Raw genomic sequence first — 56673 nt, 5'->3', positions numbered from 1 at the left:
GTTGTCCGGTGGAAAAGTGTCGTAGTACCGGAGTCTGTCTTTGAGGCTCGTCAGCGCGTCCTGAACGGCCGTTCGGGTCTGCTTGGATTTGATGTTAGCCGCTTCGCTGTGCTCCTGGGTCACGTGTTGGACAACGTCGCTGATCTGTCTGTCGTCGGGGACGTAGATCGTCACGAGCTGCGTTCCGGAGCCATCGAAGTCCTTGAGATCCTCGATAACCTTCCGGAACTCGTACTTTTTCCGGTCGGATTGCTCCTGCTCGCCCTCCTGGCTCATTACCCGTATAAATCGGGGCTGTGGGTAAGAATCCTTTGACACACCGTTCGACGTGTCAACGACTGCCGAAGAGCGTTCGGCCCCGGCGGACGCTGCGGAGAGTCGATCGCTCGCGACGCGGACGTCAAAAGGGTTCATTTTGTTGTTATTTTGGCATGACTATCACCGGTCGAACGCAGGGGGCAAGATTCACGGTGCTTCCGTTCTACTGTCCGGACAGTATCCAGTATGTCTCACGAGACGGTCTATGCTATCGCGAGCGGGAAAGGCGGTGTCGGCAAGACGACGACGACGGTAAACCTCGGGACGGCGCTCGCCCAGGCCGGCGAGCGCGTCGCCATCGTCGACGTCGACCTCGGCATGGCGAACCTCTCCGGGTTCGTCAGCCTGACCCCCGACTCGACGACGCTGCACGACGTGTTGTCCGGTGACGCATCGATCGACGACGCCACCTATCGAATCACAGAGAACATCGTGGCAGTTCCGAGCGGGACCAGCCTCGACGAGTACGCCGACACCTCCCCCGAGGGCCTTCGCGAGGTCGTCGACGATCTCCGCTCCCAGTTCGATTACGTCTTTCTCGACGTCGGTGCCGGCGTCAGCCACGAGACCGTGCTTCCGCTGGGACTCGCCGACTCCGTCCTCCTCGTATCGACGCCCGAACCCGCGGCCGTTCACGATTCGAAGAAGACCCTCGAGTTGACCGAGCGGGCAGGCGGCGAGGTGACCGGGCTGATCGTAACCCGGACGCGGCCGGACAGCGATATCGCCTACGAGGAAATCGCCGATCAGTTAGGAACCCCTCTGCTGGGGACGATCCCCGACGATCCCGCGGCCCGCGAGAGCGTCTACGCCGGAACGCCGCTGGTCGTCTACGAGCCAGATGGCCCCGCGGCGGTCGGCTACCGACAGCTCGCGGCCGACCTGGCCGGCATCGATATTCCGACGCCGACGAGTACGCCGGAGACGAAAGACGACGATGTGCCACCGGAGGACGGTGACGATACCGAGTCGGAACCCGTTTCCGATTCCGATTCCGATTCGCCGGTCTCCGACGAGGAAGCCGACGAGCGGGAAGCAGCACACGACGACGTTTCGAACGCGATCACGGAAGCCGAATCCGATCCCTGAGCCAACAGTTTCCGTTCTGGGAGCGAATATTTTCGCCTGTAAGCGGCCCCTATACCGGGTATTACTGGCACGGAGCGCCAGACCGTGTCGAATCGGAAACTGTCGTTGCGATAAGAGTATCAGTAGTTAGTGTCTGTCACAACTGGGGTAACGACCTCCATTCGATCGGAAAGTACCTCGAGAAGAGTCACTCAAAACGCTACAGCGGGCGTATAACGCGCGATATCCGAAGTATCGCCGATGGTCACGAGAGAAAAATGGTAACGATCTGATTACTAATCACCTCCGTTATCGATGACTCGACCATGGAGCGACGAAAAATCCTCCTTGGCAGTGGCGCAGCGCTCGCGACCGCACTCGCTGGTTGTTCCAGTAGCGAGACCGGCGACGAGAACGGATCCGACGACTCCGAAGAATCGATCACCGACAACGGTAACGGTGACGACAACGGCGACCACGACGATAACGGCGATCACGACAACGACGATCACGATATCGACGACGTCCCCGGGTTCGACGGCAAGAAATTAGACCTCGACAGCGATGCGGTGTCGGTGAAGCGAATCGAACGCAAAGACGACAAAGTCAGCGTCGTCGCATCGACCGAGATCACCGATCTCGAAAAACTGTACGCCGAACTCAGGACACTCGCCGATGACATCGACAAGGCGACCATGGATCTCGAGCGGTTCATGAGCAAGATCAAGACGATCGACTGGACCATCGACCACAAAGACAAGCAAGTGGTCTCGCTGTCCGTCGACGTCCAGTGGATCGCCGACTACCACAAGGGCGACATCTCGAAAGACGAGTTCATCGACAAGGTCAAGAAGACAGCAGAGTGACCGCGCAGTCGCCCGCGTGACTGTCGAGCCGACTCGGAAGACTTCGACTTTTTCGGCCGACGACGACTCGAGTAGCGACGCGGCTCGTTCGACGAAGCTGAATTTCGCGCCGGGTCGTCGAGTTCCGGCCCGCGCGACAGGCACATCGCAGGCCGGTACAGCTTACATCGAGCGCGGCGGTTCGACGCCGAGGATCGACAACGCGTTCGCAACCGTGTGTTTCGACGCCGCCACGAGCGCGAGTCGGGCCGCTCTGACCTCGGTATCGACGTCGTCGGCCAGCACCGGACACTCCCGGTAGAAGGCGTTGAACCGATCGGCGAACTCGCGGGTGTAGGTCGCGATCTGGTGTGGCTCTAAGTCGTCCGCCGCCTCATCGATAACGGCCGGCAGTCGAGCGATCGTCTCGAGCAGGTCGCGTTCGGCCTGGGTCTCGAGCAGATCGGCGTCGAGCGCGTCGAGTTCGATGTCCTGTGCCGCGAGGTCGGTTTCGGGATCGAGTCCGGCCTCCTCTAAGATACCACAACAGCGCGCGTGGACGTACTGGACGTACGGTGCGGACTGGGCCTCGAAGTCCAGCGCCTGCTCCCACTCGAAGGTGATCGCCTTCGTCGGCTGTTTGGAGACGATGTCGTACCGGACCGCGCCGATGCCGACCTGGTGGGCGATTCGCTCGATATCGTCCTCGTCTAAGTCGTCGTCGCGGATGCGGTCGTCCAGACGGTCCTCGACCTCCTCGCGGGCGCGGTCGATCGCCTCGTCGAGCAGATCGTCCAGATCGACGCCGGTGCCGCGGCGCGTGCTCATCTTGCCTTCCGGCAGGTTGACGTAGGAGTAGAGCACCTGTCGGAGGTCGTCGGTGTCGGTTCCAAGCAACTCGAGCGTCGTCGTGATCTGTTTGGCCTGCAGCTTGTGGTCCTCGCCGAGGATCGTCACCGCGCGGTCGTAGTTGTCGAACTTCCACTCGTGGTGGGCCAGATCGCGGGTGGCGTAGAGGGAGGTCCCGTCCGACCGCAGGAAGACGAGGTTGTTGTCGAGGCCGTGGTCTTCCAGTTCGAGCTGCCAGGCCTCGTCCTCGTAGACGGCCTCGTCGAGTTCCTTGAGCCGCTCGACGACGTCGTCGGTCGCCTCGTTTCGCATGAACCGCGTCTCCTTGACGAACTCGTCGAACTCGGCGGGGAGGCGCTCGAGGCAGCCTTTCATCCCCGACAGCACCTGATCGACAACCTCGCTGACCCGTTCGTAGGCCTCCTCGTCGCCGGACTCGAGACCCTGCATGATCGACTCAATTTCGGCTTCGGCGGCCTCGACCTCGTCTTCGGGGCCGTCCTCGAGGAACGCGTTCCCGATGCGATAGTAGCGGACGAGGTCGTACTCGATGCGGTCGCGTTCGGGCTCCGTCTCGAGATCGGACTCGTCGAACGTCTCGTAGGCCCAGGTGAACGTCGCGATCTGGCGACCGGCGTCGTTGACGTAGTAGTGACGGTCGACGTCGTAGCCGGCGAACTCCAGTAGGTTCGCCACGGCATCGCCGATGATCGGGTTTCGTGCACGACCGACGTGGACCGGCCCCGTCGGGTTCGCGCTGGTGTGTTCGACGACGACCGACGTCTCGCGATCCTCGAGTGCGCCGTAGCTCTTGTCGGTGGCGGTCTCGAGGGTCTGGGCGAAGTAGGCGTCGCTCGGCAGGAAGTTGAGGTACGGCCCCTGGGTCTGGATCTCAGCGACGTAGGTCAGTTCGTCGGCGTCGATCGACTCGGCGAGTCGGCCGGCGACCTGCGGCGGCGGCGCGCCCGCCTCGCTCGCGAGGCGGAAGGCGACGCTCGAGGCGAGGACGCTCTCGACGTCTTCCGGCGGTTCTTCGATCCCGAGATCGTCCGTCGGGAACTCGAGTTCGGCGAGTGCCGCCTCGAGAGCGGCCTCGACCTCGGCGCGTAGGGAGAGGAACATACCCGCTCGTATTCAGGGCTCGAGTAAAGGAATGTCGGGTTTGGCTGCCGAGTCGGGCGAGAGTGTCATACGAACCGTTGGAAGTCGTTTCCGGTAGGACCGCAGGACGGGTCGTGGTCCCGCGGTAAATCGGTACAGCAGATCGTATCAGTCGCGCGGGGGTTCGGAAAACGACAGTTCGGAGTCCGGGTCGTCCGTTCGCTCGGGACCGTCGGCAGCGAGTTCGGCCTGTATCTTCTCGATCAGCAGGTCGACGGCCACTCGGTTTGCGCCTTCGGGGATGATCACGTCCGCGTTCTTCTTCGTCGGTTCGACGAACTGCTCGTGCATCGGTTTGACCGTCTCGAGGTACTGGTCGATCACGCCTTCGAGGCCGCGTCCGCGGTCGATAACGTCGCGCTCGATGCGCCGAAGAATGCGGACGTCCGCGTCGGTCATGACGTACACACAGAGGTCGAGCATCTCGAGGATGTCCTCGTCGTACAGCGAGAAGATTCCCTCGAGGACGATCACGTCCGTCGGTTCGACCGTCACGCGCTCGTCCGTGCGATTGTGGGCCTCGAAATCGTACTGGGGCATCTCGATCGGCTGGCCCATCAAGAGCGCGTTCAGTTGCTCTCGGAGCAGTTCCCACTCGAAGGCGTCCGGATGGTCGTAGTTGACCTCCGTTCGTTCCTCGAACGCGAGATGCGAGAGGTCCTCGTAGTAGTTGTCGATCGGAATGCGGGTGACGGCCTCGCCGACGGTGTCCGCGACGGTGCGTGCGACGGTCGTCTTCCCCGCTCCCGTCCCACCGGCGATCCCGATAACGAACGACGGAATACTCATCGTTCGATCCACGGTCGGGCCGCTACTGAATCTGTTGATACTGGCTGGCTCGAAGGGGTCGGTAGCTGTAGGTGGGCCGTGTGATCCGGTAACGGACCGATCAGTCGAATCGCTCGGCGGCAGCGCGGAACCGTTCCTCGTGTACCGGCCGAAACGTCTCGTCGGTCGCGTCGAATTCGCTCGGCGTCCAGAACCGAGCCGTGCTCGCGTCGCTTCCCGCCGTCGGCTCCCCCGCGGCATCGGCCCGCCGTGCGACGTAGTGAATCGTCACGACGTGTTTTCCCTCCCGGGGCGGCAGAGACGCCGCGTCGAGAATCTCGAGCGCTCCGGGATCGACGGCGACGCCGGTTTCTTCCTCGAGTTCGCGGGCGGCGGCGACCGCCGGCTCCTCGCCGATCTCCATGTGGCCGCCGGGGATCGTCCACTCGCCGACGCCCGGCGGGACGGCCCGTTCGACACAGAGCACCGCGGGTTCGGAACCCGACCGATCGACGACCGCGACGCTGGCACAGGGCACCGGGTTGTGCCAGATCACGTCCTCGCAGGCCGGACAGCGCTCGCGCTCGCGGGCGTCGAACGTGATCGTCTCGAGAGAGGTGCCGCAGTGCGGGCAGTACTCGGCGGGACGGCTAACCATCTACCGACTCATCCGAACCGAGGGTATCAAAGCGTTTTCAATCCGCTTCCCGTCAGCGGGACGACGACGTCGGCCCCTTCCTCGAGCACGCCTCGCTCGCGGTACTCCTCGAGGGCCGCGGGGGCGACGGCACAGGTTGGCTCGACGTAGAACCCGCCGCGGTGGAGTCGGTCGAGCGCGGTCTCGACCGGATCCGAGCCGAGCGCGATAGCGTCGCCGTCGGTCGCGTCGATGGCGGTGAGAATCTCGTCCTTGCGAGCGGGTTCAGTGATCTTGATGCCGTCGGCGATGTCCGTCCCCTCGCCGTCTTCGTCCGTCGTCGCGCCGCCGAGTTCGTCGACGATGGGTGCATAGCCCGCCGCCTGCGCGCCGAGCAGTCGGGGCGTGCGATCGGTGATCCCTGCCTCCTTGAGCAGCGAGAAGCCGCGATAGGCGCCGAGGAAGAGCGTTCCGTGCCCGAGCGGGAGCACGACGGCGTCCGGGACGGTCCACCCCTTCTGGGCGGCGATTTCGAACGCAACGGTCATCGTGCCAGCGTAGAACGCCGGGTTCCAGGCGTGGCTGGCGTACCAGCCCTCGCCCTCCTCGACGGCGTCGATACAGGCGTCGGTCACGTCCTGCCGACTCCCCTCGATCCGGACCGGGCGGGCGTCGGCCCGCTGGATCGTCATCAGCTTGGACTGTTTGACGTTCGCCGGGACGTAGATGTCCGCTTCGATGCCCGCCCGAGCCGCGTACGTCGCGATCGCGGCCCCGGCGTTGCCCGAGGAGTCTTCGATGATCTTGTCGACGCCGAGTTCGACGGCTCGAGAGAGCGTCGTCGTCGCGCCGCGGTCCTTGAACGAGCCGGTCGGGAAGACGTACTCGAGTTTGAACTGGGCGTCCCACTCGGGGGCGTCGACCAGCGGCGTGAACCCCTCGTGGAAGGTTACGTGCTTTTCGATCGGCAGGAACTCGAAGAACGTCCAGAGGCCGTCGCTGGTGTCGAGGCTGTGCAGGGGCAGCGGCTCGCCCTTCGGGTGCGGTCGCTCGGTGAACTCGAGGGCGTGGCCACACGCACAGCGCCACGGTTCGTTCGGACCGGCCTCGTAGATGATGTCGCAGTTCGGGCAGGTGAGGTCAGATGGCATGTTAATAGTCGTCGATGTCGGTGGCGACGGAGCAGACGTACTCGCCGGATGCGACCTGTGGCAGTCGGCGGGTCCGCCAAAGGATCCCGTTGCTGTCGGCCGTCACCTCAGCTTTCGGTTCGCCGAAGGGCGTCGTCACCTCGAACAGCGTGTCGCCGCTCCGGACGGATTCGCCCAGTTCCGTCCGGAACGAGACGAGCCCGCCGCCCGGCGCGCCGTACTGGTCGAACCCGCGGGCACGGGTCTGGGACTCGACCGCCACGCTGCCGTCGAGGAAGCCGTAGTAGGTGAGGACGTTGAACACGCCGTCGACACCCTTCTCGATGCTCGTCTCGTCCCAGCCGACGGCACCGCCGAGTTCGGGATCGACGGTCGGCACGCCCTCGTCGGGTGCGGCGCGGGCGAGTTGTCCGTCCGGCCCCTTCTGATCGAGGACGTGGCCGCAGCCGAAGACCTTCGCGAGCTCGAGACAGTCGTCGTGAAGGCGGTGGCGCTTGCCACAGCGGACCCGGACCTCGTCGATCATCCGGCTGGTCGACCCCTGGTGGAGATCGAGGATCAGATCCGCCCGGCTGGCCGCCTCGAACGTCGCGGCCGCGATCCGTTCGCTCGAGGTGCCGGTTTCGTTGCCCGGATAGGCTCGGTTCATCTTCGTGTCGTCGATCGGGTTGCGATGTTCTGCGACCTGAAACGCGTGGTAGTTAACAATTCCCACGATCAGTATCGTCCCGGCGATCTCGGCGGGATCGAGTTGCGGAACGACGCGCTGGATGACCCCCACACCGTTGAGTTCGTCACCGTCGCTCGCCGCCTGCATATAAAGCGTCTTTCCCGGCCGCTCGCCGTTGATCACGGCGACCGGCAGACCGAACGGGCTCCCGTCTCGGGTTTCGCCGACCTCGAGACGACCCGTATCGATCTCGCCGGGTCCCGCGCTCGCCGTTCCGAGCGTCGTCGTCATGTATTCGAGCACGGAGGCGTCCGTCTTTATTGGTTCGGTGTCTCCCAGCCAGCGGCGGGGTCGGACGGCACTGGCGTTCCGTCAGTTCGCCAATAACACCGGTTCAGTGGGACGATGATTGGACCGGGACGGAAGACGGGTTCTGTCGTCTCGTTCGTGAGGGGCCAAGGGGATACAGAAACCGCGTCTTCGATCGATCGGTCGCTCAGTTCTGGACGGCGCTGAACCGGTGGCTGTCGAAACGAGTTCGAACCGCGTACTCGACGATTCCGAGAAGGAGAACGACGGCGAGCGGAACGAACCAGAGAACGCCGAACAGCGAGTCCGCGTACAACCCGGTCGGCGTCGCCCCCGTGTCCCGTGCCGTCTCGAAGTGAAACCAGCTACTGACGAACGCCCACGCAAAGAGGACACCGAGGGCGACGAGCGGCGTCACGAGCCGCTTACGGATACGCAACGCGAGCGGAACCGCGCCGAGGAGAACGAGTCCGACGAGCGTCACTGCAACGACCAGTCCTCCCGACGGCGTGTCCGGCGTCGATACCGGAATCGAACGGCCCCGAACCGCCGCGCCCAGCCAGAGCGCGAGTATCGCGTGGACGATTCCCCCCACCAGACAGTACGCGACCGTCCGTCGAGAGCGAGTGTCCGAGATCATGATTGGACTGTGACACGCCCCGAACATAGCTATACCGGTGATGAAAAGTAGCTGACGCGTACGGCGGACGCCGTTCCCGGAGCCGACGGCGAGGCTCGCCTCGTGCTTAGAGGAACAGCCGGAAGTAGTACGGGCTGATGAACCCCTCGACGAACGCCGCGACGGCTAGCAGGAGGCCCACGCCGACGAGAACCCAGAAGGCGCGCTCGAGGGCGTCCGCAAACGCCGTTCGGCTCATCCGACCCCGGTATGTCCGCCAGCCGACGAGCCCCAGCCAGATCCCGACCGCGGTGGCGATGAAGATGGCCGGAATCTCGAAGATCCCGTGGGGAATCACGAAGGCGAGCAGTTCCATGGGAGCGGCTTCGGTCCGCGCGTAGACGCCCATGAAGACCCCGTTGAACAGCAGCGACGCGATCGCTGGAAGCACGAGCGCGATCCCCGAAAAGGCCGTCGTGATCGCGACCATCCAGTTGTTACCGAAGAACTCGAGCGCCGCGGCCGGCGGGATGTGGCCCTCGAGGCGGGCCGAAATCGACGTCTCGAGGGTGCCGGCCAGCGGCTCGGCGACCTCCCAGCCGACCCAGAAGCTGGCGAGGGCGAGGGCGACGACGACCGCGTGGGTGCTGAGGGTTGCCCGGACGAACGACGTCATCTCGGCCCACCCGCGCCCGACGCCATCGCGGAACTGACGGCGGAGCGATCGGTCCGGCATCGCCGGCGGGGCTAGCCGACCCCGGTAGCCGCTGTAGAGGGCCGTCTTCAGGAGATCAAGCGCCGGGAAAACAAGGAGGACGGTGAGCAGCGAGGTGAACGCCATCACATCGACGAGTACGAACACGCCCGAGACCACGGAGATTGCGAGCGTCGTGCCGACGGCGACGACGTAGTAAAACGCCGCGCCGATCGGTCGAGCACGAACGAACGCGACGACGTTCGACAGCGACCCGACGGCAGTCGCGTCGTCGACGACGACCGCAACCGGCGCGAACGCGAACAGCGCCCGGATCACCGCGACGGCGGCGACGGCGAACAGCCCGGCCACGAGCGCCACGAGGATGGCGACCAGCGCCGACCCGGTTGCGACCACGGCGAGACCACCGACCAGCGCTGCCCCCATTCCGATCGTCAGCAGGATCGCCATCCACAGCAGGAACTCGAGGAGATATAACCCGAGAAATCGCAGCCAGTAGCGGCGGATACCGGCAATACCGGTGGTTAGCCCGCGTTCGTCGCGCAGCCGTGCGGCACAGGCCGTGAGTTGACCGGCAGCGACGACTGCAGAGAGGACGACGCCGACGAGGACTGTCGCCCCGATCGTCAGGAGGAGCAAGGCGACCAGTTCCAGGGTAAACAGTTGCTCGACGATCGGGTCGAACCCGCTCGCCCACTCCTCGAACGCGTCGGGGTCGGCGTTCGGATCCGGGGGCTCGGTGTCCATCCCGGTCAGGTGGTCCTGAATCGTCGCGAGACGGCCGGTTACCTCGAGATAAACGAAGCCGACCGCGATCGCCAGAAACGGGATCACGCGGGCGATCGCGGGGACGGCAGCACCGAGCAGATACCACGGGAGGAGGTCACTCGGGCGGCGACGGAGCACGGCGACGGCGGCGCGAACGGTGTCCGAGAGGCGCATAGGGACACTTCACTCGTGTATCAGTTAAGTGAACCTACTTGCTCGCCGACCGTGAGGAGCGACGTGCGGCAGTCGACGGCGACAGCGACGATCAGTTGAACGTCCGATCGTCGAACTGGTCGGTCGAGTCCTCGTCGGTTCCACCGCCCGACAGTCGCGGCGTGAAGCCGCCGGTGAGAATTACGGCGACGACGACCAGCGCCGCCGAGAGGACGACGTAGTCCGCGCTCGGTTCGTAGCCGGCGAGGCCGGCACCCGTCGAGACCACGAAGATCGCGACGGCGAAGACGATGGTCGCGAGGAGACCGATGACGAGAATTCCGATGACGCTAGCGAGCAAGCCGCTCAGAATGGACCGAATCGATGACATTCGTTGTCGTTGAATTTACGGCGGAGGAACGTAGGTATTGTGACATCGGTTTCGGGGCTATTTCACAGAGGAGACGATAGCGAGTGTTGGTACGGGTGTACGGGATGAAAACGGGAGCGAGAAGGGGTATCGATACGGGTGTGGGAGCGGGCCGCGATCAGCCGAGCAAGTACCGAAGTTGTGGCACGCGCTCGACGATCGGGTGCTGTTCGATGTAGCGGTCGACGCCGAGGATTCGACCGGCGGCCAGCGCCCCCAGCGTCAGGAAGACCGCGGCGTAGACGAGTTGGTCGTTGACCAGCCCGCCGGCGACCTCCCAGCTGCCGAAGTAGAACATGACCATCTGGGCCGCCGCTCCGAACGCGGCCAGTCGGACGAACACGCCGGCGATCAGCGCGACGCCGATGAGCACCTGCGTGACCGGAACGATCACGTCGATCGCCCCCATCAACGCGGCGCTTTCGGCCATCGCCCCGAAGAGCCCGCTCGCCGGACTCGCCGGATCGACGTTCGCGAGGTAGCCGTAGGCGCTGAATTCGCCCGTCAGCTTCCCCCAGCCCGCCGACAGCATCACCCACCCCATCAGGAGTCGGAGGCCAACGATCGCCCACGCGCTCAGGTGGTGTGGTCGGCCCTCGAGGGTCACGCCACCGAGGCGACTTTCCAATCGGTTTTTGGTCGTTGTTGACATCGTCGGTCACCTCTTACGAATACTGGTTGGAGATCTGTTTACTTGAGTCCGAATTATAATCCTCATTCCGTGGGAAACGGCGTGGTTGTAACCCACGATATACAGGCCGTATATACGGCGATCGCGGCACTCGCGTGGCGAAACTTACATCGGGCGAGGTCGTAGAGCCAGTATGGTCACCACGCTCTCTGCCGACCGACTCGCCGAGCTACAGGACGAAAACGCCGAATTCGCCCTCGTCGATACGCGACCTGAAGACAGCTTCGAGTCCTGGCACATCGCCGGAGCGCTACACTTCCCGTTCGGTCCGGAGGAGGAACTCGACGGCCGTCTCGAGGAGTTCCGACAACTGGTCGGCGACGCCGAGCGCGTGATTACCACCTGTGCCAAGGGGATCTCGTCCGGGAATCTGGCGACGCAACTCGAGTCGGCGACGGACGCCTACGACGTCCAGACCGTCGACGGCGGAATGAAAGGTTGGAGCGGCGTCTACGACCACGTCGAACTCGATGCGGGCGACGACTCCCTCACGCTCGTTCAGGTCCAGCGCCGCGCGAAGGGCTGTCTGGGGTACGTCGTCGGCTGCGACGAGACGGGAGAAGCCGTCGTCGTCGATGCGACCGGCGATATCGACGAGTTCGAGATCGCCGCCGAAGAAGCCGAGCTCGCGATCACGGGCGTGATCGATACGCATGTCCACGCGGACCACGTCTCCGGCAGCCGCGAACTCGCCGACCGACTCGGAGTCCCCTACTACCTCGGCGAGCGCGCCCACGAACGCGGCGTCGAGATCGAGTTCACGCCGCTCGAGCGAAACGAGGTACTCGAGGTCGGCGAACGCGAACTCAAGGCGGTGGCGACGCCGGGACACACGAGCGAGATGATCACCGTGCTCGTCGACGACGCGGCGTTGTTGACGGCCGACACGCTACACGTCGACTCGGTGGGACGGACGGAACTCGAGTTCAGCGAAGACGAAGGCGAACGGGGGGCGAAACTGCTCTACGAGACGCTCCACCGCACGCTGCTGGCCGAGCCCGAGAGCCTCGTCGTCTGTCCGGGCCACGTCACGGTCACGGCCGACGGCGAGTTCGAGTACGGCGCACCCGGAGAGTCGATTACGACGACGATTCGGGCGGCTCGCACCGGGATCGACCTGCTCGAACTCGACGAGGAAGCGTTCGTCGACCGGATGGCCGACGCCGGCGAGAAACCCTCGAACTACGAGGAGATCATCGATCTGAACCGCGGGGTCGACGAACGCGCCCCCGAAGACCGAGTCGAACTCGAGTTAGGGCCGAACAACTGTTCGGCGTGAAATCGGCAGCTGCCGGACCTATTCGATTTGCGTGAAAACGGGTTATGTAGTCTCGTGTCATACGAACCACGGTGAAGCGAAATGCAGATCACGACGATACGTCAGGTCGAATGTCCCCACTGTGACACCCGTACGAGCATCTCAGTCCCCGGCGGAGACGGCGAACCGGAACCAAGCCGCTCCGTCGCAGCGTTCGGCGAGCAGACGAAGGTGACGTGTTCGAACGGACACACCTACTGGGTTCACTTCTATTGACACCGTCCGTCTCGAGGCGGGGTCCCCAACGGAAGCGCAACGACCGTTCGCTACCGCGAGTAGGTCTCGAGCCCGCTGAGGCGGTCGTCCTCGAGTTCGAAAAAGTCCGCGAACTCGAACAGTTTCGTCTCCCCGTCGAACACTCGGCCACGAGCGGCAACGCGACCGTCGTCGGCGAGTACCGCCTCGAGTTCGTGACTGGTGTCCGGATTCGGCCGCTCCTCGCGCATGAAGCGAACGAACGCCTCGCGGTCCTCGAACGTGCGGTCGGGACGATGCTGGACGAAGTCAGGTGAGAGGAGCCCCTCGAGGACCTCGTAGTCGTGTTCGTCGAGCGCAGCGTAGTATCGCCGAACGAGGACGGCCGGGTCCATACCCGACGTTTCGTCGCGAACGGCAAAAACGTGCCACTCCGAACGGCTGTGGTCCGCTCGAACCCTCGATGGGATTCGATGGGAGTGTCGAGGGCCGTTCTCGAACACATATTATAGATTTTACAATAATCGAGTTCAGCGAACGCTTACACGTATGTTTGACAATAGTTGGCGTATGTCGACGACAGACGAAAGCGAACGTGAAGGCGAATTTCGACCGGTCGTCCCGCTCGCCGACCTCGAGGAATCGGGACGGGAGTTAACGAGCGTCGACGGCACGCCGCTGGCCGTCTTCTACCACGAGGGCGAGGTCCGGGCCGTGAACAACCGCTGTCCACACATGGGGTTTCCGCTGGTCGAGGGAACCGTCGACGACGGCATCCTGACCTGTCACTGGCACCACGCGCGCTTCGAACTCTCCTGTGGCGACACGTTCGATCCGTGGGCCGACGACGTGCAGACGTATCCCACCGAAATCCGGGACGGCACCGTCCACGTGAACCCGTCCCCGACCCGAGAGTTGCCGCCCGCCGAGCACTGGGCCGACCGCCTCGAGACGGGACTCGAGGAGAACCTGCGACTCGTCGTCGCGAAATCGACGGGCGGGTTGCTTGACGCCGGCGTCGACTACCGAGAGCCGATGGCGACGGCCCTCGCGTTCGGCACCCGGTACCGGGAGTCGGGATGGGGGCCCGGTCTCACGATTCTGGGCTGTCTGGCGAACGTGATCGACGACCTCGAGCCACAGGACCGAAAACGGGCGCTGTACACCGGCGTTCGCCACGTTGGCGACGACTGTGCGGGCGAACCGCCGAACTTCGAGCAGCCGTCGTTCTCGACGGACGACGTCGCGTTCGATCGGCTGAAATCGTGGTTCCGGGACTGTGTCGAGGTGCGCGACCGCGACGGGGCCGAGCGCTGTCTCCGCACCGCGATCGCCTCGGGTCGTTCGGAAGCCGAGGTCGCGGAGTTGCTGTTCGCCGCCGCGACCGACCACCCGTACCTCTCGACCGGCCACGTTCTCGACTTTGCGAACACGGCCTTCGAGATCCTCGAGCACGTGGGTTGGGACCACGCCGAAGAAACCGTATCGAGTCTCGTCGAACCGCTCGTGACCGCCAGTCGCAGCGACGAACGATCGTCGTGGCGACAGCCGATCGATCTCGTCGTCCTGCTCGAGGACGTCTACGGCGGCGACGTCACGGAAACGAGTGGCCTCGAGGAACTCGCTGCCGAGGGCGCCGGGAACTCCTGGTCGCCGCCCGGCGAGTTGCAGGAAACCCTGCTCGCGGACGACCCCGAGGATATCGTCGACGCGCTCGCCGACGCCGTTCGCGAAGGGGCAACGAGCGAGGCACTCGCCGCCGAAGTGACCCACGCCGCGGCTACGCGCGTCGCCCAGTTCGGCACCGCAAACGAGTTCAGCGACTGGAACACCGTCCACCACACGTTCACATACGCGAACGCCGTCCACCAGTCGACGCGGCGGACGGAAGCGGTCGAACTCTATCGAGGCGTCTTCGACGCCGCCCTCAACGTCTACCTCGATCGGTTCCTCAACACGCCGCCCGCGCCGATTCCCGAACCCGGCGACAACGATACCGGACGCGATCCGGAGTCGATCCTCGAGAACGTTCTGGAGACGTTCGACACCGAGGGCGAGGTGGACGAGGCCGGGCAACTGGTCACCGAATTCCTCGACTGCGGCGGCGATCCCGACGCGCTGAAGCGAACGCTGGGTCACGGACTACTGCGCGAGGACGCCGGCTTCCACACGCTCCAGAATCTCGAGGCGGCGTTCCGACAGTTCGATCTCGCCGAAGCGCGTGCGAGCGAAAGCGGCGAATCGGCAACTGCGGTCGGCGAGTCGATGAACGGAGGCGGTGACTCGGGAGCCGAACCCACCGAGTCGGCGGTCGATCTCGAGTCCCGGCGTCGCGTCCCGCTCATCGCGACGGCTCGCTACATGGCCGCACAGTTCCCGACTCGCCGCGAGGCAGAACAGACGTTTACCATCGCCGAACGGCTGAATCGCGGGGAAACCATCCACGAAAACGACGAAACAGCGACGGAGCGTTAGTCGCCCTCGATGGTGCCGCCGCCGTCGGCATCGTACCGCGAACTTTCGTCGTACCGGACGCACTTTGCCGTCTGGTCCGGCGTCACCTGATAGGTCTCGATCTCGCCGCGCTCACACGGCGTCGCGAACTCGGTCTCAAGTCGCGCTCGAGCCTCCTCGCGGTCGCCACCCGTTACCGTCTGCAACGCGTCCGAGAGGACGCGTTCGGCGTCGCCGTCCGATAGCTGCGATGGGATGTCGTAGGCGTCGCGGATCGCATCGGGCGTCTCCGCCTCCGCTTCGTCGATGAGGGTGACGTCATCCTGCAACAGGTCGTGACGGAAGTTCGCAACCGCCCGCCAGTGAGTTTGTTCCATGTCGTACCCCTCGGGCTGGACGAGTTTCGGACAGCGCGGGTGGAACCGACAGCCGCTCGGGACGTCGACGGGGTCGGGGACCTCGCCGACGAGTTCGATTCGCTCTCGCTCTTCGGTCGGATCGATCCGCGGCACCGAGGAGACCAGCGCCTGCGTGTAGGGGTGTTTCGGATCGTTGATGATCTGGTCTGCCGGACCGACCTCGACCAGTTCGCCGAGGTACATGATCCCGATCCGATCGCACATGTGCTTGAGCAGGGAGAGGTCGTGGCTGATGTACACTGCCGTCAGCCCCAACTCCGTCTGCAGACGCTTGAACAGGTCGAGAATGCTCGCCCTGATCGAGACGTCGAGCATACTCGCCGGTTCGTCGGCCAACAAGAACGACGGCTCGAGCGCCAGCGCTCTGGCGATACCGACGCGCTGGCGTTCGCCACCGCTCAGTTCGCTCGGATACTCGTGGGCGTAGGCGTGAGCCGGCTGCAGTCCGGCCTGTTCGATGGTTTCGTACACCCGCGCGTCTCGCTCCTCGGCCGTGCCGATATCGTGAACGTCGAGTGGCTCCTTGACCCATTCGTAGACCGTGAATCGCGGATTGAGCGACTTGTACGGATCCTGGTGAATGATCTGGGCTTCCCGACGGAACTGGTTCAGTTTGCTGCCGCTTGCGCTGGTTATCTCTTCGTCGTCGAAGTAGATCTCCCCGTTCGTCGGCTCGAGTAGTCTGATGGCGCTCTTGCCGAGTGTCGTCTTTCCGCAGCCGGACTCGCCGGCGAGGCCGAACGCCTCGCCCTCGCGAATCCCCAGCGAGACGCCGTCGACGGCCTTGACCGCCTGGTTGCTCTCGCCGCGCAAGATACGCGAGATGATCCCGGTGTTGACGGGGAAGTGTTTCTCGAGGTTTTCGACTCTCAGTTTGTAGGATTCGTTCGGGTCGGTGCGTGACCCCATTTTGAGCGCGTCAGTCATCGAGCATCACCTCTTCGGGCTGATCCGATTGGGAGTCTTCCGGTCGACCGAGATCTTGTTCGGTCCACGTTTCTTTCTTTCCGGCTTCTTCCTGCAAATGGTCGATCTCGTCGGCGCGGTGGCATTCGACCGCGTGGCCATCGCCGTACGATTCGGCCTCGGGTGTCTCCTCCCAACACTCCTGTTCGGCGAACGGACAGCGAGGAGCAAACCGACAGCCCTCGCCAGGATCGACGAGTTCCGGCGGCGTTCCCGGAATGGAGATGAGTTCCTGATCGTCATCGTTGATGTCCGGGAACGCGTTCCGGAGGCCGAGCGTATACGGATGACGCGGGTTGGTGATGATCGTCTCCGTGTCCGCAATTTCGACGATTCGGCCGCCGTAGACCACGGCGATGCGGTCGCAGGTTTCGCTGACGACCGACATATCGTGAGTGATCATGATCATCGCGCTGTTCAGCTCTTCTTGCATCTCTTTGATCGTATCCAGAATGCGATCCTGGATCACGACGTCGAGTGCCGTCGTCGGCTCGTCCGCGAGCACGAGCGACGGCGAGAGCGCGAGTGCGAGCGCGATCATCGCACGCTGGGCCATCCCCCCGGAGAACTGATGGGGATAGTCATCCACACGGTCGGGTTCGATCCCGAGTTCATCGAACAGCGAGCGGGCCCGTTCTCGAGCCTCTTTCTTTGACGTGCCGTCCTCGTGATGACGGATCACCTGAACGATCTGTTGACCGACGGTGTAGACCGGGTCGAACCCGTTCATCGCGTTCTGTGGGATCATCGAAATCTCCGACCAGCGGATCTGTTTACGGAGTTCTTTGTCGGAGAGTTCGGTCACTTCAGTGCCGTCGAAATTAATCGAGCCGTCGACGATCTCGGCGTTGTCCGATAGCAGCCGAATGATCGATTTCGCAAGCGTCGTCTTGCCACTGCCACTTTCACCGACCAACCCGACGGTCTCGCCGCGATCAATCGACAGCGAAACGTCGTCCGTTGCTCGGACCCACCCGTTGTCGGCCCGATAGTACGTCTTCAGTCCGTTGATATCGAGTAGCGTCATTATTGATGTTGGAGTTCGGGATTAACCTCTTTTTCGAGGGTACGGCCGATGAAGAACACCGACATCACGAACAGCATGATGCAGATGCCAGGTGGGAAGACCCACCACCAGGCCTCGCGGATGGCGTTTGCGGTGTAGACGTTGTAGATCATCTCTCCCCACGAGAGCATGTTCGGGTCACCGAACCCGAGGAACGAGAGACTCGCCTCGGCGATGACCGCCCACGCGACCGCGAAGGCCGCATACAGGAACGTAAGTGGCAACACGTTCGGCAGGATGTGGCGGTACATGATTCGCGTGTGGCTAGCCCCGATGGCCTGTGCGCTCTCGACGTATGGCCGCTGTTTGTGGCTCAATACTTGCGCGCGGATCACCCGTGCCGTCGATCGCCACAGGATCAACACGATTGCGACGATGATGTTGACGATGCTGCTGCCCAGAATCGCCACGAGAACGATCGCGAACGGGAGAAACGGCACACCGTAGACGATATCAGTAATCCGCATCAGCACGTCGTCGACCCAGCCGCCGAAGTAGGCGCTGATAAGGCCAACGTTCGTCCCGATGAAGACGGCCATGAACGCCGCGAGACTGCCGACGATCAGCGTCACGCGGGTACCGGCGATCAGTTGCGAGAGCACGTCTCGACCCATGTGGGTCGTCCCGAGCGGGTGAGCGCCCGACGGAGATTCGAGTCGGCCGCCGACAGCTCGTTCAGCCGGATCGTGGGGTGCCAGCCCCGGAATCGTCAGGTTGAGGAAGTCGATCGTGTACGGCCGAGCGAAGATGCCGATAAGGATGAACGAGCACAGGATACCCAGTCCGATCTGGCCGAGCCTGTCACCCTCGAAGATCTCGAGTTTCGAGCGGATGAACTCGAGGGTACCGCCGTCGGTTTCTGTCCTGTCGGTCGGAGACGTTCGTTCGGTGCTCATTCGTATTCCACCCTCGGATCGAGATATACGTACGCGAGGTCAGCGACGAAGTTCATGATGATCACGACCGATCCCATGAGGAAGAACGCCGCCATCGCCAGCGGATAGTCGTTGTTGTTTACCGCATTCACCATCTCTCGGCCCATTCCGGGCCAGTTGAAAACCGTCTCGATGACGACCGAGCCACCCATCGCGGAGCCGGTAGCGATCGCCATAACCGTCACGAGCGGAAGCACCGAATTCCGAGCGGCGTGTTTGAACAACACCGTCCGCTCGGGCAGCCCCTCCGCTTTCTTGATCTCGATGAAGTCGGCGTTGAGCACGTCGAGCATCGTCGAGCGCATCAACAGCGTCGGCGTCGCCAGATAGGCGATCGCTCCCGTCAGCGCCGGGAGGAACAGGTGTCGCAGGAAGTCCACCGAGCCGTATCTGGCGGCGAAGTTGCCGCCGAGTTCGCCTCCGGTCGTGCGCATCCCACTCGAGGGGAACCAGCCGAGCCAGAAGACGAACACCGACAGGAGAACGATCCCCACCCAGAACTCCGGCGACGAGCGGGCGACTAGCGTGACGATGATTCCGCCGCGTTCGAACCTCGAGTCGCGCCACCAGCCCATGATCGCACCGAACGTGATCCCGATGAGGTAGGCAAAGAGGAGCGCCGTCCCCATCAGGACGATCGTGTTCATAAAGCGAACGGCGATGATGTCGATAACCGGGTCGCGATAGATGAACGACTGTCCGAAGTCGCCGCGAAGCAGTTGTCGAGCGTACTCGACGTACTGAACGTGCAGCGGTTCGTTCAATCCGAGCTCTGCAATCCGCTGTTCGCGTTGTTCCGGCGTCATGCCGTCCATGATAAACATCGACGTCGGATCACCGGGCATCATCCGGAACAGAACGAACAGAATCGTAAAGAAGGCCCAGAAGGTGACGATAAGCTGGAGCACCCGTCGGACGACGTACGCCCTTAGCCCCATCGATCGCTACACCCCATGTCTCTAGTGAGTATCATATGTTTGCATTAAACACGTTAGTGGAGGGAACGTCGGTTGACTACTGGTCGGCGCCGTAGTGAAGGCGCCCATCGCCGTCCCATCCGTAGCCGCCGTCGGCCAGTTCCTGTCGTGCAGCCTCGAGGTCCTCGTAGAACTCTTCGACGTCAGGGTTGTGCCAGAACTCGTTGTGCTCGGAGATCGTCGTGTGGGTCACCGTTCCCATGCCGTCGCGGATGAACTCGACGTACTCCTCTTTCGGCACGCCGTAGGAGAGCGCCCGCCGGATGTGGCGGTCGTCGAGTGGCTCGTTGCGCATGTTGTACTCGATCATCGCGTAGCCGATAGCCTCGAACTCGGCGAGGTCGAGGTCGTCGTCGTCTCTGACGCGGTCGACCGCCGTCGGCTGTGGGACTGCGCCGACCATGTCGATCTGGCCGGCCTCGAGGTCGTTGACCAGCTGTGCGGTGTCGGCCCCCGGGATGCGGATGAAGTTGTCGGCGTTTGGCGTTTCGAAGTGGTCGTCGAACGCCTCGAGTTGCAGTTCGGCCTGGCGCTCCCAGTCGCGGAACTGGAACGGACCGCTTCCGACCCAGTTCTCGTCCTCGAAGTCCGCGAGTTCGTCCGGGCCGACATCGCCCCAGATGTGTTCCGGGAAGATGTACACCTGTCCGAGAACGTTCGCCGTGAACGGTGCATACTGTTCCTCGAGGTGGAACGTGATCTCGTTGCCCGAGGTGTCGATTTCGTCGATGATTTCGACGAGACCGCTGTAGGTCGGCGAGTCGGCGTACAGGTTGTAGGTGAATTCGACGTCGTCGATGGTGAGATCTTCGCCGTCGTGGAAGGTGAGATCGTCTCGGATCTCGACCGTGTAGGTCATACCGTCGTCTTCGATCTCCGGATCGTCCGTGGCGAGCCACGGCTGTGGGAAACCGTCCGGGCCGATGCGGTACAACTGATCGTAAATGAGGCGGACGAATTGGCGATCCGGCGTCGCCAGATCCTGCATCGGATTCAGCGAGATAATCTCGGAGGGATATCCAAAGCGAACCGTATCGTCGTCGGTTGGAGTCGCCGACGTCATGTTCCAGAACGAGTTGAGCCCTTCACCGAGCGTCGGGTCGACGTCGGTGACGCGGGCGCTTGCGTACGGATGGTACCCGCCCTCGTTGGCGATGTACGTACGCGGCTGATCCTCGGCGATAATCTCCTGGGCCTCGTAGACGGTCTGTTGACGTTCGTCTTCGTCGACCTGCGTCACCTGCAACTCGGCCAGTTCGTCGTACTCGTCGTTCGCGTACCCCGGCGTGTTCCGGCCACCCTCCTGCGTGTTGTCGGAGTGGTGCATATCGTAGATGAACGTGTGGGGGTCGATCCGCTCCGGCGTTCCGCCCCACCCGAGCAGCGACGCGTCGTAATCCTGCTGGACGACAACCTGATCGACGTGTGCACCGAACTGGAGTTCCTCGAGGTCAACATCGAAACCGATCTCTTCCCAGTTTTCGGCGACGATCGAGGCGAGTTCGTTTCGGAACGGATTCGTTCCGGCCGTCGGTGCGACGAGATGGATTTCCGGCACTTCGTCGGCTATCTCGTCTGCACCCTCAACATCCGAATCATCTCCATCGCCAGTACAGCCAGCGAGGCTTACGGTAAGTCCTGTAACTCCAGCAACCCCTGCACCCTTCAGCACCGATCTCCGCGTCGTGATATCATCCGGCATTTGTACACCAGTACCTCTAACTAACACTATATAAATCTATTGTGGTTGGTGAATAACAGTATCACCTAGGTATTACCTTTAGATATTGGAAACGAGGGTTCTATCCCGCCTATACACCGGATTATTATATTGTCGATATAGTCGAACATCCTACATATGCGAACTGTTTTTATATGGGGGAGACAGTTGGCAGCTGTGGAGTGTCACATCTACTACGAGGGCGACGACGACCCCGACAAGTGCACCGCGCGTCGCCTCGAGAAGTTCGACGAGGCGACCCTCTATCGCACAATGGGGCAGGTCCCCTACGGCGTCGTCCTCAACCCCCACGCCGAGCAGGCGCTCTCGCCGGCCGACGCCGAGGACGGGCTGGGAACGCTCGTCGCACTGGATTGCTCTTGGGAATCCGCCGAGGAAGCGTCGTTCAAGATGAACGGCGTCCATCGAGCACTCCCCTTTCTCGTCGCCGCCAATCCCGTTAACTACGGTCGGCCGTTCCAGCTGACGACCGTCGAGGCGCTGGCCAGTGCGCTCTGTATTTTCGGCGAACGCGGGCGCGCCGAGGCGATTCTCGAGCCGTTCCGATGGGGAGAGACGTTTCTCACGCTCAACGAGGAGCCACTTCGCCGGTACAGCGAGTGTACGGACTCGAGCGAGGTCGTCGCGGTACAGGAGGACTATCTGGCTGACGAGGAGTGATACTGATTGCTGTAACTATCTACCGCCGATTTCCGACCCCGTTCTGGCGATCGGCGGTAATTGACTACAGTAAACCGTATGACTGGCTCGAGCACTGATTGGCCTACCGACGACCGCCGCGAGGAGACGGCGGTCGTTCTCTCGGTCACGGTCAATCCCGTCAGGGGGCACAATCACAGCGGTTAAATGCACCACGGCCAAACGGACCGGTATGGCCAGTTTCGACGCCGCCGAGAAACGAACGCTCGAGAAAATGATCTGCATGCGCTGTAACGCTCGCAATTCGAAAGACGCCGACAGCTGCCGCAAGTGCGGCTACGGGAAGCTTCGCCCGAAAGCGAAAGAGCCCCGCGCGGCATAATCTCCGTCTCCGACACCGCCGCTCGCGGCGGACAGCGGACTTTTCAGCCGGGTTTCGACGACAGAGCCATCGGTTCGTGATTCCTTCGGTCGCCCCACCGAATACTGCTCACCGACAAGTACCCAATTGACGCTGTACTGGCAGTTAATCGATTAGATAGCCGAAAATCGGTTTGTAACCGTTCCACGAGTTGCTCTTTCTAGACGGGTAGTTAGATCATCAGACACGAATCAAAGAAATTAATTACTGTATCTTTGAACGTCACTCTGTATGCACCAACCAGCGCAGTTCGCACCAGTGACACTACTCACCGAGACGATTGAGGCCGAGTTCGAGGCCGCAATCGCCGATCTCATCGCGTTCTTGCCGTCGCTGATCGCGGCGGCCGTGATCGTCCTGCTGGGTTTGTTCATCGGATCGAAGCTCCAGCCGATTGTCAGCCGTACGGGCCAGCGCGTTTCCCTCGACGAAACCGTCCGCCAGACGCCGCTCGAGTCGCTGTTTCCCGACGGACCGACAGCAGTCTCGGAGGGCGTCGGCCTTCTGGTCAAATACTACGTCGTCCTGATCGCACTCGTGACCGCCGCACACCGACTCGGATTCCAGTTCGTCGGCGCCTGGATCGAGAGCGCGGTCGCGTACCTGCCCGCACTGGCCGCCGGACTCGCGATCCTGCTCGTCGGCTTCCTCGTCGCCGACTACGCCGGCACCGTCGTCCGCAGATCGGAAGCCGCACGGGACTCCGGCTTTTCGGCCGTCCTCGCCGGCGCGACGAAGGCGTTCCTCTACTTCGTCGTCGCCGTCATCGGACTCGAGACGATGGGCGTCAACGTGACCATCCTCTACACGTTCGCCGAAGCGTTCGCGCTCGCCGGAGGCCTGGCCGTCGCCCTGGCGGTCGGCATCGCCTTCGGCTGGGCCGGCAAAGACTACGTCGCGGCCAACCTCGACGATTGGGCGGAACGCTCCAGAGACGCGGCGAGCGACTCGAAGGCTGCACCGAGCGACGACTGAGGCGGTCTGCTGTACCTGTGTCCTAGGGATCGCGAGGGGTCTTGGATCACGCGGCACTGACGTACAGCAGTCCGTATGGATGACTCGAGAGTCGCTTTTTCGCTGGGACGTCAGCTCATCGCTCGCGACGCTGTGGCTACTGCTACTACTCTGCTACGACGCAACTACCACACTGGTATGTCGCAATTATAACGCAACTACAACGCTGCTACGACTACCACGACTACTCGTCCGGATACTTCGGCTCCCGCTTTGCCGCCCGCTCGAGTGCCGTCTCCACCACGTCGAGTACGTCGCCGTGGAAGACGTCACCGTGGCCCGCGTACATGTGTTCGACGCCCTCGGGCATGCGCTCGAGCAGTTCCTCGATGCTCTCGATGAGCCGCTCGCGGGACTGACCGGCCATATCGGTGCGACCGAAGCTCCCGTACTCGAACGCACCGTCGTCGTGGACGACGACATCCCCCGAGAACAGTGACGTCTCCGAGACGAACGAGACGTGATCGTCGGCGTGCCCGGGCGTGTAGACGACGTCGAATTCCTCGTCGCCGATCGTGACCGTATCGCCGTCCTCGAATTCGTGGGTCCGCGTCGGGTGATCGTCGTAGGCGTACACGTCGGGATCGAAGGCGTCGCAGACGGCCTCGAGTTGGGCGACGTGGTCGCCGTGCTGGTGGGTCATAACGACCGTGTCGACGGTGTCGGTGTGCGTTCGAATTTCGTCGACGACGCCCTCCCACGCGCCAGCGTCGACGAGCGTCGTGTGCTCCTCGCTAACCGCCAAAAAGGCGTTACAGGTGAACGTCTCCGCTGTGTCGGTGACGTGATGAACCTCCATACACGACGACTCGAGGGCTGGGCCCAAAATGGTGCCGTCCACGGCAGATCCGCGTCGGTTGTGAGACGGGACCGTCGTGAACCATGCGAGGGGCCGTGAGTCGTTTGAAAACAGCGTTTTGACGCGATGCCGAGACCGGAGAGACGACAGGCCTCCCGTCAGACGGAGCGAGGTGACCACGAAATTTTTCAATCGGAAGTCCGTAGGGAACACCGTATGGGGTTCGGGAGCTACGACGAATCCGAACAGCAGGAAGTCGACGCCGATTTTGACGAGGACGATGCCGTACAATCCGGTGAAAACAGTCACGATGGCACGATCGAGTTCGAGAACGGTGCCTCGAGCGACGAGTTACTCGATCGGCTGAAAGAGATCAAAGACGAGGACGAGAGCTGAGTCGATGAAGGCCGGGGTGCGGGCACTGGGGATCGCCGAGTCGTACCGCGACGGTCGCGATCGAAGCACGTTCGCCGGTGCCGTCGTCCGCGCCGACCGCGTCCTCGACGGAGTCGCCTACCGTTCGTGTACCGTCGGCGGCACCGACGCGACCGACGCCGTCCTCGGCCTGGTCGACGACCTCGGCCGACCCGACGTGCAGTACGTCCTGCTCGGTGCCGTCGCCCCCGCGTGGTACAATCTTCTCGATATTTCGCGCGTTCACGAGACGGCCGACCGGCCAGTGATCGCCGTCACCTTCGAGGCAAGCGACGGCCTCGAGGACGGCCTCCGCGAGGCGTTTTCCGGAGCCGAACTCGAACGGCGTCTCGAAGACTATCGCGCACTGCCGGAACGGCGGGCGCTGTCGGTCAACGACGACACCGTCTACGTCAGACACGTCGGCTGTACGGTGGACGAGGCTGCGGCGGTCGTTCGATCCTTTACCCCGGCGGGCGGTCGACCGGAGCCGATCCGGGTGGCGAAGCAGGTCGCTCGAGCGGGGGATTCGTACGTGGATGCGGGCGATTCGAGAGATCCAGACGATGCGGGCGACTCGGGGGATTGAACGGGGCCAGCCAACCCAAGTGATTCGGTCGGGGAGCCTGCATCTCTGAGCCAGCACCTGCGACCCGAAAGACGTAGGAGGCGTCCGTCTGAGCAACCCGTATGGGAGAGATGGACGAATCGGAGCTCTGTGTCACCGAGTGTACGCGCTGTCCGGCACTGGTCGACTCTCGCAGCCGGATCGTCAACGGAACCGGTCCCGAGGACGCCGATATGCTGTTCGTCGGTGAGGGACCCGGCGCACAGGAAGACAGCGGCGGCGAACCCTTCGTCGGTCGCAGCGGAACCGTCCTCGACGACGGCCTCCGAACCGTCGGCCTCGAGCGCCAGGATATCCGGATTACCAACTGCGTGCGCTGTCGGCCACCGGAGAACCGCGACCCGCACAAAGACGAACTCGCGAACTGTCGAGGCTACCTCGAGCGGGAGATCGAACTTCTGGACCCGGACGTGATCGTCACGCTAGGGAAGGTACCCAGCGAGCACCTGCTGGGGCGATCCGTCGCAGTGACCAAAGAGGCGGGAACCGTCGAAGACGTCCGAATCGAAGGCACTCCGCGGCGACTGTTGATCTGCGTCCACCCGGCCGCGACGCTGTACGATCGGAGCCAGGAAGACACGTTCGAAGCGACACTCGAGCGGGCGGCCGAACTCGCGGGTGTCGAGGAGAGCGACGGTGGGCAAACGCGACTCGACGGATTCTGAGGGGGTTCGAATCAATGTCTGAGGAGATTCGAATCAACGATCGGTGGTTGGAGGTTGACGAGTGGCGATTACCGGTTGGCAATTTTGGCGATTGAAGAGAAGCAGTTGGCGATTGACGACCGAGGTTGAAACTCGTTCGACCGACGGCTACGGAACTGATGAGGTTTGATCGACAGTCACAGACGACCAGCACAATAGCGGGTGCTGGCCGACGGCTAAGCAATGCTGGATTTCGAATTCTTGACCGCTGCAGCGGCGGTGAACGTCGGATGGTTGCACGAAAGGCAATACACTTCAACGCGCCGTGCCGAGTGTAAGTATGAACACTGTTTCGTCTCCACAGGAGCAGTCTCTCGCCTCGGTCGTGGTCGTCGACTACGGGCTGGGAAACCTGCGCAGCGTTACTCGCGGCCTCGAGCGCGCGGGTGCCGACGTCGAGATCACCGACGATCCGAACGACTTCGCCGCGGCCGACGGCGTCGTCCTGCCGGGTGTCGGTGCGTTCCGCGAAGGCGTCGAAAACGCCGATCCGCTTCGCGAAGACCTCCTCGAGGTGGCCGAAACCGGCACGCCACTGTTCGGCATCTGTCTCGGGATGCAAATGCTGTTGACGACAAGCGAAGAGGGCGAGAACGACGGTGAGTCTGCGGTCCAGGGCCTCGATCTGATCCCCGGAACCAACGTCCGGTTCGCCGAGGGCCAGAAGGTTCCTCACATGGGCTGGAACGAACTGAACGTCGAGCGAGACCACCCGCTCGTCGAGGGGGTAGACGGCAACTACGCGTACTTCGTGCACTCCTACTACGCGATGCCGGACGACGAGGGCGCGGCAGTTGCGACGACCGACTACGAACGCGAGTTCCCCTCGATCGTCGCTAACGACGCAGGCAACGTCTTCGGGACACAGTTCCACCCCGAAAAGAGCGGCGAGACCGGACTACAGATCCTGCGGAACTTCGTCGGAATCTGTGCCGACGACTGATACCGACTGCTACACCGAGTGACCGGTGCAACCACGGCGGTTGTGGGTGTGCCGGCACTGACGTTCAGGAGACCGTATCGCTGTGTCGCGAATGAGTGCCGTTTTGTGCGTCTTTGCTTCGGTCGCACTCGAGCAACCGTTTTGCAGTGAGGGGACTCGTTCATTCGAGAGAGATTGGTTTGAGGGGAGTCGGTTTGAGGGAGGCCAGTTCGAGGATAGTTGGTTTGAGAGGGAACAGTTGGATTTCGGAGCCGACTCGAGGTTCGCTACAATTCGTTTCAGTAGGAGACTTCGTTTCGACGGGGACACACCCCTCGGTGCCGCTGTATAGGTTCGGGAGAGCGGCTAGTTCCGTTGAAACCTACTGAATCGGGATATCGAGGTGTTCGTTAACGTGGGGTTCGCTCCAGCTCCCTTTCAGAATGACATCAGTAGCATTAAATAGATGTTATGTGTAATCGACCACTAAGTGCATTGAACGCAAGTCGTTCAATCGGTATTGAACGCACCATCGTCCCTCGAGTCGATCCGAACCTACCTGAAATGCTTTCGGAGCGCTTGCACAGGCACCCAGCGCCCCAGCGGAATTTCGTCGATTTTGTTCTGTACAGCGTTTCGCCTGCAGTTTTGTCGGCTCTGTTCCGTACAGCGTCTCGTTCGCCTCTCCGCAGGAATTTGCCCGTTTTTCGGAGTTCGAGCGAGTCCGTTTCCGGCGTCTCAGTTCGACCAACTCTTGGAGCCTAAACTCGGGCAATGCTTAGTGTCGACGCTCTCCAAACCGGCCGTACTGACCGCCGTTTCACCTGCACCCACCCCACCACAACCTTACAGCGGCAATACGGGGTGTGTGTCTCCCCATACAGCGGCACCGAGGGGTGTAGATCCGCCGGCTCACTTCCTATAGAAATTCTTTTCAATTCATACAGCGGAACTACGGTACCGTACCGTCGAGAACGACTTCGTCCGCTGATTCGAGCCCGTGTGGGTGGCTATACAGCGGCACTCCGGGGTCCCGGTTGGAACCTGAGACCGGAATCATCGGGCCGATACCGCGTCGGAATCCGCGGTCGCTATACAGCGGAACCGCGGGGTCCTGTGCCAGCTATACAGCGGAAATTCGGGGTCGCGTTTCAACTATACAGCGGCACCGAGGGGTGTAGATCGGGTTCTGCAGCCGCTCATGCTGCAAAAGCACTCACTATACAGCGGCAATCAGGTTCCGAACGTTTAAGACCACTGCGCTGAAAGTCACCACCGATTGAATGTCGGATTCCACGGATTACTTCGGGAGCGAGAACGAAATCTTCCGGAACAAGGAACTCCTGCAAGTTTCCCATCTCCCCGACGGTGACCGGATCATCGGTCGCGAAGACGAACTCACGAATCTCGCGAACGCCATTAAACCGGCAACCCGCGGCAACACCCCGAACAACGTGCTCGTCTACGGGAAAACGGGCACCGGTAAATCCCTCTGTTCGAAGTTCATCACGAATCAAGCCGTCGAACGCGCGAAGGGAAACGACGTCTCGATCGGCGTCGCCTACGTCGACTGTCTCCAGGAATCGACGGAGACACAGGCCGTCCAATCGACCGGCTACCAGCTCAACGAGCACCAAGAAACGGGTATTTCGATCCCCCACTCGGGTCTGAGCACGTCCGAATACTACCGTCGGCTGTGGCGCATCGTCGATAACCGCTACGACGTCGCGCTGATCATTCTCGACGAGGTGGACAAGATCGAAGACGACGATATCCTGATGCAGCTCTCGCGGGCGGTCGAATCCGGGAAACTCACCGAGAGCACGGTCGGCGTCATCGGCATCTCGAACAAGGTCCGATACAAGGACTCGCTCGACGAACGGATCAAGTCGAGTCTCTGTGAGCGCGAGTACGTCTTTTCACCGTACGACGCGAATCAGATCCGGGAAATCCTCCGGTCGCGCTCGGATGCGTTCCACGGGGGCGTTCTCGAGGACAGCGTCGTCCCCCGCGTGGCCGCACTCGCCGCTCGCGAACACGGCGACGCGCGGAAAGCGATCGACATCCTCCGATTTGCCGGGGAGATCGCCGAGGAGAACGGGTTCGAGACGGTCACGGAGGCCTGCGTGGACCAAGCCCACGAACGCGAGGAAACCAGCCGGCTGGCCGAACTGATCTCCAAGAGTCCGAGTCACGCGAAACTGGTCCTCGAGGCGATGGCGTTGCTCACCCAGCAAAAGGAAGGCGAGGACGCACCCGTGAAGACGAACGAAGTGTACGATCTCTACAAGCGACTCTGTGATCGCGACCAGTCCGACCACCTGAAGCTCCGCCGAGTGCGGGATATCCTTTCGGAACTCGAGTTCCTTTCCATCATCGAGCAAGAACGCAAGTGGGCGGGCAAAGGGAAAGGCAACTACATGGAGAACCGACTGATCGACGACTCGGAGGTCATTATCGCGGCCTGTAACGAATCCGAGTAGCAGGGTCCACGTTGCGTTCGCCGAAATAACACTCGAGAACGCGGTTTTCGTCGAGGTCGAACGATACGCCGCTCCCCCATCCGCTCCCGACCAATCGTTAAGGTCGGTCGTCCTGAAGGCCACGGTATGTTCGGCATTCTTACCGACGACCCGGAACTCGCTCGCTCCGATATCGGTGACGTAACCTACTATTTCACCAATTACGTCGACGGGACGTGCCAGCCCCCACTCGACGGTGCGATCAGTTCGGTCGCCTGCTGGGGCGATACGGCGACGGTCTCCGACGAACCCGATCGGGCCGCGGTTGCAGCCGACGGAACGCGAGCGGCGTCGGACGTCGAGGGTCACCACTGGGGGACGGTCTGCCCGACCGATCCGGACTACCGCGCCGAAGTACTCGAGCGGATCGGTCGCGTCGGTGCCGCCGGCGACGTGCGACTCACGACGCTCGGCTTTCCCGGGGCGTCGTTCTGTCACTGCGATCGCTGCGATCGGCTGTTCGCCGCGAGCGAGTTCGCGGATCGTAACGCGTGGCGAACGAGCGTCATTACCGAATTCGTCGCGGACGCGGCAGACTGCGTCGCGGGCGATCTGGTGACCACGCTGTATCCGGACCCCTACCCGGGAAACCTCCGCGAACGCGCCGGGCTCGATCCGCGGGCCCTCGCTTCCGCCGTCGACGAGTTCCTCGTTCCGCTGTGCGGCGTGAGCTACGAGACGACCTACTGGGTCGAGTCGCTGGCCCGCGGCTTCGCCCGCGAACTCGAGGGGGTCGACGCGACGGTGACGATCCAACTCGCAACGGACGGTATCGACGCCGACCGCCTCGTCGGATTAACACGGCAACTCGAGCCACACGCCAAGACCATCGTGTACGGAACGCATCCGGATGACGAAGCCGTCGTCAGAGAAGTAATTCGTCGCGTTCGTGACGCTGAAACAGCTCCTCGAGTTGCTTGAGTCGGTTCGTGACGCGGTGGTTACAGTAATTCACGGACTTCCGAGTACCACATATCGTGGTAGTCGACGTGTCCGACACGGCGGGCGATTTCGACGGCGAGGACGTGCCAGCAGCGGTCGGTCGGATCGTCGGCGTCGAGGTTGTACTCGCTGTCCTTGCAGGTACAGCCGCCGTCCTCGACGATGTACTCGTCGTCGTAGCCGACGACGATCGTGAAATCGCGGTAGGCTTTGACCCGGTTCTCGCCGACGGCTTCGATCGCGCGGACCCCTCGGTCGCCGTGGATGCGGGAGATCTGGCCGACGATCTCGGGGGTGAGTTCGCCCGCTTCCTCGAGTTCGGCCTGCCATCGCTCGACCGGAGTCCGTTCGCTCACGTGGGTGTCTCTGTACCGGACTGTAAAATCGGTTTGGTTTGCTCGAATACCCGGGATCGTGACTAATTCGGTTGCGTGAACGATTCAGACTGGAACTCCCTCGAACCTAAATTTCGAATCGGTTGTAAGCGGCGGCTACTGGTCTGAACGAAGTCGACATCGAAAGAAGATTGGTGCAGAATCGTAACCGAGAGGGGTGTCGGAGCGTTACTCGTCGTCCTCGTCCATCGGATCGGCCGGCGCGCCCTCGAGAACGATCGTAACTGTCTCGTCGTCCTCGTCTAGGGTGACGGTTTCCTCGACGGTATCGAACTCGTCGTCGGCGCTCTCGACGGTGATATCGTACTCGCCCTCGTAGATGAGACCGGCAGCCAGAACCGTTCCCTCGTCGACATCGTCGCCGAAGTTCGCGGTGAAGCCTTCGTCTTCGTTTCTGACCGTTATCTCGAGGCCGGACGAGACGGGGTCACCGTCTTCGTTTTCGAAGTTGATCGTGAGTGCACCGGGATCGTCGAGCTCGAACGGGTCCGAGTCATCGTTCTCATCATCTGCCGTTTCGTCGTCAGAACAGCCGGCAAGACCAACGGTTGCCAGGGCTGTAAGAGTCGCACCAAATCGCCGGCGGGTAAGGGTTCGTCGAACCATATCTCCTCCGAACCATCAGACACTGATAAACTTTCAGATTTCTTTAACTAACGGGTATTGATACCAGTCACCACCTGAGAGAATACCACACGAACGTCGGTTGGTGACGATAGTCGTTACCGGCGAGATGACGGTATCGGAGGCGACGAGACCACACCGTTTTTCGCTCGCTACCGACGAGAGATGGTATGCGCGTCACCGAGGGTGGGATCGAACTCGAGGTCCCCGGCGAACAGACGGAGGGAGTCGAGGAGTCGGTCTTTTACAACCCGCGACAGGAGTTGAACCGGGATCTGACGATCGCGACGTTGCGGGCCTACCGCGAGCGCGAGGAGCGCGCCGAGTCGTATCTCGACGCGATGACGGCAAGCGGCGTCCGCGGCGTTCGCGCGGCGACCGACGACTGGGACGTGACCTGCTGTGACGTCGAGGAGGAGGCCGTCGACCTCGCACGACGGAACCTCGAGCGAAACGGCTGCGAGGAGGCCGTGACCGTCGAACACCGCAACGTCAACGCGCTCATGCACGACTCGACGTTCGACGTGATCGACCTCGATCCCTACGGCACGCCGATGCCCTTCGCCGACGCGGCCTTCGCGAACTGTCGGGATCTCGTCTGCGTGACGGCGACCGACACCGCGCCGATGTGCGGGGCCCACTTCAACAGCGGCGTCCGATCCTACTCCGCGACCCCGCAAAATACGGACTACCACGCCGAGATGGGCGTCCGAATTCTCATCTCGGCGCTCGCCCGCAGCGCAGCCCGCTTCGACACCGGCATCGAGCCTATTCTCACCCACGCGACCAGCCACTACGTCCGGACGTACCTCGAACTCGAGCACAAGCCGACCGCGGCCGACGCCGCGATCGACGAACTGGGCCACATCTACCACTGCGAGGACTGCATGTACCGGGAAGTCGATCGGGGGTTGATCGCCGATCCGCTCGAGACCTGCCATCACTGCGAGGGGAATCGCATGCTCACGGCCGGCCCCGTCTGGCTCGGTCCCATCCAGGACCCGGCGTTCGTCGCGTCGGTCCGCGACGAAATTCCCTACACGTTCGACACCGCTCCCGAGGCTCGAGAGCTCTGTGACACGCTCGCGGCCGAACTCGACGAGCCGACACACTACGACCAGCACAAGCTCTGTCGCAACTGGGGGCTGCCCGCGAACGCGATGGACGAGTTTCTGGCGGATCTCCGGGAGGCGGGGTATGCCGCCTCGAGAGCCCACTACGGCGGAACGACGTTCAAAACGGATGCGAGCGTCGGCGAGATCCGCGAAGCGACCGCGGAGAACCTCAACTGACTCACCGACTCACTCGAGGTCGGCGTAGAGCCGAACCAGCCCGCACTCGGGACAGCAGACCGCATCGACACCCGCCGTCGTCCCGACGCCGAGTTTGCCGAGGAGTCCGGTCCGTTTGCCGGTGTCGACGGTGAGTGTGAACCCTTCTTGCGAGCGAACCGTCGTCTCTTCCATCGTCACACCGCAGTCGGGACAGCGTCGATGGTCCATACGAAGCGAGGTTCGTGACACTAGAAGAGAACTTCGGTTTTCGAGTTCAGTTCCGTTGCCGACCGATTAGCGATCGACAGCTGACAGCGTACCAGCCGCCCGTATTCATCACTTACTGATAGGGACACCCGTCCATCGTCGTTCGTATGAATAACGCGAATACGCTCCGTTCACAAGGTTGGTCTTCGGACTCGAACCAATCGCTCGCCTCGTTCGGCTGCCGACTGCAAGCCTGTGCCACAGTATCTCATAACCCCCTGGCCGTCGATACCTACGACCCGTGATCGACCGTAGACAGGGCCTCGAGTTCGCAACCAATGTCGTGCAGCTCGCTCGGAACGAACAGCTCACGCTGCTGGCGGCCGGCGTCGCTTTTTACGGCTTCATCTCGCTCGTCCCGCTGATGTTGCTCGCGCTGGGGATCGCCGCTTCGGTCGGTGGAGAAGCGCTCGCCGCCCAGCTCACGGCTGCGGCCAGCGACGTTCTCACGCAGTCGGCCCAGGAGCTACTCGCCGAGACGGTCCTCGACGATACCGGGCGACAGGGGGCGACCGTCTTCGGCGCACTCGGGCTGTTGTGGGGCTCGAGTCGGGTGCTTCGCGGCCTCGATCGAGCGTTTTCGCAGGTGTACGGCACCGCGGCGTCGAAGTCGCTGCTCGATACGTTCTGGGACGCGATGATCGTCTTCATCGTGATCACGATCGGACTCGCGCTTGTCGGTGCCCTCGAGTTCGTCGTTCGGACCGTGCCGTTCGTCGGAGCCACGGTCTTTGGACCGCCACTCATCGTGTTGGGACTGGTCGCCACGTTTCTGCCGCTGTACGTCGTTTTTCCGGATGCAAACGTCGGTCTTCGAGAGGCCATTCCCGGAACGATCGTGGCCGCCGTCGGCTGGTTCATTCTCAGCCGTACGTTCTCGATATACGCCAGTTTTGCGGGCGATTACGTCCTCTACGGCGCACTCGGAGCCGTCTTTCTCGTGCTCATCTGGCTGTACATCGGTGCGATCATCCTCGTCTTCGGCGCCGTCCTCAACGCAGTCCTCGCCGACCGTGAAGTGGATCGGCAGCTACAAAGTCCCGGCGCTCGACAGTTTCCAACAGAAGCGATGACCGACGACGCCACGGGTGCCGACGAGGGGGCGACGGAGGACCGCGCGAAGACGGGTACAGAGACGGCTGCGAGTGCCCGCGCCAGCGCCCGAACGCGGGACCGGTCCGACGATCCCGAAGCGCTCCGAGAAGAGATCGAGCGCCTGCGAGACCGGGTCGAGTCGTTCGAAGACAACGTCGAGCGCCGCACCGTCAGGAAGGAGTCCCTCGAGAGCGAACTCAAGCGCTACGTCCGCCGGAAGCAGCGCCGCGGTCACGCTCGCGGCTGGGGGCCGTACCTCGTCTTACTGTACGGAACGGTGCTGGCTCTCGGGGCGTTCTACTACCTCTCGGGCGGCTGGGCCATCCTCGCGATGTTCGTCGTCTGGACCTCGGTCCTCGGCGTCTACGGACTGATGGTACTGTTCGGCTTCGGCATCTCCGTTCTCGGAATTCCCGGCCGCATCCGCAATATGATCGGCGAGCGACGCTCCTGAACCGACCCGCGTTCCGTCTGGCTCTTACTGCGGGCTGGCAACTCGCTGTCGCACGAAGTTTCGAACACGAAACGTGTACGTTTTCGGCCGATGGAGATTACAGATGTGGCCGACGTCCGCGAGCACCTCGATACGGCCGTCCTGTGCCGCCGCCGCGTGCTTGCGTTCGCCCCGGCGCATGATCTTATCGCGCTCGCCGTTGAGCACGAGCGTCGGTCCCGGATAGGTCGACAGTTTGGCGCGGAAATCCTCGCCCGCGATGTCCGGTCCCGCGTCGCCGAACTGTTTCGGGTAGATCCCGGATTCGATGATCGCCGCTTTGACGTCTTCGGGAAGCTCCCGGTTCCGAACCCACCGTTCGCCGAGCCGTTCGACGGCGCGCTTGCCCGCGTCCGGCTTCGTCGCGAGCCGAGCGATACCGCCGGTCGCTCGAGTGAGGAGTTCCATCCCGCGGACCGGGTTCGGGCTGGCCCCCGTTAGCACCAGTCCGTCGACGTCGCCCGGGCGGCGGTACGCGTACTCCGTCGCGACGTAGCCGCCGAGGGAGAGACCGACCAGTACTGCGCTTCCGTCAGTGTAGCGTTCGAACACCGTCTCGAGGAGGTCGATCGCCGGCTCCATCCGGAACGTCTCGGCCGCACGCACGCCGTGTCCCGGCAGGTCCGGAGCGACCACGCGATACTCGTCGGAGAGTCCGCGTTGCTGGGGAAGCCACATTTTCCGCGTGAACATCGCGCCGTGGACGAACACGATTGACTGGGCGTCGTCCGGACCGGCGACATCGATACCCTCGAGTCCACGATCACCGCCGCGTTTAGCCATAGCCGTCGTTTCACGAGACGGGACTTAGTTTCCGGGCCGGCAAACCGCGGGTCCCGGTAGACCCGCTCGCCGCAGTCGATATTTCGGGTCGTCAGCCGTCTACGTCTGGATTTCTGTCTGCGTCTGCGCCTGGGTCTGCGTCTCCGTCTCGGTCCTCCGATCCGTCTTCGCTCGCGAGATTCTGATCTCGTTCTCGGTCCCGGTCCCGATCTCGATTTCGATCTCGATCGGCGTCCGCCCCTTCGAGATCCGTCCGACGCTCCTGTTCGGGGCCACCCTCGAGGTCGGTCCGTTCCGCATCTTCGGTCGTCGGCCCGCTCCCGACCGGCGCTTCACCACGAAGGTCGTCCGGATCGACTTCGGCGCCGGTTCGACGGGGTTGTTCGCCGGGATCGACCGCCGCGTCCGTCCGCCGCGGTTCGCCGTCCAGTTCGACGGCGGCGTCGGTCGGCTGCCGATCGTCGTCCGGCTCGACCGCCGCGTCGGTTCGGGTTCCGGCCTCGTTTCGTGCCAGTTCGGTCGGATCGACTTCGAGTCCTCGATCCCTCGCGGGCTCGTCGATCGATTCCGTATCCGTCATCTCGAGACGCTCTTCGTCGGGTTCCTCGCGTCGGTCGTCGGCGCCCTCGGTCTCCTCGAGGCCGGCCGATCCGCCGGCCGGCTCCGTCTGTGGGGTGTCCTCATCGTCGGCAGTCGATTCAAGAGCGGGGTCGCTGGTCGCCCCCTCGACGGCACTGGAATCGTCGTCGCTCGTCGGGAACTCTCCCTCGAGACGGACCGCATCCTCGGTGATCTCGCGAACGGAATCGGAGGCCAGCGGCTGTGTCTCCTCCGCGACGCTATCCCAGCCGATCGAAGATTTGATCGAGTCGACGACGCCGGAAGCCGGTCGGACGCGGGCGACGTCGCCGTCGACCGTCGCGACGATGCCGACCTCGTCGCCGCCGGCGTTCTCGACGGGTTTGCCGACGTCGTCGTCCGTGAACAATGTACACATAGGCCACGCTATTCGTAGTCGAGGCAAGCCAGTGGTGCCTGCAAGCGTCAGGGTGTCCAGCGATGTCCAAAACTCGCGGGCGGCAGATCGTCGGACCGCGGAGCACATTGCGAAAAAGAGCCCCCAGACGGCGACGAAGCTGTATACGGTGGCCGTAACCGTATCCGGGTGCGGTCTCGAGAACAGATTTTGGAATCGGTAGCAGAACGCGATAGCGTCCGCGACCCCAGAACACCAGCGGGCCGGCGAACGCGACTCGAGTGTGTTCGTTCGTCAGCTATCTCGTCGAAACGGCGCGATCGATGCCGGGTCGGAGTCAGAGTCGGGGTCCGGGTCCGGTTTCAGTGATCGAAGCCGGGTTCCATGTAGAGTGCGGCGACGGCCGCGACGACGGCCGCGAACGCGAGGAACATGAGTCCGGCCATTCCGGAAACGATGTTCAGTTCCGGGCCGAAGCCGAGCAGGTCCGCCCCTTGATAGCCGAACCAGCCGAAGACGAGCGCAAGAAGGGCGCTGATCCCCGCGACGACCGCGGCGCCGATCTGGAATCGGGTTTCGAGTCGGCCGACACCGCTTGCGTCGGCGGTCGAGTTCCCCGGTGAAACTGCCTGCTCGCTTCCGGCACCGGCCTCGCCGGTTCCGGCGGCGGACGGACCCGCTCGTCCCTCCGCGGGCGTCCGCGAGAACTCCGCTTCGAGGTGTACTCGAGTCTTCGAGATTTCGCGGACATCGCTTTCATCGAGGAGAAACGGACTGCCGAGTTCGCCCCAATCGAAGCGGGCCTTTAGCTGGTCGATGACGTCGGGTGCCGGTTCGATGTAGGCGCCCTCCTCTTCCAGTGCTGCAACGGTTCCGATCACCTTTCCGTCGGTGCGTTCGACGGGTTTGCCGACATCGTCGTCGGTGAAACTCGCACACATTGTTAATTCCATCAGTTCCCGGGAAAGCCCGTAAACCCTCTGATTCGCTCGCGGGACCGGACCCGTCGTCGGCGGCTAGCGGTGGAAGCCGTGGGGTCCGCTCGGACTCACTCGATCGGGAACCGCAACAGCGCTCCGACGCCGTCGAACGCCTCGACGAACCGGTTCCCGTCCGGGAAATCGTCGGGCAGGACGACGGTCTCGCCGCCCTGTTCGTCCGCTCGGTCGCCGAACGTCTGGAGGTCGGTTCCCTCGAGTGCCGTCGAGAGCAACAGCGTCTCGACCGCGTCGAACTCCAGTGCGTCGTCGACCTCCTCGCGGCCGTAGGCGACGGGCTGGTCGTCGTCGCGGACCGCTTCGAAGAACGTCGCGAGCGTCTCGCGGGCGCCCACGCGGTCGCGTTCGTCGATCGCCTCCTCGCCCTTCTCCGCGAGTTGTCTGAGCCCCTGTTCGCCCGCGTACTCGACGGCGAACTCGCCGATCAACAGCTCTTCGAGGCGGTGATCGAGTGTCGCCTCCTCGCGGAAGTTCTCGATCGTTCCCGTCGTACCGCCGAGGAGAATCCCGTCGAGATCCTCGTCGAGAAACGCTCGTTCGGCCCGCTCGGCGACCTCGTCGAAGAACTCCCGTTTCTGCCGTTCGCGGTCGCGTTCGAACCGCTCAGCGGATTGGCCGCCCGCGCTCGACTTGCCCGGGACCTGACTCTCGAACGTCTCGACCGGATCGACGCCCTCGTCGTCGAGTCGACCCAGCGCGGCACCGCCGCGTTCGACGACCAACAGCCTGTAGTTCGACTCGGGCTCGGTTACGTCCTCGAGCGGCTCGAGGTCGAACTCGTTGGCGTGGCGGTAGATCGACTCGTCGATGGCGACGGGGAGGTCGTCGAAGACCGAGGTGATGAGGTCGCCGTCGGGAGCGCCGGCGTAGATCGCGAGGCCGTTTTCCGGAACCTCGTCGTACTCGTTCAGTTCGCTCCGGACGGTCTCGAGGGCATCGGTGAGCGGTTTGGGGAACGATCGCTCGTCGAGTTGACTCGCCTCCGCGTAGTCGGTCTCGACGGGTTGACGGGCTTCGCCGATCGATTCTTCGGGCGGGACGGCGACGGTAACGAGAATATCTCGGTCGGCGGATGCGGACGAGAGTCGGTCGAGGCGCTCGTGGAGTTCGTAGGATGCGAGTGACATGATATCGTAGCTGTGAACGTCGTTGTGAGTGCCGATCCACCGGCGAGAACGGGATCTCGTGAGATCGGCGGGTACCGATGTTACGAGAACGGGAGAGTTGAGCCACTTGCCGGCGCACTCATGCCTCGTTCGGGCGAACGCGTGTCCGACGGCGGTCGAGTAGCGATCTCGCTCCTCGAGGGTCACCGAGATGTTCTTCGTCTGCAGATGCGAGTCGAGCGCCTCGAGGCCCTTCTCGCGGCCGATACCGCTCCGTTTCATCCCGCCGAACGGCGTTTCGATCGAGCCGCCGAACCACTCGTTGACGTAGGCGCTCCCCGCGTCGATCCGCCGGGCCGTGTTGAGCGCCTGCGTGATATCTCGAGAGAACACTCCACCGGAGACGCCGACGTCGACGTATTCGAGGACCGACTCGAAGTGCTCGGCGTGGTTGAGCGGCCCCATGTCGGGATCGTCGGTCCCGGGGCCGAGGGCGTACGAGTCCGCCCTGTCGACGATTCACTCGACGAACTCGTCGTATCGAGAAGCGCGTGACGGTGAAAAGAGACGGAGACGACGTGTGTTGAGCTCCGATCAGTCGGAACGGTAGCCCCGGGGTTCCTCGGCCACCGTCGAACCGTCCTCGGAAACCGACGCGTCGGTCAGCGCTGCGGGGAGCAGCGATCGGACGTCGACGGACTCGCTGCCGAGGACCGCGAAGCCGGCAAAGATGGTCAGGAAGCCGACGACCGCCAGCGGCGCGATGGACTCGCCGAGCAGCGCCCAGCCGCCCAGCGTCGAGACGACCGGCACGACGTAGAAGATCAGGTTGGCCTGAATCGCGCCCGTCGTCTCGAGCAGCCCGAAGTAGGCGATGTACGCGAGGACGCCGGCGACGATGCTTACGTAGCCGAGCGCGACGAGCGCGCCCGCTGACCACGTGATCGCGCTCGTCGACTCGCCGGCCGACCAGGCGAAGCCGTGACAGAGGACCGCGGCGACGGGCAGTCCCCAGGCGATCCGGGCCGTACTCGAGAGGGTCGCGTCCAGTGCGACCCGGCGGATGAGGACCGCGCCGAGGGCGGCGCTGATCGCGCCGGCGAACAGGATCGCTCGGCCGAGGGCGTCGCCGCCGCCCAGCAGGTTCGCCGGATCGGGACTGACGACGAGCGCGACGCCGAGAAGCCCGAGGACCATTCCGGCCGCGCCGCGGGGTGAGAGGCGCTCGTCCGAGAGAAGGACGGCAGCAAATACCGGCGTCAGGATGGGGTTGAGACTGAAGACGATCGCACCGACGGCGCTGGTCGCGTACTGCTGGCCGACGAACAACAGTGCGTTCGAGAGACCGATCACGAGGCCGCCGGTCGCGAGGATGCCGACGACGTCCCCTCGCGTTCTGGGCCGGAGTTCCTCGCGCGAGGCGGTGAGCGCGACGTAGCCCAGCATGACGAGCGCCGCGACGTCGAACCGGAGCGCCACGAACAGCAGCGGCGGGAAGTACTCGAGCCCGGCTTTCGCGGCGACGAAGGTCCCGCCGAAGAAGACGCTCGAGAGGACGAAGAAGACGAGCGTGCGACGGTCGATCACTTACGGTTTCACCTCGGTTCCGCGGGGAGCAAGTGACCGCGCCGACCGACGACCGATCGACGTGGCGAAAGCGGGAATCATCTTACAATACCGTAGGACATCAGCGCATATAGTTTCGTTCAGAAAGTATTTCAGGGCGAAGTTTGTACACATAGCCAAGAAATGGATTGGGGCCGCGAAACTGTGAACCACGATTCACGCCACATCACGGTGTGAAACTATTTCACAGTTCGAAAGTACTTTCCCGAAGCGGCCGGAAGTAACCGTATGGAATCGGCACTCGAGGAGATCGAGTTCCTCGCGCTTTCGGCGAACCGCGTCGACGTGCTTCGGCTGTTGTCGGAGCGCGAGTACAGCAGAAACGAACTGGCCGCGGCGACCGGCGCGTCGCAGGCGACGCTCGGACGCATTCTCGGCGATTTTCAAGATCGGTCGTGGATCGAACACAGCGGGAGCGAGTACGGCGCGACGGCCACCGGCCAACTCGTCGCATCCGGGTTTACCGACCTACAGGAGATCATCGAAACCGAACAGCGCCTTCGCGACGTCGTCGAGTACCTGCCGACCGAAGCGATGGGATTCGACCTGGAACGGTTGGCCGACGCGACGATCACCACTCCCAGTCAGACGCGGCCGAACGCACCGCTGTCGCGGCTGCTCGAGTTGCTCGAGGACGCCGACGACGTGCGGACGGTCTCGCACGCGTTCAACGAACAGACCCTGACGGTCGTCCAGGAGCGGGCGACGAGCGGCGAACAGACGTTCAGCGGCGTCTTTTCCCAGAACGCGATCGAAGCGCTCGCCGACGAGACGGAGCTTCGAGAGCGCCTCGAGACGCTGCTTGCGGCCGACGAGGCGTCGGTACGGATCCGGAACGAGGACATTCCGCTCGCGGTCATGGTCCTCGACGACGTCGTCTACCTCCTCGTCAGAGACGAGCAGGGCGTTCTGCGCGCGTCGATCGATACCGACGACGAGGTGGTTCGGTCGTGGGCTCAGAACGCGATCGCCGACTACTGGGAGTCCGCGGAGCCGTTCGACGACGATCTGTTGGACTAAGGCTGATACGGGCCGCTGAAGCTGTATCTCGGAGCGATCGCCAGCCTGCTCGCAGTCCTCTGACACTGACTGACAGCGGGCCGTCTGGATCCCGAACGCACTGCGGAGCGGCGAGTCGAGACCCGGTTGGCAATAACAATTATCACATCGACGAGGAGACAGTGAGAGAGACGATGAACAGCCACTTCGGAGCCGTGAACAAGGGTATCGACCACAATGAGTGACCGCGTAAAACTCGACTGGCAACGTCTCGAGCGGATTCGGCGTCGATGCGGCGCGAGGATTGCCACGATGCCACCGACGGATGTCGCTCCCGCGGGAGGTGAGTGGTCGTGATTTCGATGACGTACATCCTCGCAGGTTCGGGCGCACTGTTCGTGACCGGTGCGCTGTTATTCCTGCTGGGGACGTTCCGGCTGCCGGCTGCCTGTCGGCCGTACGGCTACGCTGCGACCGTGGCCTGCGGAGGAATGGGCGTTGCGTATCTGATTATGGTGCCCGTGGAACTGGCCGGAATGGAGACCGATTTCACTCGCTTTGCTGGCTATTCTGTCGTGTGGATCGCGATCTGTTTCGTCGTCGGAGCGGTCGCTAACGCCGGGCGACGGCTGACGCTGGCACTGCTCGGCGTCGTTCTTGCGCGCCTCTGGATCACGTACGCAAGCTGGAGCGTCGATGGAGCCGTCGGCCTGTTCCTGACGCTAAGTACGTTTGCCGCCCTGTTCGTCGGCGTGTACCTCCTGTTCGGTCCGTTCATGCGGGCCATTGAAACCATCAGCGGGGAGCGAGCACTCCTCTACAGTAAACTCAGGAACCTGGTCGTCCTCGCCTGGGTCGGACTCGTCGTCGCTGGCCTGCTCAACGGCGTCGGTATCACCGACGACTTCGTCGGTCTCTTCCTCGGCATCTACGTCGAAGCCATCCTCCTCCTCGGCTTCGGGGGGATCCTCATCCGGAGCGTCGACGCGCTCGAGGATACTGCCGAGACGGACCCGTTGCTGCCGTTCGATATCGGCCCGCTCGAGAGCGATTCCGACCCGGACGCGGATATCTCCGCAGCCGACTGACGCTGGGTCGTCTCTCACACGTTTTTACACTGCCGGCGGAAGTCACTGAAGAAGATTCGCCGGACGGGACGGCGACCGCTCACGAGAGTTCCGTCCGGCAGTATCGGTCCGATTAGCCCGTGGCCCGCGATCCGTGAGATCGAGTTCAACGACTCTCACTCGCGTCGAGTCTCGAGTGTGTACGAACGAAAAGCGACAGCCGAGAGCGACGACGGCGGTCAATCGTCGCTGGGTTCGATCTTCGCGGACTCGCCGGCAGTGTCGACGGGAGCGGCGTCAAAGAGGGGGCTCTGCTCGCCGGGAACGAACGTGTTGAGCACCAGTGCCGACAGTGCGGTCATGATAACGGGTTCGCCGACGAACCGCTCGACTGCAGACGGAAGCCCCGCGAGCGCTTCGGGGGTCGTCGCGACGCCGAGGCCGAGGCCGAGCGCGACGGCGATGATGACCGTATTCCGGCGCTCGAGTTCCGTCCGGGTTACGATCAGTCGAACGCCGCTCGCCGCGACCATCCCGGCCATGAGCAAGACTGCGCCGCCGAAGACCGCGCTGGGGATCGTCGTGACGACGGCACCGACTTTCGGGCTGAGGCCGAGCACGGCGAGGATGGCACCGCTGATTCCGACGACGTGGCGGCTCATTACGCCGGTGAAGTTGACGATGCCGACGTTCTGCGAGAACGATGTGATCGGGAACGCGGCGAAGATAGACCCGATCGAACTCAACAGGCCGTCGTTGAACAGCCCGCCACGGAACTCTTCGTTCGTCGGGTTACGACCCTCGGCCGCCGTAACGCCGGACATGTCGCCGACCGTCTCCATGGCGGAGACGAGAAAGAGGAACGCAAACATGACGATCGCGATCGGCTCGAACTCGACGCCGAATCGGGTCGGTTCGGGGATCGCGACCCAGGCGGCCTCGCCGATCGGACTGAAATCGACCAGCCCGAAGAGGACGGCGACGGCGTAGCCGACGGCGAGTGCGACGAGAATGCTCAGAATCCGCGTGACGCCTCGCGTGAGCATGTTGAGCGCGACCGCGATGAACAGGACGAGCGACGCCAGCGCGATGTTGTGAGCCGCGCCGAAGTCCGGATCGCCGACGCCGCCGGCGGCGTACTCCATGGCGATGGGGATGAGATACAGCCCGATGATGACGACGACGAGGCCGGTCACCAACGGCGGGAAGAAGGGTTTGATCCGCTTGAACTGCCAGCCGATGAGCCCCTCGACGGCGAACCCGGTGACGAGTATCGCCCCGAACACTGCCGCCATCCCGAAGTCCACGCCGATCGTGATCGACGCGCCGACGAACGTGAAACTCGAGCCCATGACGATCGGGAGCCGCGCGCCGACCGGGCCGACGGTGTACGCCTGAACCATCGTCGCCAGCCCGGAGAACAGGAGAACCATCTGGACGATGTACGCCGTGTCGGCACTGCTGAGTCCCACGTCGCCCGCGACGACGAACGCGACCGCCGTCGCGGGAACGATCATCACTGCGACGTGCTGGAGGCCGAGCAGGAGTGACTTCGGCCACGGTGGTTTGTCGTCGAGTCCGTATTCGAGTTGAATGCCCCCATCGGATTCAGTCGACATGCTATGGCCGCCACGTTGCGAGTCGGTGTACAAAAGGATTCGTAAGTACGCTCAACTCGAGGGGTGAAATAGGCATTTGTGACCACATTCTTGCATAATAGTGGGCACGGGGAAACAGTTCACCTGCTGGGTCGGCGCTTCATACTGTCGGACAGCAGTCGATGAGAAGTCGGTCGCGAATTCGCGGCCGTTCTCGAGGATGACGGCCGCAGTAGCGCGACCGATCTTCGAATAGTTCTGTCCAGCAGTATCATACGGTTTACTGTAGTCAATGACCGCCGATCACCGACCCCGTCCCTGGTGACCGGCGGTACATAGTTACAGCAATCCGCATCAGTGAACCGTGACTTCGCCGTCCTCGACGGTGATATCGATGAGGCTCGTGGCCTCGAATTCGGTATCGTCGAGCGCGGAGTCGCCGACCTTCCGCATGACGACGACGATATCAACGATTTCGGCACCGATATCGTCCAAGGCCTGGCAAATCGACGCCAGCGTGCCGCCGGTCGACAGCATGTCGTCGACGATAACCACCCGATCGCCCGGATGGACGTCGTTGATGTACATCTCCGACTCGGAGTAGCCCGTCTGCTGGTGTAACGACACCTCACCCTCGAGGCCGTAGGCGCGTTTTCGGATCACGACGAGCGGAATGTCGCTCTGGAGCGAGACCGCGGTCGCGAGGTGAATGCCCATCGCCTCGGGAGCCACGATCTTGTCGACGTCCAGATCGGCCGTCTGCATGACCTCGACGGTGACCTCGCGCAACAGCGCCGGGTCGAGCATCGGTACGCCGTTGCTGATCGGGTGGACGAGGTACTCGTAGCCGTCTTTGTCGATGATCGGTGCATCGTCGAGCGACGCGAGGAGTTTCTCCATACCGCCGATTGGGGCAATCACCGCAAAAGCGGTTCGTCTTCGAAACCGGAGTCAGCGAGTTCGATGACATGATCGGTTCCGAGTGCGGTACGGCCGTCGAGATTCGCCCCGAAGCGAACTCAAACGAACAGCAACAACGCGGCGTAGCCCGCTCCGCCGAGCGCAAACGCCCAGAATCGACTTTCGCGATCGGACGGCAGTTCCTCCTTGATCACGTTGAGAATAACGCCTCCGGCCAGAAACGGAACGAAGACCGCGATGAGTAAGTCGGCGTCCTCGAGCGCGTACCCGCCGGCGAATCCGACGAGCACGGCCGTCGCGAGCACCCATCGAGCCCGCCGATCGTACGTCGGCCCGTGGTGCTCCCGAAGTCCCGCGTCGGTGACGACGAAGTGAAGCGCCATCGCGACGAAAAACGTGACCAGGCCGCCGAGTTCGCGGTCCAGAAGGAGGTAGCCGATGATCCCGTTGTAGACGGCGAAGGAGCCGACGTGAATCCAGAACAGGGCGGTTTCGTCAGGTCGGTTCCCTCGACTTGTCTCGACGTTCCCCCGTCGGGCAAGCTGCTCGAGGCCGTAGAACGCGACGAAGCCGAACAGCGCGATCAGATAGCCGTACTGCTCGGCGAACAGGGATGAGCCGCCGCGGCGCTCGAGCGTCGCTGCGGCCTCCCCGATCTCGGGCAGGAGGTGCACGAAGACGTAGGCGACCGAGATGCCGCCCGCGACGGACAACCACCGACTGCGGGGTCGGCGAGCACTGAACCCGAGCCGTCCCGCAAAGAGGTGTATCAGGGCGAGAGCGGCCGCGAACGCGGGTGCGAGCACCGCGTCCGGTGGTCCGACCGGGATCATTGCGGAGAGATACACCAGCCCCAAGAATGTATGTTCGCGTGCGGTCGACTCGAGCGGGCGGCGGACTATAAAACGTGCTGTCGAACGGCAGCCACCGACCGGGGCCAGTCGTCTTCGAGACGCGGTAACGCCGCGCGGACGGTCTCTCGGTTCGCTCGCATCCAGTCTTCTTCCGCGTCCATCTCGAGGGACCACTCCTCGAGCGATTCGATGCCGAAATCCGCCGCCGTATACGATTCGCCGTCAATCGTCACGGTCCCGTGGAGGTCGTCACAGTCGGCACACTTCGTCGAGGACACGATGAAGTAGCGTTCGAGTCGCTCGAGAACGGTCTCCTCGACATCGGTGATCGACGCCGGATCGACGCCGTCGGCTTCGCAGCCATGACAGAGTGTGGTGTGGCTTCCCAGCGGCTTTCCGCAGTTCAGACAGGTCTTTCCCATCGATCCGGATTTGTCCCGGTTTCGGGTATAAAGTACAGGTCGAACGGTCGAGATCTGATCCCGACGCCGTCGAACACTGGGCACGGTACATCGACCGTCGTCGACCCGCGAGCGATCACAGCCGGATACTCGAGTGAGATACCGAGTTTCGCGAGTGAACGCTCGGATCGGTGCTCGAAACGAATGCGGTGGGTCCGACGAGCGTTTACGTGTCCGCCGAGGATGTGACACGTGGATTCAACGGCGGTCCGTCGACGATGGGAGGAACGATCCGGTGAGTATTCGCCCGAGTATTACGCCTACTACGGGCCGAACGAGATGAGCGAGACGATCCGCAGCATCCTCGAGCGGTTCGTCGCCCGAGACGCATCCATCCTCGAACTCGGCTGCAGTTCCGGTCGGCACCTCGCCCACCTCCACGAACACGGCTTCGAAGAGCTGGCCGGAATCGACGTCAACAACGACGCGTTCGAGGTGATGGCGGACACCTATCCCGACCTTGCCGCCGCCGGAACGTTCTACCACGATTCCATCGAAAACGTCGTCGGACAGTTCGAGACGGGCCAGTTCGACGTCGTCTATTCGGTGGAGACGCTCCAGCACCTACACCCGGACGTCGAGTGGGTCCTCGAGGATCTGGCGAGGATCACTGACGAATTGCTCATCACGGCCGAGAACGAAGGTGAGAGCGAGGGCGAACCCGAAGGCGAGAGCCAGGACAACCAGACTCAACCCGACGTAACCTACGTCAACGACGACTTTCCCCTGTACCACCGCAACTGGAACCGGGTGTTCACCGAATTAGGCTTTCTCGAGGTCGACGTCAGGTCGGGCAAGCGAGATACCGTCCGGACGTTCCGCCCTACAGCGTAAGTCAGCCCGGGTTCGAACCCGAGTTCGTCGACATCCTCGGAGTACGATCCGACGCCGGCCGTCACGGCATGAACTGATACGGATTGCTGTAACTATGTACCGCCGATCACCAGGGACGGGGTCGGTGATCGGCGGTCATTGACTACAGTAAATCGTATGAGAGAGTCCGGTTCGGTTTGTTTCTAGTCAAGCGAGACGACGCGTCGAGAGTACCCTGCTATAGCCGTCTGGAATAGAGCTTTCGGGTCGGACAAATAACTGAAACAAACAAATATGCTTCTCAAAGCCGTCCGTGGTAGTAGCCGACTCGAACCGCATGCGTTCTCTCCACACTATCGCACGCCACGTGCGGACTCGAGCGACGAATCCGACGTACATCGATTTTCGGTCCGTCAGTATCGACACCCGGTCGTTGGCCGTCTTCCGCATCGCCGCTGCACTGCTGATCGTCGCCGATATCCTGCTCCGGTCGCGGAACTTCGGGTTCTTCTACACCAACGAGGGCGTCGTTCCGCAGTCCCTGGCGATGGAAATGACGCCGGACAACGCCATCTCGGTCTACTATCTCACGACGGATTCGACCGTGATCGCGGCGCTGTTCGTAGTGCAAGTCCTGATCGCCCTCCAGTTACTCATCGGATACCGAACGACGATCGCAACCGTTCTCTCCTTCCTTCTGGTCATCTCGCTGGATCACCACAACCCGTTGGTTCTCAGCTACGCCGACGTCCTCTTCCGACTGCTCCTGTTCTGGGCGATCTTTCTCCCGCTCGGCGAACGATGGTCGGTCGACGCCGTTCACGCCGACTCGGAACCGAGAGCGCGGATCACGAGCCTCGCTTCTGCCGCAATACTGGTTCAAATCGTCTACATGTACTTTCTCAACGGGTATCACAAGCGAGAGTCCGAGCTGTGGACCGGCGGGGAAGCAACCCCGTTGATCATGGGGCTGGACAATACCACCTTCCTGCTCGGCGAATTCATGCGGTCGTTCCCGACGCTGCTCCAGTACGGCGGACTGACGTGGTACTACATGCTGCTGTTCTCGTGGCTCCTCCTCGTCCTCCGCGGTCGGGCGCGTCTGTTTCTCGTCGCCATGTTCATCGGCGGCCACGCCTCCTTTGCGATCACGGTCCGGATCGGCGCGTTCCCGTACGTGGCGATTGCGGGGCTGGTCCTCTTCCTCCAGACGCAGTTCTGGGACGACGCGAACGCCCTGCTACGGGCCCCTCCGCTCGACCGAGCCCGCGTGACGCCACCGTACGCCCGACTCGAGCGACTCGGGGCACGACTCCCCCAGTTCGGAGTCGACGCTCGAACCCACGAGCGGATTACCAGCGGGCTCTACAGTATCGCCCTGGTCATCGCGGTCACTTCGTTGCTGGTGATTCCGGCGGTTTCACACATGCCGATCGGCGGGTTCGTCGACGACGAGGGCGGCCCCAAGGAACGGGTTGACGACACTGCAGCGACCGTTGCCGTCCAGCAACCGGACTGGAGCGTCTTCGCTCCCCATCCTCGGACTTCGGATCGGTACTACGTCTTTCCGGCGGCGACCGCAGACGGGGAGGTGATCGACGTCTACAACGACAGAGAACACACCTACGACAGGCCCCACGACGAACTCCAGCAACAGTTCGACACGTACCGGGAACGGTTCTACATGAACAGCGTCCGACGCGGCGGGCCCGACGATCTCGTTTCGGCGACGCTCGCAACGCACTACTGTGAGACCTGGCAGGAAGATCGGGACGTAGAGCTAACACACGTCAACATGTACTATGGCATCGAGGACGTCACCCTCGAGACGATCGACGACCCGGCCGACCGCGACAGGGAGATCCGGCTGATATACGGCCACGGCTGTGGCAACAACGAACCGGTCGAAGTCGCCCCGCCGGAGTGATCGATCAGAGGCGGAAGTCGTACGCTCGGTACCCTCGAATACTCGGTATAGTAACAACTGGAACTGTTTACACACCGATCGCACTGTCCGCGGTTCTCACCCCTCGGCTCCGAACCGCGCTCCCGTCGTGCGATCGGGTGTCCACTGACTTCCAGTGGCTACTGTATCCGATCCGACGCTCTCGGCTCTACAGCTTCCCGAAGATGCTCCCGTCAGCGTACTTTTGTTCGTACTCCAGATCGTCCGCGATCAGCATGATGATCCCCTCGATGAGTCCGAGGAGCGCGGGAATACCGGTCCAGAAGAAACACAGGTAAAGGACGCCGTACTTGATGTTCCCCTGGTAGAACTTGTGCGCGCCGATTCCACCGAGCAACAGGGCCAGAATCCCGGCGACGATCTTATCGGAGCTGGCGCTGCTACCACCACCGTACTGTCTCACGCCACACTCCGGACAGATCTCCGCCTTTTTGTTTATTAGCTCGCCACACTCGAAACAGTATTTCTCGTTCTCGGCTCGATCCTTGCGTTGCCCCTCGAGCGTGGTCGTCTGGGTAACGCCACAGCTCGGACAGAGCTCTGCGTCGGCGTCGATCTGCTCCCCACAGTCGAGACAGTATTTCATTCTAGAGCCTGTTTCGAGTTGTCACAGTAGTCATAAAATGTTACTCATACGGCGACTGGTTGCGTTGTGATGTATAAATGAGTATCCCGGCGGTGACTCCGTAAACGATACCCACGGCAGCGATGCGAAAGTCAGCTGCAAGAAACAGCTGGGAGAGGCCGACACCGTATCCGTATCCGAGCAACACACCCGTCATCGTTCGAACGCCGTTCGAGCCCGAACGCTCGGTGAACGTCGTGATCGTCCAGTCGACGAGTGCGGGCAGCGGAAACGCGAGGACGACGAACAGGGCAGCGGTCGACGAATGCGCGAGACCGGACGCGAACATCGAGGCGACGAGCGCGACGAGTATCCCCGGATAAATTCCCGTACAGCGCGCACAGAGGTGAATCCGTCGTCCGAAGACCGTCGGCGAGTAACACCGATCCCGCTCGGACGGCAGGTGGTGGGAAAGGAGGTACGGACACGTCCTCGCCAGTCCCTTTCGTAACTCCGTCCGATCGATTTGCATACCCCATCTCATCAACTACGGCGAATAAGGATTGTGCGTCGGTGACCGGCTTCACGCTTTGCAGTGGCGCGTTCGAACGCGAAACGAAGCCCGCGCTAAAGGGCTCGCGATACGGTTCGTTCGGACGCTGGTTACCGGCCGAACACGGTCTCAAAACAGGTTGTAGAAAGCCGTGACCCTCGAGCGAGCGTCAGACTGGGCGGTGAATCACTCCTGTCGCGTTTCGGCTCGGTCTCCTCAAGGTCGATCGAAGCCGGTTGTGGAACTGGCATCTCGTTAGGAAATTGGATTGTTAGGAGAAATCGATAAGGTTTGAGCGGGAGGGGTCACACTATGAGCCGCGGATACACAGCCCGATCTGGGGGAACACGGTCGGGCCCTCCTGGGACGGTCAGTGGGATAACTACGACACCGAACGGTGACCTCACCGCGTTATGAACGTTCACTGGCACCGCCGAGACCTCCGAGCCGCGGACAATCGCTCGCTTTCCGCCGCGGCGAAAGCGGGGTCGGTGATACCCGCGTTCGTCTTCGACCCGTCCGTCCTCGAGTTCGCCTCGCCGCCCAGAGTGGCGTTCATGCTCGAGTCGCTCTCGGAACTCCGGGCCTGGTATCGCGAGCGCGGCAGTGACCTCCTGGTCGCCATCGGTAATCCCCGAGACGAACTGCCGCGGATCGCCCGCGAGCACGGCGCAGAGCGCGTGTCGTGGAACCGTGACTACTCCGGGCTTGCCAGCAAGCGAGACGAGGCGGTCCGCGAGGCGCTAACTGACGCCGGACTCGAGGCCGCGTCCGTCGACGACGCGCTCCTGTTCGAACCCGGCTCGATTACCACCCAGCAAGGCGAGACGTACGCCGTCTACTCGTACTTCTGGAAGAAATGGCGCGACCGAGAGAAGGAGTCGCCCGTCCCGGAACCGAACACCGAGCAACTGGCGTCGGTCTCCGGGGACTCGCTTCCGTCGCAGGACGCCCTCGGCTTCGACGAGCCCGAAGCAGATATTTCCGACGGCGGGATGGAGGCTGCACGTCGTCGGCTCGAGACGTTCTGTGCCGAGCCAATCTATCGATACGCAGACCGGCGAGACGACCCCACGGCCGACGTCACCTCCGGCCTCTCGGCCCACCTCAAGTGGGGAACCATCGGTATCCGCACGGTGTACGAGGCGCTCGAGCGCGCGAAATCGGAGGCGCCGGACGACGCAGCGGCCGACTCCTGCGAGGAGTTCGAATCCCAACTCGCCTGGCGCGAGTTCTACGCCCACGTACTCGCCGCGAATCCGAACACCGTCACGACGAACTACCGGTCCTACGAGAACCCGATTGAGTGGCGAACCGATGCTGGCGCACTCCAGGCCTGGAAGGACGGGAAGACCGGGTATCCGATCGTCGACGCCGGGATGCGCCAGCTTCGAGCCGAGGCGTTCATGCACAACCGCCTGCGAATGATCGTCGCGTTGTTCCTGACGAAGGACCTGCTGCTCGACTGGCGCGAGGGGTACGCCTGGTTCCGCGAGAAACTCGCGGATCACGACACCGCAAACGACGTCGGCGGCTGGCAATGGGCGGCCGGAACCGGCACCGACGCACAACCGTACTTCCGGATCTTCAACCCGATGACCCAGGGGGAGCGTCACGACCCCGACGCCGAGTACATCCGAACGTACGTCCCCGAACTCGAGGATGTTCCCGCCGAGACGATCCACGACTGGGTTTCCCTCGACCCCGATGAGCGAGCGAACGCCGCATCGGCGTATCCGGATCCGATCGTCGATCACGCGGAGCGTCGCGAGGCGGCTATCGACATGTTCGAGGCCGCTCGTGGCGACGAGTAGGGTCGATCGTCGCTTCGGGTGGTCCGTACCGTCGTGTCGGTCAGTCTCGCCCGAACTCAGCGGACGAACAGCGGGCTAACGGTTTCGACGATGCGGATGCCCTCATGGATTCCCTCGAGCAGCGTCTCGCCGACGCCCTCGAGGCCGCCGATGTCGGCGGCGAGATACGGGAGGACGGCGACGACGAACAGCACGCTCGCGATGAAGCTTGCGAGGTTTGCGACCGTCATAATCGCCAGCAGCCGAAAGAGCCCGACCTCGGCGTGAAGCCCGCGGAGTCGCTCGAGCAACCCTCGCTCTCGCTTCGCCAGCGTGTCTTTGATCTGAAAGATATCGGCGAGTTTGACCCTCGTGTACTGCAGTTCGACGTAGGCGATGAACAACCCTGGCGTAATAAAGGGGTTGACGCTGGTGAGCCAGGCGACCGCGCCGCCAGCGCCAGCGCTGGTCCAGTGAGCGCCCGCGAGCCAGGCGACGCCCGCCGCGGCGACGAAGTTTACCAGGAACCACGCCGCAAACAGCTGCACCACGAACCAGTCCTGTGCGCCGCCGAGGGCCATCAGACCGAACAGCGAGAGGAACCCGAGCGTGAAGGCGTAGCCGACGACGCGGTAGAGGACCGATCGAAGCCGGTTGGATCCGGACGGCTCCTCAACGGCGGTCAGCGGGACCGACGCCGGCTCCTCGAGAAACCGTTCGATCCGCGATCGACGACCGGCGCTGACGACCGCGAGGACGTCGTACCCCGCCTCGCGCAATGCGAGCAGCCGTCGCGCAGTCACTCCATCGCGACGTTCGGCGAGCGCGTCGGCGTCAGTCGTCGACCTGCTGTGGTCCGCTATCAGTGTTCCAACGGCATCTTGGGCGGCCGTCGGGTTAGTGTCGCCGCTCTCGAATCGCCGGGTCGCCCGCGCCAGCAACAGCCAGAGCGGCACGCCGAACGCGAGGCCCAGCAGGACGATCAGGAGAACCGCGTCGAGAACCGAGAGCAGCGGTCCCAGGAGCGATCCGACGGCCCCCGAACCGCCGCTCGAGAGCGCATCGACGGGGACGAGCAGGGGGTCCTGTACGAGACGGACGGTCGCCCCGATCAACAGTCCCCAGAACAATCCCAGCCCGAGGCCGGCTTTCAGCGGCCCGCCGAACTCGGCGACGAGGGCACCTCCAGTCGCCAGCTTCGCTCGTCGCGAGAGTCGCTCCCAGAGATCGGCGACGGTGTCCTCGAGCGGCCGATCCACGAGCGCGACGGGCAGATTTTGGGCGTTTGCAGCCGACACCGCCGCTGCACTGTGGGCGTCCGGATCGGCGTCGGACCGGCCCTCGAGTCGCGTTCGCGCTCCAGAGAGCAGCCAGTGACCGAGTAACTGTGCCGACGTCGTCCCGCTTACCACGTCCTCGCGGTCGACGTCAGTCTCGGTCTCCCCGACGAGTTCCTCGTACCGAAGATCGTCGACCTCCACCGCGACGACGTCGGGATCTGTCCGGGCAATCGACTCGCGAATCCCGGCGCTATCGGCCGTCGACTCGGGTGCTGACTCAACAACTGTCACCTCGCCCTTTCCCGACGGCGGCACTCGATCGGCGGTTGTCGACCGCAGGATCGACTCGAAATCTTCGGATTGGTCGTTCCCCTGGGGACCGATATCGTCCATTACAAGTGACATTCACTCGGACAATAGAAAACGTACCGGCGGGACAGTCGTCGGTCGGTGGGCCAATCCGAGTCGGGAGGTGTCTAGAGCCAAGCATGCGGGTGAGCCCAACGCCTGGTGAATCGACTATCGACTTCCCCGTCGGGATCAACCGCCGAACTCACTCGCGGACTGATTTGGAGTTAGAATTAGTTCTGGAAGAGATCAGGGCTCTGTAACCCACAGATCAAGACAGCTCATCGGCTCTCAGCTGGTATCCTTCCAGTCGCCGATTTCCTCGTCGTCGAACTCTTCTTTTGCCTCGCGATCGCGAGGCCACAGCATGATCGCAAGGAGGATCGCGTAAAACGTCGCGATAACGACGACGACAGCGAGTCCGGGGAAACCGCCGACGGCGGCGGTCTCGAACACACTGTCGCTCACTACGAACGCGGTAACTCTGAACACCCAGGCGAGTAACAGCACGGTCAGAAGCGCAAAGTAGATGCGCCGCAGCCGGTTCGCGACCGCCTCGAGCAACGTAATCTTGATCGTGGGGTTTCGGTAGTCGTCGCTGAGCTCGACTCTCTAATTCTCGTGCTCGCGTTCTTGAGACGGATCGAGCACGCCCGCAAGTAGATTCTCCTGAAATAGCCGCACGCGAGATCGATAGACGTCGTAGTCGCGATACCGTCGAGCTTCGATCAGAAGGAACGTTGCAACGGCTAAGACGCCGACGAGGATTACGTAATGTGGGTTGTCGGCACTCGAGAACGCCCACGTGAGGATGGCGGCCATCACGGTGACAGCCCAGGTCGTCGTCTGGTCGAGTCGCTCGCGCCAGGTCGTCTCCCGGTCGAGTTCGCCGCGGTACGCGTCGCCGAGAACCGAACTCGTCTCGGAGACGTCGCCCCCAATCTTATCGCCGAGATCGGGCTGATCGACTGAGTTTTGATCGGTATGCTCGTTCATAGCACGCTCCGGTAACTCTTGAACGACGAAATCGAAATAACGTATACCTCGGATAACCGAGCGGAAGTGATGATTCATGGAACCGAATCGGTTCACCCGTCGGTCGAGAAAATCGGATTCGGATCTATACTTAATAGATTATCGATAAGAATGTGTAGTGGTGCATGTAAATTGATGGCCTCGGCACTCGAACAGGAACGACTTACCAGTACCACGATATTATCTAAGAAGGATCGATACCAGTGAGCCACTTGTCGGTATCATTATTATCTGATATAGCGTCTATCTATATGGTGTTTTCGCATGTCCGAAGTCCCACCGGCACCACGACGAGCGAGTGACGAGATCAGAAACCTAAACGAGGACACGACGAGTCTCGAGGTATATTGTCATCGTCAGCACAAAGGTGAATGGATGAAAGAAGCTGAAGAACAGGGCTGTAGTCTTAGCCAATACGTCTATGACCTGATCCAAGAAGCTCGATGGCATCGACAGAACAGCAGCATATCCGACTGAAGTAGAGTTCTAACACTAGTTTCATCCGAGTAAATAGATGGTTCTACCTGATTTTATTACACTGCTATTTTAAGGAAGGCTACAAGATATCTTGATATCAAGCTAGCGATCGAATTCTGTAAGAGATATGTCTTATGCGAAGCTATTGGTGCTTCTCAGTTGAGAGTAGAATATGACGAAAAAACGCCATTGGAATTGCCGAACAGATTGTGATCATTTATTGGATTTCTCAGACGTTTGGCTTTTGGCGATTGATGAAGAAGAAGAGTTCACGAGTGAGAGAGTAGAAGTCCAGAATTTATTGGATACAATTTCAAAATTACTTACTGATAACCGTATTGACGAGGCGGAAAGCTTCATCGAGTCTTTAAATACAGAAATTGATGATTTGATATCTATCGACTTTTTCAAGGAGAATGTTCCGGAATTGTGTGAGGGAGTCGAGATAGATACGACGAATTATTCGAATCAACGTAATGAACTGCGAGAAAAACTCCGTGAGAATTTTGAATTTGATAGAAGCGAAGTTGGCGACTATTTCGAAGAAGAGGCCATCGATCAAAATGCCGATGCAATATATAACAAACTGCTGAATGTGTTTGAAGAAACGGCTCAAGAAGCTGCACGTGACGAAGTAAGCTATGATCAACTTAAGGACTCAATTAATGAGCTCAACCGAAAGCTCTCTGCTCCTGAACTACGAGAGGACTATCGAAAGCATTTATCAGCTCAGCTTAGAAGTCATTTGCACCAAGAAAGTTGTCTAAATGACGAGGATCTTTATCGCTATATTGAGGACCTCTCTTCTGAACTAACAATTGAGAGTTGGCGGGAGAAGGATTTTGAAAGTCTCCTACGGGGTTTTCTCACAGGGACGTTTGAAACGAAAGAAGATAGAATAGACTACCTATGTGAAAAGGTTGAATCATTAGAGGAAAATAACACAACTATTTATGTGCCAATACCCGAATTCCCTATGGAATTAGAAGGAATAGAGATTGATGGTATTACATTTAGTAAAAGGGATTCTGATGAAGTCGACTTTGATTCACGCTTGAGCAATTCATTATTTGAAGACCCCTCTATTAAAGAGGATTCCCAAGTTTTTGAAAAAGGGATTGATATCTTTGCCTCTGTTGAAGTAAAATATGATTTGAGTAGAGCTAGCCGACGACGAGCAAAGGAAAGGATATCAATGGCATTTGATGTGCTCAATTTTGGTGAGGATCGAGGGGTAATTGAGCCTCCATTTTATGATTCCCATGGATCATTCTATAAAGAAACAGATTCTGGAGAGCTCAGGCCTTTGGGTTCTGAAAAGACCCTTCCATATATGACCGGGAAAGAGAGGGAGGATGTCACTGAGAAAGTTCAACTCTTTTCATCGTACTTTGACCGAGGAAAGAAAACTGAGTTACAACAAAATTTCAGAAACAGTTTAAGATGGCATCGTTACGCCGTCCAGAGTTCGGAATCAGAAGAAGAGTTTTTAAAAATGGTGATTTCCTTAGAAAGTCTTCTTGTCTCTGGAAGAGGTGAGGAAAAATCAGCACTCAACACACGGGCGGTAAGATTGTTACAAGTATTAGAGGAATACAAACCACAAACAGAGAGAGCTTTGAGAGATATGTATGAGACTAGAAGTATGATTGTGCATAATGCAGAATATAATATTCCGAAATTAGAATATCAACTGACTCGGTTACGGAATTTCTCGAGAAGAATATTAAGTCTCACTGCGAACTATATGGATGATTGCGAGGATATTGATGAGGTTATTTCGAAAATAGAAGAGTCCGAGGATGAAGCGCGAGAAGCCCGAATAGATCGTTCTCCATTTGAGGTTGGTGAGTCTTTCGAGGTCTCAGGAACATTGATTCAGCACTATGGGGGAGTACCCATCGGTGAAGTTGATATCGAAGGTGAGCTGAAAGATGATGGTAGATATGTATTTTACGACTCTAAGATAGTTGCTGGTGAATTCAAAACGGATGCTCAGTACCTCACAAAGTTCGGTACTGAAACCGCAACCTCAACGGTAAGCGACCGCCGCTGATCGTGAAGAGAGATGGTGAGTA

General features: G+C 61.9%; 54 protein-coding genes and 2 pseudogenes (1 of these 56 only partly in view). 22 read left to right on the top strand and 34 right to left on the bottom strand.

Going from position 1 to position 56673, the window contains the following annotated elements; genetic code table 11:
- Positions 1-276 carry the 5' portion of a peptide chain release factor aRF-1 gene (gene prf1 / locus GS429_RS06340; protein WP_160063778.1) on the bottom strand. Its footprint begins 984 nt before the window's first position, so the window shows 276 of its 1260 coding nt (coding positions 1-276); it begins with the start codon at positions 274-276; its stop codon lies off the left edge, out of view.
- Between the two features lie 228 nt (positions 277-504).
- Between prf1 and minD the strand changes: the two genes are divergently transcribed.
- Positions 505-1407, top strand: a complete 903-nt coding sequence (gene minD, locus GS429_RS06335) for a cell division ATPase MinD (protein WP_160063776.1) — start codon at positions 505-507, stop codon at positions 1405-1407.
- A gap of 305 nt (positions 1408-1712) precedes the next feature.
- The gene (locus GS429_RS06330) at positions 1713-2252 is read left to right on the top strand and encodes a DUF8159 domain-containing protein (RefSeq protein WP_160063774.1); all 540 of its coding nucleotides are present in this window, start codon (positions 1713-1715) and stop codon (positions 2250-2252) included.
- 162 nt (positions 2253-2414) lie between these two features.
- On the opposite strand, the gene argS is transcribed toward GS429_RS06330, so the two are convergent.
- The 9 genes from argS to GS429_RS06285 all read right to left on the bottom strand — a co-directional run bounded on the left by argS (position 2415) and on the right by GS429_RS06285 (position 11113).
- Positions 2415-4202, bottom strand: coding sequence for an arginine--tRNA ligase (argS, locus tag GS429_RS06325; RefSeq protein WP_160063772.1), 1788 nt, complete (start codon positions 4200-4202; stop codon positions 2415-2417).
- Positions 4203-4349: 147 nt separating this feature from the next.
- Positions 4350-5030, bottom strand: a complete 681-nt coding sequence (gene udk / locus GS429_RS06320) for a uridine kinase (RefSeq protein ID WP_160063770.1) — start codon at positions 5028-5030, stop codon at positions 4350-4352.
- Between the two features lie 100 nt (positions 5031-5130).
- The gene (locus GS429_RS06315) at positions 5131-5667 is read right to left on the bottom strand and encodes an NUDIX domain-containing protein (RefSeq protein ID WP_160063768.1); all 537 of its coding nucleotides are present in this window, start codon (positions 5665-5667) and stop codon (positions 5131-5133) included.
- Positions 5668-5693: 26 nt separating this feature from the next.
- Positions 5694-6797: a pyridoxal-phosphate dependent enzyme gene (locus GS429_RS06310; protein WP_160063766.1), complete on the bottom strand. Its 1104-nt coding sequence runs from the start codon at positions 6795-6797 to the stop codon at positions 5694-5696.
- Between the two features lies 1 nt (position 6798).
- Positions 6799-7758: a succinylglutamate desuccinylase/aspartoacylase family protein gene (locus GS429_RS06305; RefSeq protein ID WP_160063764.1), complete on the bottom strand. Its 960-nt coding sequence runs from the start codon at positions 7756-7758 to the stop codon at positions 6799-6801.
- 205 nt (positions 7759-7963) lie between these two features.
- On the bottom strand, positions 7964-8416 hold the full coding sequence (locus GS429_RS06300) for a hypothetical protein (RefSeq protein ID WP_160063762.1): 453 nt from the start codon (positions 8414-8416) through the stop codon (positions 7964-7966).
- A 106-nt stretch (positions 8417-8522) separates the two neighbouring features.
- Positions 8523-10052, bottom strand: coding sequence for a stage II sporulation protein M (locus GS429_RS06295; RefSeq protein ID WP_160063760.1), 1530 nt, complete (start codon positions 10050-10052; stop codon positions 8523-8525).
- Between the two features lie 91 nt (positions 10053-10143).
- On the bottom strand, positions 10144-10422 hold the full coding sequence (locus GS429_RS06290; RefSeq protein ID WP_160063758.1) for a hypothetical protein: 279 nt from the start codon (positions 10420-10422) through the stop codon (positions 10144-10146).
- Positions 10423-10579: 157 nt separating this feature from the next.
- On the bottom strand, positions 10580-11113 hold the full coding sequence (locus GS429_RS06285) for a DoxX family protein (RefSeq protein ID WP_160063756.1): 534 nt from the start codon (positions 11111-11113) through the stop codon (positions 10580-10582).
- 172 nt (positions 11114-11285) lie between these two features.
- Between GS429_RS06285 and GS429_RS06280 the strand changes: the two genes are divergently transcribed.
- Positions 11286-12431 carry an MBL fold metallo-hydrolase gene (locus GS429_RS06280; protein ID WP_160063754.1) on the top strand — a complete coding sequence of 382 codons (1146 nt, stop codon included), beginning with the start codon at positions 11286-11288 and terminating at the stop codon, positions 12429-12431.
- Positions 12432-12512: 81 nt separating this feature from the next.
- Complete coding sequence (locus GS429_RS22620; RefSeq protein ID WP_425438188.1) at positions 12513-12686, top strand: hypothetical protein; 174 nt, start codon at positions 12513-12515, stop codon at positions 12684-12686.
- Positions 12687-12736: 50 nt separating this feature from the next.
- Here GS429_RS22620 and GS429_RS06275 read toward each other — a convergent pair whose 3' ends face one another.
- Complete coding sequence (locus GS429_RS06275) at positions 12737-13060, bottom strand: nuclear transport factor 2 family protein (protein WP_160063752.1); 324 nt, start codon at positions 13058-13060, stop codon at positions 12737-12739.
- Positions 13061-13235: 175 nt separating this feature from the next.
- On the opposite strand from GS429_RS06275, the gene GS429_RS06270 reads away from it, so the two are divergent.
- Positions 13236-15140, top strand: a complete 1905-nt coding sequence (locus GS429_RS06270) for a Rieske (2Fe-2S) protein (protein ID WP_160063750.1) — start codon at positions 13236-13238, stop codon at positions 15138-15140.
- Here GS429_RS06270 and GS429_RS06265 read toward each other — a convergent pair.
- From GS429_RS06265 to GS429_RS06245, 5 genes are all read right to left on the bottom strand, one after another.
- Positions 15137-16465 carry an ABC transporter ATP-binding protein gene (locus tag GS429_RS06265; RefSeq protein ID WP_160063748.1) on the bottom strand — a complete coding sequence of 443 codons (1329 nt, stop codon included), beginning with the start codon at positions 16463-16465 and terminating at the stop codon, positions 15137-15139. The two genes, GS429_RS06270 and GS429_RS06265, sit on opposite strands and share 4 nt — an antisense overlap.
- Positions 16458-17531: an ABC transporter ATP-binding protein gene (locus GS429_RS06260; protein ID WP_160063746.1), complete on the bottom strand. Its 1074-nt coding sequence runs from the start codon at positions 17529-17531 to the stop codon at positions 16458-16460. Before GS429_RS06260 ends, GS429_RS06265 begins: the two co-directional genes overlap by 8 nt.
- Positions 17531-18466 (bottom strand): ABC transporter permease, encoded by a 936-nt coding sequence (locus GS429_RS06255; protein ID WP_160063744.1) that lies wholly within the window; start codon positions 18464-18466, stop codon positions 17531-17533. Before GS429_RS06255 ends, GS429_RS06260 begins: the two co-directional genes overlap by 1 nt.
- The gene (locus tag GS429_RS06250; RefSeq protein ID WP_160063742.1) at positions 18463-19443 is read right to left on the bottom strand and encodes an ABC transporter permease; all 981 of its coding nucleotides are present in this window, start codon (positions 19441-19443) and stop codon (positions 18463-18465) included. The genes GS429_RS06255 and GS429_RS06250 overlap by 4 nt, the downstream gene beginning before the upstream one ends.
- Positions 19444-19519: 76 nt before the next feature.
- A complete protein-coding gene (locus GS429_RS06245; protein ID WP_160063740.1) occupies positions 19520-21184 on the bottom strand; it encodes an ABC transporter substrate-binding protein in 1665 nt (554 codons plus the stop codon).
- A 195-nt stretch (positions 21185-21379) separates the two neighbouring features.
- Between GS429_RS06245 and GS429_RS06240 the strand changes: the two genes are divergently transcribed.
- The 3 genes from GS429_RS06240 (at position 21380) to GS429_RS06230 (ending at position 23258) form a co-directional block, all read left to right on the top strand.
- The gene (locus tag GS429_RS06240; RefSeq protein ID WP_328821273.1) at positions 21380-21883 is read left to right on the top strand and encodes a DUF367 family protein; all 504 of its coding nucleotides are present in this window, start codon (positions 21380-21382) and stop codon (positions 21881-21883) included.
- A 211-nt stretch (positions 21884-22094) separates the two neighbouring features.
- Entirely contained in the window at positions 22095-22244 is a 150-nt protein-coding gene (locus GS429_RS06235) for a 50S ribosomal protein L40e (RefSeq protein WP_160063736.1), read from the top strand.
- A 297-nt stretch (positions 22245-22541) separates the two neighbouring features.
- Positions 22542-23258: a mechanosensitive ion channel family protein gene (locus GS429_RS06230; RefSeq protein WP_328821272.1), complete on the top strand. Its 717-nt coding sequence runs from the start codon at positions 22542-22544 to the stop codon at positions 23256-23258.
- Between the two features lie 223 nt (positions 23259-23481).
- On the opposite strand, the gene GS429_RS06225 is transcribed toward GS429_RS06230, so the two are convergent.
- Complete coding sequence (locus GS429_RS06225) at positions 23482-24096, bottom strand: MBL fold metallo-hydrolase (RefSeq protein WP_160063732.1); 615 nt, start codon at positions 24094-24096, stop codon at positions 23482-23484.
- A 216-nt stretch (positions 24097-24312) separates the two neighbouring features.
- Here GS429_RS06225 and GS429_RS06220 point away from each other — a divergent pair, with 216 nt between their 5' ends.
- The 6 genes from GS429_RS06220 to GS429_RS06195 all read left to right on the top strand — a co-directional run bounded on the left by GS429_RS06220 (position 24313) and on the right by GS429_RS06195 (position 30207).
- Complete coding sequence (locus GS429_RS06220; protein ID WP_160063730.1) at positions 24313-24492, top strand: DUF5786 family protein; 180 nt, start codon at positions 24313-24315, stop codon at positions 24490-24492.
- 4 nt (positions 24493-24496) lie between these two features.
- Positions 24497-25099: an endonuclease dU gene (locus GS429_RS06215; protein ID WP_160063728.1), complete on the top strand. Its 603-nt coding sequence runs from the start codon at positions 24497-24499 to the stop codon at positions 25097-25099.
- Between the two features lie 101 nt (positions 25100-25200).
- Positions 25201-25803 (top strand): uracil-DNA glycosylase, encoded by a 603-nt coding sequence (locus GS429_RS06210; protein WP_160063726.1) that lies wholly within the window; start codon positions 25201-25203, stop codon positions 25801-25803.
- A gap of 319 nt (positions 25804-26122) precedes the next feature.
- A complete protein-coding gene (gene hisH / locus GS429_RS06205; protein WP_160063724.1) occupies positions 26123-26785 on the top strand; it encodes an imidazole glycerol phosphate synthase subunit HisH in 663 nt (220 codons plus the stop codon).
- A 1262-nt stretch (positions 26786-28047) separates the two neighbouring features.
- A complete protein-coding gene (locus tag GS429_RS06200) occupies positions 28048-29247 on the top strand; it encodes a Cdc6/Cdc18 family protein (RefSeq protein WP_160063722.1) in 1200 nt (399 codons plus the stop codon).
- A 126-nt stretch (positions 29248-29373) separates the two neighbouring features.
- A complete protein-coding gene (locus tag GS429_RS06195; protein WP_160063720.1) occupies positions 29374-30207 on the top strand; it encodes a hypothetical protein in 834 nt (277 codons plus the stop codon).
- Positions 30208-30227: 20 nt separating this feature from the next.
- On the opposite strand, the gene GS429_RS06190 is transcribed toward GS429_RS06195, so the two are convergent.
- Both GS429_RS06190 and GS429_RS06185 read right to left on the bottom strand, forming a co-directional pair.
- The gene (locus GS429_RS06190; protein ID WP_328821271.1) at positions 30228-30584 is read right to left on the bottom strand and encodes a hypothetical protein; all 357 of its coding nucleotides are present in this window, start codon (positions 30582-30584) and stop codon (positions 30228-30230) included.
- Positions 30585-30791: 207 nt separating this feature from the next.
- A complete protein-coding gene (locus GS429_RS06185; RefSeq protein WP_160063718.1) occupies positions 30792-31229 on the bottom strand; it encodes an S-layer protein in 438 nt (145 codons plus the stop codon).
- Positions 31230-31417: 188 nt separating this feature from the next.
- Between GS429_RS06185 and GS429_RS06180 the strand changes: the two genes are divergently transcribed.
- Positions 31418-32539, top strand: coding sequence for a tRNA (guanine(26)-N(2))-dimethyltransferase (locus GS429_RS06180; protein WP_160063716.1), 1122 nt, complete (start codon positions 31418-31420; stop codon positions 32537-32539).
- A 9-nt stretch (positions 32540-32548) separates the two neighbouring features.
- Here GS429_RS06180 and GS429_RS06175 read toward each other — a convergent pair whose 3' ends face one another.
- Positions 32549-32749 (bottom strand): hypothetical protein, encoded by a 201-nt coding sequence (locus tag GS429_RS06175; protein ID WP_160063714.1) that lies wholly within the window; start codon positions 32747-32749, stop codon positions 32549-32551.
- Positions 32750-33029: 280 nt separating this feature from the next.
- On the opposite strand from GS429_RS06175, the gene GS429_RS06170 reads away from it, so the two are divergent.
- Positions 33030-34337 carry a YihY/virulence factor BrkB family protein gene (locus GS429_RS06170; RefSeq protein WP_328821270.1) on the top strand — a complete coding sequence of 436 codons (1308 nt, stop codon included), beginning with the start codon at positions 33030-33032 and terminating at the stop codon, positions 34335-34337.
- 24 nt (positions 34338-34361) lie between these two features.
- Here GS429_RS06170 and GS429_RS06165 read toward each other — a convergent pair whose 3' ends face one another.
- From GS429_RS06165 to GS429_RS06145, 6 genes and pseudogenes are all read right to left on the bottom strand, one after another.
- Positions 34362-35159 carry an alpha/beta fold hydrolase gene (locus GS429_RS06165; RefSeq protein WP_160063712.1) on the bottom strand — a complete coding sequence of 266 codons (798 nt, stop codon included), beginning with the start codon at positions 35157-35159 and terminating at the stop codon, positions 34362-34364.
- A gap of 91 nt (positions 35160-35250) precedes the next feature.
- A complete protein-coding gene (locus GS429_RS06160; RefSeq protein ID WP_201293970.1) occupies positions 35251-36156 on the bottom strand; it encodes a midas domain-containing protein in 906 nt (301 codons plus the stop codon).
- A gap of 341 nt (positions 36157-36497) precedes the next feature.
- Complete coding sequence (locus tag GS429_RS06155; protein WP_160063710.1) at positions 36498-37076, bottom strand: hypothetical protein; 579 nt, start codon at positions 37074-37076, stop codon at positions 36498-36500.
- 107 nt (positions 37077-37183) lie between these two features.
- Positions 37184-38260 carry a Vms1/Ankzf1 family peptidyl-tRNA hydrolase gene (locus tag GS429_RS06150; protein WP_201293972.1) on the bottom strand — a complete coding sequence of 359 codons (1077 nt, stop codon included), beginning with the start codon at positions 38258-38260 and terminating at the stop codon, positions 37184-37186.
- A gap of 165 nt (positions 38261-38425) precedes the next feature.
- Positions 38426-38785 (bottom strand): annotated as a pseudogene (locus GS429_RS21770) (aldehyde dehydrogenase family protein); the annotation flags it as partial.
- A gap of 48 nt (positions 38786-38833) precedes the next feature.
- Positions 38834-39826, bottom strand: coding sequence for a DMT family transporter (locus tag GS429_RS06145; RefSeq protein WP_328821269.1), 993 nt, complete (start codon positions 39824-39826; stop codon positions 38834-38836).
- Between the two features lie 267 nt (positions 39827-40093).
- On the opposite strand from GS429_RS06145, the gene GS429_RS06140 reads away from it, so the two are divergent.
- Together GS429_RS06140 and GS429_RS06135 are read left to right on the top strand one after the other, a co-directional pair.
- Positions 40094-40885: a helix-turn-helix transcriptional regulator gene (locus GS429_RS06140; protein WP_160063706.1), complete on the top strand. Its 792-nt coding sequence runs from the start codon at positions 40094-40096 to the stop codon at positions 40883-40885.
- A gap of 341 nt (positions 40886-41226) precedes the next feature.
- On the top strand, positions 41227-41952 hold the full coding sequence (locus GS429_RS06135; protein ID WP_235920751.1) for a bacteriorhodopsin: 726 nt from the start codon (positions 41227-41229) through the stop codon (positions 41950-41952).
- A gap of 218 nt (positions 41953-42170) precedes the next feature.
- Here GS429_RS06135 and GS429_RS06130 read toward each other — a convergent pair whose 3' ends face one another.
- From GS429_RS06130 to GS429_RS06115, 4 genes are all read right to left on the bottom strand, one after another.
- Positions 42171-43550, bottom strand: a complete 1380-nt coding sequence (locus tag GS429_RS06130) for a uracil-xanthine permease family protein (RefSeq protein ID WP_160063702.1) — start codon at positions 43548-43550, stop codon at positions 42171-42173.
- 333 nt (positions 43551-43883) lie between these two features.
- A complete protein-coding gene (hpt, locus tag GS429_RS06125; RefSeq protein ID WP_160063700.1) occupies positions 43884-44429 on the bottom strand; it encodes a hypoxanthine/guanine phosphoribosyltransferase in 546 nt (181 codons plus the stop codon).
- Between the two features lie 119 nt (positions 44430-44548).
- Positions 44549-45283, bottom strand: coding sequence for a hypothetical protein (locus GS429_RS06120; RefSeq protein ID WP_160063698.1), 735 nt, complete (start codon positions 45281-45283; stop codon positions 44549-44551).
- A gap of 65 nt (positions 45284-45348) precedes the next feature.
- Positions 45349-45726: a hypothetical protein gene (locus GS429_RS06115; RefSeq protein WP_160063696.1), complete on the bottom strand. Its 378-nt coding sequence runs from the start codon at positions 45724-45726 to the stop codon at positions 45349-45351.
- 231 nt (positions 45727-45957) lie between these two features.
- Between GS429_RS06115 and GS429_RS06110 the strand changes: the two genes are divergently transcribed.
- A complete protein-coding gene (locus GS429_RS06110) occupies positions 45958-46599 on the top strand; it encodes a class I SAM-dependent methyltransferase (protein WP_328821268.1) in 642 nt (213 codons plus the stop codon).
- 316 nt (positions 46600-46915) lie between these two features.
- The gene (locus GS429_RS06105) at positions 46916-48505 is read left to right on the top strand and encodes an HTTM domain-containing protein (RefSeq protein ID WP_160063694.1); all 1590 of its coding nucleotides are present in this window, start codon (positions 46916-46918) and stop codon (positions 48503-48505) included.
- Between the two features lie 187 nt (positions 48506-48692).
- Here GS429_RS06105 and GS429_RS06100 read toward each other — a convergent pair whose 3' ends face one another.
- Complete coding sequence (locus GS429_RS06100; protein WP_160063692.1) at positions 48693-49130, bottom strand: TM2 domain-containing protein; 438 nt, start codon at positions 49128-49130, stop codon at positions 48693-48695.
- 40 nt (positions 49131-49170) lie between these two features.
- Positions 49171-49641: a DUF2085 domain-containing protein gene (locus GS429_RS06095; protein WP_160063690.1), complete on the bottom strand. Its 471-nt coding sequence runs from the start codon at positions 49639-49641 to the stop codon at positions 49171-49173.
- Positions 49642-50075: 434 nt separating this feature from the next.
- Between GS429_RS06095 and GS429_RS06090 the strand changes: the two genes are divergently transcribed.
- Positions 50076-51476, top strand: coding sequence for a cryptochrome/photolyase family protein (locus GS429_RS06090; protein WP_160063688.1), 1401 nt, complete (start codon positions 50076-50078; stop codon positions 51474-51476).
- A gap of 56 nt (positions 51477-51532) precedes the next feature.
- Here GS429_RS06090 and GS429_RS06085 read toward each other — a convergent pair whose 3' ends face one another.
- Both GS429_RS06085 and GS429_RS06080 read right to left on the bottom strand, forming a co-directional pair.
- Complete coding sequence (locus tag GS429_RS06085) at positions 51533-53128, bottom strand: conjugal transfer protein TraB (RefSeq protein ID WP_160063686.1); 1596 nt, start codon at positions 53126-53128, stop codon at positions 51533-51535.
- A gap of 246 nt (positions 53129-53374) precedes the next feature.
- A pseudogene (locus tag GS429_RS06080) lies at positions 53375-54079 on the bottom strand (DUF2270 domain-containing protein).
- 688 nt (positions 54080-54767) lie between these two features.
- On the opposite strand from GS429_RS06080, the gene GS429_RS06075 reads away from it, so the two are divergent.
- Complete coding sequence (locus GS429_RS06075) at positions 54768-56651, top strand: HEPN domain-containing protein (protein WP_160063684.1); 1884 nt, start codon at positions 54768-54770, stop codon at positions 56649-56651.
- The last annotated feature ends 22 nt before the right edge of the window (positions 56652-56673 follow it).

It is taken from the genome of Natronorubrum halalkaliphilum (assembly GCF_009834785.1).
GTDB lineage: Archaea > Halobacteriota > Halobacteria > Halobacteriales > Natrialbaceae > Natronorubrum > Natronorubrum halalkaliphilum.
This window is presented reverse-complemented; position numbering and strand designations above follow the sequence as displayed.

Excerpts from the sequence above, each read along its gene's own strand:
- minD (WP_160063776.1), top strand. The coding sequence starts at position 505 with ATGTCTCACGAGACGGTCTATGCTATCGCGAGCGGGAAAGGCGGTGTC.
- GS429_RS06330 (WP_160063774.1), top strand. The coding sequence starts at position 1,713 with ATGGAGCGACGAAAAATCCTCCTTGGCAGTGGCGCAGCGCTCGCGACC.
- argS (WP_160063772.1), bottom strand. The coding sequence starts at position 4,202 with ATGTTCCTCTCCCTACGCGCCGAGGTCGAGGCCGCTCTCGAGGCGGCA.
- udk (WP_160063770.1), bottom strand. The coding sequence starts at position 5,030 with ATGAGTATTCCGTCGTTCGTTATCGGGATCGCCGGTGGGACGGGAGCG.
- GS429_RS06315 (WP_160063768.1), bottom strand. The coding sequence starts at position 5,667 with ATGGTTAGCCGTCCCGCCGAGTACTGCCCGCACTGCGGCACCTCTCTC.
- GS429_RS06310 (WP_160063766.1), bottom strand. The coding sequence starts at position 6,797 with ATGCCATCTGACCTCACCTGCCCGAACTGCGACATCATCTACGAGGCC.
- GS429_RS06305 (WP_160063764.1), bottom strand. The coding sequence starts at position 7,758 with ATGACGACGACGCTCGGAACGGCGAGCGCGGGACCCGGCGAGATCGAT.
- GS429_RS06300 (WP_160063762.1), bottom strand. The coding sequence starts at position 8,416 with ATGATCTCGGACACTCGCTCTCGACGGACGGTCGCGTACTGTCTGGTG.
- GS429_RS06295 (WP_160063760.1), bottom strand. The coding sequence starts at position 10,052 with ATGCGCCTCTCGGACACCGTTCGCGCCGCCGTCGCCGTGCTCCGTCGC.
- GS429_RS06290 (WP_160063758.1), bottom strand. The coding sequence starts at position 10,422 with ATGTCATCGATTCGGTCCATTCTGAGCGGCTTGCTCGCTAGCGTCATC.
- GS429_RS06285 (WP_160063756.1), bottom strand. The coding sequence starts at position 11,113 with ATGTCAACAACGACCAAAAACCGATTGGAAAGTCGCCTCGGTGGCGTG.
- GS429_RS06280 (WP_160063754.1), top strand. The coding sequence starts at position 11,286 with ATGGTCACCACGCTCTCTGCCGACCGACTCGCCGAGCTACAGGACGAA.
- GS429_RS22620 (WP_425438188.1), top strand. The coding sequence starts at position 12,513 with ATGCAGATCACGACGATACGTCAGGTCGAATGTCCCCACTGTGACACC.
- GS429_RS06275 (WP_160063752.1), bottom strand. The coding sequence starts at position 13,060 with ATGGACCCGGCCGTCCTCGTTCGGCGATACTACGCTGCGCTCGACGAA.
- GS429_RS06270 (WP_160063750.1), top strand. The coding sequence starts at position 13,236 with ATGTCGACGACAGACGAAAGCGAACGTGAAGGCGAATTTCGACCGGTC.
- GS429_RS06265 (WP_160063748.1), bottom strand. The coding sequence starts at position 16,465 with ATGACTGACGCGCTCAAAATGGGGTCACGCACCGACCCGAACGAATCC.
- GS429_RS06260 (WP_160063746.1), bottom strand. The coding sequence starts at position 17,531 with ATGACGCTACTCGATATCAACGGACTGAAGACGTACTATCGGGCCGAC.
- GS429_RS06255 (WP_160063744.1), bottom strand. The coding sequence starts at position 18,466 with ATGAGCACCGAACGAACGTCTCCGACCGACAGGACAGAAACCGACGGC.
- GS429_RS06250 (WP_160063742.1), bottom strand. The coding sequence starts at position 19,443 with ATGGGGCTAAGGGCGTACGTCGTCCGACGGGTGCTCCAGCTTATCGTC.
- GS429_RS06245 (WP_160063740.1), bottom strand. The coding sequence starts at position 21,184 with ATGCCGGATGATATCACGACGCGGAGATCGGTGCTGAAGGGTGCAGGG.
- GS429_RS06235 (WP_160063736.1), top strand. The coding sequence starts at position 22,095 with ATGGCCAGTTTCGACGCCGCCGAGAAACGAACGCTCGAGAAAATGATC.
- GS429_RS06225 (WP_160063732.1), bottom strand. The coding sequence starts at position 24,096 with ATGGAGGTTCATCACGTCACCGACACAGCGGAGACGTTCACCTGTAAC.
- GS429_RS06220 (WP_160063730.1), top strand. The coding sequence starts at position 24,313 with ATGGGGTTCGGGAGCTACGACGAATCCGAACAGCAGGAAGTCGACGCC.
- GS429_RS06215 (WP_160063728.1), top strand. The coding sequence starts at position 24,497 with ATGAAGGCCGGGGTGCGGGCACTGGGGATCGCCGAGTCGTACCGCGAC.
- GS429_RS06210 (WP_160063726.1), top strand. The coding sequence starts at position 25,201 with ATGGGAGAGATGGACGAATCGGAGCTCTGTGTCACCGAGTGTACGCGC.
- hisH (WP_160063724.1), top strand. The coding sequence starts at position 26,123 with ATGAACACTGTTTCGTCTCCACAGGAGCAGTCTCTCGCCTCGGTCGTG.
- GS429_RS06200 (WP_160063722.1), top strand. The coding sequence starts at position 28,048 with ATGTCGGATTCCACGGATTACTTCGGGAGCGAGAACGAAATCTTCCGG.
- GS429_RS06195 (WP_160063720.1), top strand. The coding sequence starts at position 29,374 with ATGTTCGGCATTCTTACCGACGACCCGGAACTCGCTCGCTCCGATATC.
- GS429_RS06185 (WP_160063718.1), bottom strand. The coding sequence starts at position 31,229 with ATGGTTCGACGAACCCTTACCCGCCGGCGATTTGGTGCGACTCTTACA.
- GS429_RS06180 (WP_160063716.1), top strand. The coding sequence starts at position 31,418 with ATGCGCGTCACCGAGGGTGGGATCGAACTCGAGGTCCCCGGCGAACAG.
- GS429_RS06175 (WP_160063714.1), bottom strand. The coding sequence starts at position 32,749 with ATGGACCATCGACGCTGTCCCGACTGCGGTGTGACGATGGAAGAGACG.
- GS429_RS06165 (WP_160063712.1), bottom strand. The coding sequence starts at position 35,159 with ATGGCTAAACGCGGCGGTGATCGTGGACTCGAGGGTATCGATGTCGCC.
- GS429_RS06160 (WP_201293970.1), bottom strand. The coding sequence starts at position 36,156 with ATGTGTACATTGTTCACGGACGACGACGTCGGCAAACCCGTCGAGAAC.
- GS429_RS06155 (WP_160063710.1), bottom strand. The coding sequence starts at position 37,076 with ATGTGTGCGAGTTTCACCGACGACGATGTCGGCAAACCCGTCGAACGC.
- GS429_RS06150 (WP_201293972.1), bottom strand. The coding sequence starts at position 38,260 with ATGTCACTCGCATCCTACGAACTCCACGAGCGCCTCGACCGACTCTCG.
- GS429_RS06140 (WP_160063706.1), top strand. The coding sequence starts at position 40,094 with ATGGAATCGGCACTCGAGGAGATCGAGTTCCTCGCGCTTTCGGCGAAC.
- GS429_RS06135 (WP_235920751.1), top strand. The coding sequence starts at position 41,227 with ATGACGTACATCCTCGCAGGTTCGGGCGCACTGTTCGTGACCGGTGCG.
- GS429_RS06130 (WP_160063702.1), bottom strand. The coding sequence starts at position 43,550 with ATGTCGACTGAATCCGATGGGGGCATTCAACTCGAATACGGACTCGAC.
- hpt (WP_160063700.1), bottom strand. The coding sequence starts at position 44,429 with ATGGAGAAACTCCTCGCGTCGCTCGACGATGCACCGATCATCGACAAA.
- GS429_RS06120 (WP_160063698.1), bottom strand. The coding sequence starts at position 45,283 with ATGATCCCGGTCGGACCACCGGACGCGGTGCTCGCACCCGCGTTCGCG.
- GS429_RS06115 (WP_160063696.1), bottom strand. The coding sequence starts at position 45,726 with ATGGGAAAGACCTGTCTGAACTGCGGAAAGCCGCTGGGAAGCCACACC.
- GS429_RS06105 (WP_160063694.1), top strand. The coding sequence starts at position 46,916 with ATGCGTTCTCTCCACACTATCGCACGCCACGTGCGGACTCGAGCGACG.
- GS429_RS06100 (WP_160063692.1), bottom strand. The coding sequence starts at position 49,130 with ATGAAATACTGTCTCGACTGTGGGGAGCAGATCGACGCCGACGCAGAG.
- GS429_RS06095 (WP_160063690.1), bottom strand. The coding sequence starts at position 49,641 with ATGCAAATCGATCGGACGGAGTTACGAAAGGGACTGGCGAGGACGTGT.
- GS429_RS06090 (WP_160063688.1), top strand. The coding sequence starts at position 50,076 with ATGAACGTTCACTGGCACCGCCGAGACCTCCGAGCCGCGGACAATCGC.
- GS429_RS06085 (WP_160063686.1), bottom strand. The coding sequence starts at position 53,128 with ATGGACGATATCGGTCCCCAGGGGAACGACCAATCCGAAGATTTCGAG.
- GS429_RS06075 (WP_160063684.1), top strand. The coding sequence starts at position 54,768 with ATGACGAAAAAACGCCATTGGAATTGCCGAACAGATTGTGATCATTTA.